General features: G+C 72.6%; 37 protein-coding genes and 3 pseudogenes (1 of these 40 only partly in view). 24 read left to right on the top strand and 16 right to left on the bottom strand.

The window, feature by feature from the left end:
* Positions 1 to 2,160, bottom strand: the 5' portion of a protein-coding gene (locus J2X68_RS29190; RefSeq protein ID WP_310435580.1) for a CARDB domain-containing protein. Its footprint begins 1,269 nt before the window's first position; 2,160 of the gene's 3,429 nt are visible here — the first part of the coding sequence; the start codon lies at positions 2,158 to 2,160; its stop codon lies off the left edge, out of view.
* A gap of 503 nt (positions 2,161 to 2,663) precedes the next feature.
* Between J2X68_RS29190 and J2X68_RS29185 the strand changes: the two genes are divergently transcribed.
* The 7 genes and pseudogenes from J2X68_RS29185 (at position 2,664) to J2X68_RS29155 (ending at position 14,279) form a co-directional block, all read left to right on the top strand.
* Positions 2,664 to 6,947: a discoidin domain-containing protein gene (locus tag J2X68_RS29185; RefSeq protein WP_310435579.1), complete on the top strand. Its 4,284-nt coding sequence runs from the start codon at positions 2,664 to 2,666 to the stop codon at positions 6,945 to 6,947.
* Positions 6,948 to 7,046: 99 nt separating this feature from the next.
* On the top strand, positions 7,047 to 8,057 hold the full coding sequence (locus J2X68_RS29180) for a LacI family DNA-binding transcriptional regulator (RefSeq protein WP_310435578.1): 1,011 nt from the start codon (positions 7,047 to 7,049) through the stop codon (positions 8,055 to 8,057).
* 357 nt (positions 8,058 to 8,414) lie between these two features.
* The gene (locus tag J2X68_RS29175; protein WP_310435577.1) at positions 8,415 to 9,830 is read left to right on the top strand and encodes an extracellular solute-binding protein; all 1,416 of its coding nucleotides are present in this window, start codon (positions 8,415 to 8,417) and stop codon (positions 9,828 to 9,830) included.
* Positions 9,831 to 10,023: 193 nt separating this feature from the next.
* Positions 10,024 to 10,995 carry a sugar ABC transporter permease gene (locus J2X68_RS29170; protein WP_310435576.1) on the top strand — a complete coding sequence of 324 codons (972 nt, stop codon included), beginning with the start codon at positions 10,024 to 10,026 and terminating at the stop codon, positions 10,993 to 10,995.
* A gap of 19 nt (positions 10,996 to 11,014) precedes the next feature.
* Positions 11,015 to 11,890: a carbohydrate ABC transporter permease gene (locus tag J2X68_RS29165; RefSeq protein WP_310435575.1), complete on the top strand. Its 876-nt coding sequence runs from the start codon at positions 11,015 to 11,017 to the stop codon at positions 11,888 to 11,890.
* Positions 11,891 to 12,062: 172 nt separating this feature from the next.
* Positions 12,063 to 13,679, top strand: coding sequence for a glycoside hydrolase family 13 protein (locus J2X68_RS29160; protein ID WP_310435574.1), 1,617 nt, complete (start codon positions 12,063 to 12,065; stop codon positions 13,677 to 13,679).
* Between the two features lie 101 nt (positions 13,680 to 13,780).
* Positions 13,781 to 14,279 (top strand): annotated as a pseudogene (locus tag J2X68_RS29155) (nucleotidyltransferase domain-containing protein).
* Between the two features lie 7 nt (positions 14,280 to 14,286).
* Here J2X68_RS29155 and J2X68_RS29150 read toward each other — a convergent pair.
* Both J2X68_RS29150 and J2X68_RS29145 read right to left on the bottom strand, forming a co-directional pair.
* Complete coding sequence (locus J2X68_RS29150) at positions 14,287 to 15,795, bottom strand: MFS transporter (RefSeq protein WP_310435573.1); 1,509 nt, start codon at positions 15,793 to 15,795, stop codon at positions 14,287 to 14,289.
* 239 nt (positions 15,796 to 16,034) lie between these two features.
* Positions 16,035 to 16,748 carry a helix-turn-helix domain-containing protein gene (locus J2X68_RS29145; protein ID WP_310435572.1) on the bottom strand — a complete coding sequence of 238 codons (714 nt, stop codon included), beginning with the start codon at positions 16,746 to 16,748 and terminating at the stop codon, positions 16,035 to 16,037.
* Between the two features lie 59 nt (positions 16,749 to 16,807).
* Here J2X68_RS29145 and J2X68_RS29140 point away from each other — a divergent pair, with 59 nt between their 5' ends.
* A complete protein-coding gene (locus J2X68_RS29140) occupies positions 16,808 to 18,409 on the top strand; it encodes an FAD-binding oxidoreductase (protein ID WP_310435571.1) in 1,602 nt (533 codons plus the stop codon).
* Positions 18,410 to 18,830: 421 nt separating this feature from the next.
* Here the strand turns inward: J2X68_RS29140 and J2X68_RS29135 are convergent, their stop codons facing one another.
* The 10 genes and pseudogenes from J2X68_RS29135 to J2X68_RS29090 form a co-directional block, all read right to left on the bottom strand.
* On the bottom strand, positions 18,831 to 20,465 hold the full coding sequence (locus tag J2X68_RS29135) for an alpha/beta hydrolase (protein WP_310435570.1): 1,635 nt from the start codon (positions 20,463 to 20,465) through the stop codon (positions 18,831 to 18,833).
* 210 nt (positions 20,466 to 20,675) lie between these two features.
* Positions 20,676 to 21,041, bottom strand: coding sequence for a VOC family protein (locus tag J2X68_RS29130; RefSeq protein WP_310435569.1), 366 nt, complete (start codon positions 21,039 to 21,041; stop codon positions 20,676 to 20,678).
* 208 nt (positions 21,042 to 21,249) lie between these two features.
* Positions 21,250 to 21,492: pseudogene (locus J2X68_RS29125) on the bottom strand (DNA alkylation repair protein); the annotation flags it as partial.
* Between the two features lie 219 nt (positions 21,493 to 21,711).
* Positions 21,712 to 22,992 (bottom strand): DUF3533 domain-containing protein, encoded by a 1,281-nt coding sequence (locus J2X68_RS29120; RefSeq protein WP_310435568.1) that lies wholly within the window; start codon positions 22,990 to 22,992, stop codon positions 21,712 to 21,714.
* 227 nt (positions 22,993 to 23,219) lie between these two features.
* On the bottom strand, positions 23,220 to 24,008 hold the full coding sequence (locus J2X68_RS29115) for an MBL fold metallo-hydrolase (protein ID WP_310435567.1): 789 nt from the start codon (positions 24,006 to 24,008) through the stop codon (positions 23,220 to 23,222).
* A gap of 211 nt (positions 24,009 to 24,219) precedes the next feature.
* Positions 24,220 to 24,687, bottom strand: a pseudogene (locus tag J2X68_RS29110) (RICIN domain-containing protein); the annotation flags it as partial.
* Between the two features lie 298 nt (positions 24,688 to 24,985).
* Positions 24,986 to 25,648 carry a tetratricopeptide repeat protein gene (locus J2X68_RS29105; RefSeq protein WP_310435566.1) on the bottom strand — a complete coding sequence of 221 codons (663 nt, stop codon included), beginning with the start codon at positions 25,646 to 25,648 and terminating at the stop codon, positions 24,986 to 24,988.
* Positions 25,649 to 25,830: 182 nt separating this feature from the next.
* Complete coding sequence (locus J2X68_RS29100; protein ID WP_310435565.1) at positions 25,831 to 26,682, bottom strand: AfsR/SARP family transcriptional regulator; 852 nt, start codon at positions 26,680 to 26,682, stop codon at positions 25,831 to 25,833.
* An 807-nt stretch (positions 26,683 to 27,489) separates the two neighbouring features.
* Positions 27,490 to 27,801, bottom strand: coding sequence for an STAS domain-containing protein (locus J2X68_RS29095; RefSeq protein ID WP_310435564.1), 312 nt, complete (start codon positions 27,799 to 27,801; stop codon positions 27,490 to 27,492).
* The gene (locus J2X68_RS29090; protein WP_310435632.1) at positions 27,801 to 31,772 is read right to left on the bottom strand and encodes a SpoIIE family protein phosphatase; all 3,972 of its coding nucleotides are present in this window, start codon (positions 31,770 to 31,772) and stop codon (positions 27,801 to 27,803) included. Before J2X68_RS29090 ends, J2X68_RS29095 begins: the two co-directional genes overlap by 1 nt.
* Positions 31,773 to 32,263: 491 nt before the next feature.
* Here J2X68_RS29090 and J2X68_RS29085 point away from each other — a divergent pair, with 491 nt between their 5' ends.
* On the top strand, positions 32,264 to 32,581 hold the full coding sequence (locus J2X68_RS29085; RefSeq protein WP_310435563.1) for a hypothetical protein: 318 nt from the start codon (positions 32,264 to 32,266) through the stop codon (positions 32,579 to 32,581).
* An 87-nt stretch (positions 32,582 to 32,668) separates the two neighbouring features.
* Here the strand turns inward: J2X68_RS29085 and J2X68_RS29080 are convergent, their stop codons facing one another.
* Positions 32,669 to 36,070 (bottom strand): BTAD domain-containing putative transcriptional regulator, encoded by a 3,402-nt coding sequence (locus tag J2X68_RS29080; RefSeq protein ID WP_310435562.1) that lies wholly within the window; start codon positions 36,068 to 36,070, stop codon positions 32,669 to 32,671.
* A 153-nt stretch (positions 36,071 to 36,223) separates the two neighbouring features.
* On the opposite strand from J2X68_RS29080, the gene J2X68_RS29075 reads away from it, so the two are divergent.
* From J2X68_RS29075 to J2X68_RS29060, 4 genes are all read left to right on the top strand, one after another.
* Positions 36,224 to 36,922, top strand: a complete 699-nt coding sequence (locus J2X68_RS29075; RefSeq protein ID WP_310435561.1) for a hemerythrin domain-containing protein — start codon at positions 36,224 to 36,226, stop codon at positions 36,920 to 36,922.
* On the top strand, positions 36,919 to 37,854 hold the full coding sequence (locus J2X68_RS29070) for a pyridoxamine 5'-phosphate oxidase family protein (RefSeq protein WP_310435560.1): 936 nt from the start codon (positions 36,919 to 36,921) through the stop codon (positions 37,852 to 37,854). The genes J2X68_RS29075 and J2X68_RS29070 overlap by 4 nt, the downstream gene beginning before the upstream one ends.
* 551 nt (positions 37,855 to 38,405) lie before the next feature.
* On the top strand, positions 38,406 to 39,416 hold the full coding sequence (locus J2X68_RS29065; protein ID WP_310435559.1) for an RICIN domain-containing protein: 1,011 nt from the start codon (positions 38,406 to 38,408) through the stop codon (positions 39,414 to 39,416).
* Positions 39,417 to 39,472: 56 nt separating this feature from the next.
* A complete protein-coding gene (locus tag J2X68_RS29060; RefSeq protein ID WP_310435558.1) occupies positions 39,473 to 39,688 on the top strand; it encodes a hypothetical protein in 216 nt (71 codons plus the stop codon).
* Positions 39,689 to 39,902: 214 nt separating this feature from the next.
* Here the strand turns inward: J2X68_RS29060 and glpK are convergent, their stop codons facing one another.
* Positions 39,903 to 41,420, bottom strand: coding sequence for a glycerol kinase GlpK (glpK, locus tag J2X68_RS29055; protein ID WP_310435557.1), 1,518 nt, complete (start codon positions 41,418 to 41,420; stop codon positions 39,903 to 39,905).
* Between the two features lie 24 nt (positions 41,421 to 41,444).
* Positions 41,445 to 42,290 (bottom strand): MIP/aquaporin family protein, encoded by an 846-nt coding sequence (locus J2X68_RS29050; protein ID WP_310435556.1) that lies wholly within the window; start codon positions 42,288 to 42,290, stop codon positions 41,445 to 41,447.
* Positions 42,291 to 42,767: 477 nt separating this feature from the next.
* Between J2X68_RS29050 and J2X68_RS29045 the strand changes: the two genes are divergently transcribed.
* From J2X68_RS29045 to J2X68_RS28995, 11 genes are all read left to right on the top strand, one after another.
* The gene (locus tag J2X68_RS29045) at positions 42,768 to 43,334 is read left to right on the top strand and encodes a hypothetical protein (RefSeq protein WP_310435555.1); all 567 of its coding nucleotides are present in this window, start codon (positions 42,768 to 42,770) and stop codon (positions 43,332 to 43,334) included.
* Between the two features lie 382 nt (positions 43,335 to 43,716).
* On the top strand, positions 43,717 to 44,118 hold the full coding sequence (locus J2X68_RS29040; protein ID WP_310435554.1) for a hypothetical protein: 402 nt from the start codon (positions 43,717 to 43,719) through the stop codon (positions 44,116 to 44,118).
* Between the two features lie 158 nt (positions 44,119 to 44,276).
* A complete protein-coding gene (locus J2X68_RS29035) occupies positions 44,277 to 45,167 on the top strand; it encodes a helix-turn-helix transcriptional regulator (protein WP_310435553.1) in 891 nt (296 codons plus the stop codon).
* Between the two features lie 650 nt (positions 45,168 to 45,817).
* Positions 45,818 to 47,110 (top strand): tryptophan 2,3-dioxygenase, encoded by a 1,293-nt coding sequence (locus tag J2X68_RS29030; RefSeq protein WP_310435552.1) that lies wholly within the window; start codon positions 45,818 to 45,820, stop codon positions 47,108 to 47,110.
* Positions 47,111 to 47,219: 109 nt separating this feature from the next.
* Entirely contained in the window at positions 47,220 to 48,068 is an 849-nt protein-coding gene (locus J2X68_RS29025; protein WP_310435551.1) for a hypothetical protein, read from the top strand.
* Between the two features lie 300 nt (positions 48,069 to 48,368).
* Positions 48,369 to 48,638 carry a phosphopantetheine-binding protein gene (locus tag J2X68_RS29020; RefSeq protein ID WP_310435550.1) on the top strand — a complete coding sequence of 90 codons (270 nt, stop codon included), beginning with the start codon at positions 48,369 to 48,371 and terminating at the stop codon, positions 48,636 to 48,638.
* Positions 48,635 to 53,218 carry a non-ribosomal peptide synthetase gene (locus J2X68_RS29015; protein WP_310435549.1) on the top strand — a complete coding sequence of 1,528 codons (4,584 nt, stop codon included), beginning with the start codon at positions 48,635 to 48,637 and terminating at the stop codon, positions 53,216 to 53,218. The genes J2X68_RS29020 and J2X68_RS29015 overlap by 4 nt, the downstream gene beginning before the upstream one ends.
* An 18-nt stretch (positions 53,219 to 53,236) precedes the next feature.
* Positions 53,237 to 54,526: a hypothetical protein gene (locus J2X68_RS29010; protein WP_310435548.1), complete on the top strand. Its 1,290-nt coding sequence runs from the start codon at positions 53,237 to 53,239 to the stop codon at positions 54,524 to 54,526.
* Between the two features lie 18 nt (positions 54,527 to 54,544).
* On the top strand, positions 54,545 to 55,609 hold the full coding sequence (locus J2X68_RS29005; RefSeq protein WP_310435547.1) for a methyltransferase: 1,065 nt from the start codon (positions 54,545 to 54,547) through the stop codon (positions 55,607 to 55,609).
* Entirely contained in the window at positions 55,606 to 56,931 is a 1,326-nt protein-coding gene (locus J2X68_RS29000) for an MFS transporter (protein ID WP_310435546.1), read from the top strand. Before J2X68_RS29005 ends, J2X68_RS29000 begins: the two co-directional genes overlap by 4 nt.
* A gap of 12 nt (positions 56,932 to 56,943) precedes the next feature.
* Entirely contained in the window at positions 56,944 to 57,669 is a 726-nt protein-coding gene (locus J2X68_RS28995; protein ID WP_310435545.1) for a GNAT family protein, read from the top strand.
* The last annotated feature ends 2 nt before the right edge of the window (positions 57,670 to 57,671 follow it).

Raw genomic sequence — 57,671 nt, 5'->3', positions numbered from 1 at the left:
GGCGGGAGCCACCTGCTCCAGATCGACCAGGTCGATCACCTGGAAGGCGGCCGAGTCGCCCGCGTCGCGCTGGAGGCGGAACACGGTGCCCGCCGGGTAGCTCTTCGACAGCAGCGCGTGCGATTCGTCGAACAGCCGCCGCGCGTCACCGCCCGGCCGGTTGGTCAGGCCCTCGGGGTCGTCCGTGGTGCCGTACAGCCAGCTGTGTTTGGACGACAGGGAGAGTTTCTGCACGAAGGCGCCGTCGGCGTACAGGCTGACGGTGGCGTCGGCGCCGCCCCCGGACGCGGAGTCCGGGACGGAGTTGCGCACCACCAGGGAGTTGGCCGCGTTGACGGAGGTGAACTCCACGTACTGGCCGGTCGAGGTGAGCCGGACCGACTTGCGGCCGGAGGACTCGGTGGCGAAGTTCGTGTGTCCGAAGGTCCGCTGGGCGTCGGCGGTGAGCAGGGTGCCGGTGTACCGCCCGTCCTCCGCCTCGTACTCGGTGTAGGGCACGGCGGCGCCGCGTCCGACCACCAGGGACTTGGTCAGGACGTTGTTGTCCTCGTTCGTCTCGGCGACGACCCCGGTGGCGTCCGCGGTCGCGGTGAGGGTCACCCCGCCCGCGGTCGCCGTCCAGGTGCCGGTGACCGCGACGCTCACGGTGGCGTCGGCGGCGATCTGCCCGGTGGTGCCGTTCAGGGTGGTCGAACCGGCCTGGAGCCGGGTCACCGAGCCGGCCGGGGCGGCGCTGATCCCGCGGTTGTGCACGGCGACGGTGAAGGAGACGGCCTGGCCGACGGCCGGGTCGGCCGGGCTGGTGGTGATCGAGCGCACCTCCAGGTCGGGGCCGGGCGCCTGGGTGACGACCAGTCTGTTCGCGGCCGTGCGGCTGTTGTTGCTGTCGTCCAGCTCCGGGACGGTGTTCCGGGGGTCGACGACGGCCGACACGCCGTAACTGCCCGCCGCTCGGGCGCCGGTGGCGACGTCCACGGTCGTCGAGGCGCCCGGGTCCAGTGCCGGGACGGCGGCGCTGCCCGCGACCGCGCCCTCCACACTGACGTCGACGGTGGTGGCCGCGGAGCGGGCGGTGCCCGCGTTGCGCACGGTGGCCTTGACGGTGACCGCGTCCCGCTCGCTGGGCGTGGCCGGCGTCCAGTCCAGCGTGGTGAGCGTCAGGTCGGGGGCGGGCGCGGCGGCGCCCACGACCTGGAACTCGGCGATCTGCCCGCCCGGCGCGCCGGAGTTGGCGGTGAAGTGCAGCCGTACGTCGGACCAGCGGCCGCTGACCGGGACGGTCACTGTGTTGCCGCTCGCCGGGCTGAAGGAGTACGACTTCGCGGCGGCCAGCGAGGTGAAGCCGCTCGCGGACTGCTGCCGGCCGAGGACCTGGACGGTCTGGGTGCGGGCGGCCCACACCGGGTCGGGGTTGAGCTTGAGCACCACGCCGGTGACGTCGGCGTCGGCGCCGAGCTTCACGGTGAGGTCCGAGGGATGGCCGGCCGCCTCCCAGTAGGTGGAGACCGAGTCGTCGGTGGCGTTGGCGGCCACATAGGCCTGTGTGGAGGAGGTGGCCTCGACCGGCTTGTTGCGGGCCAGGTTGGTGCCGGCCGGCGGCGGGTCGCCCGGATCCGTGCCGCCGTCCTCGCCGTACACCTCGAGTTCGGAGAGCTGCGCCGCGTTCCAGCCGGTGTTGCCGGAGACGTCGACGCGGACGTACCGCACGTCCGCGGGGGACGCGAGGGCGACGGACACGGTGTTGGCCTGGGCCGGGTCGAACACCCGGACCGCGGAGGCGGCGAGGGTGCTGAAGGCGGAACCGTCGCTGCTGCCCTGCAGTGACAGCGTCTCGTTGCGGCTGCCCCAGCCGGTCGGGAGCTTGAGCACCACCCGGTCCACCTCCCGGGCGGCTCCGAGGTCGACCTGCGCCCACTGCGGGAAGGAGCCCGCGGGGCCCTCCCAGTACGAGGCCTGCATCCCGTCGGTGAGGTTGCGGGCGGGGTATTCGGCGTGCGCGCCGCCCGCCGTGGCGGGGCGGCCGAGGGCGAGGTTGACGTCGGCCGCGGCGGGAGCCGCCTGGGCGGGGGAGGCGAAGGCCAGCGGCAGCAGGCCGGTCGACAGGAGCCCGGCGACGACCGCGCCGGTCACGGGCCGACGGCCCGGTGGTCTCCAACTCATGAGGTCCTCTGTCCCTTCGGTGAACACGGGGGAGGGCACGGTCGGCGGCCCTGGAGGTGCGGGGCGATGCGGGAGGCACAGGAAGTGCGGGACGAGGGGGGGCACCGGCCGTGCACGTAAATTGAGTCGAACAGTCGATTCTTTGCGGAAAGTACGCCCACAGGTTTCTAGCGTGTCTCCGCTTTGTCAACGGTCCCGGCAGGAGCGGGAGTTGGTTCGCAAGCGGCTTGCGCTGCTTGCGGATCCGGTTGCGTCATCGTGAAAGCCCGCACGAAAGTCGCTGATCCAGGCCCCTGTGCAGGTCGGCCGCGGGATGGGCGGGTCGGATCCGTCGCCGCTGGGACGGTGGACGAAGCCCTGTCGGTCTGCAACTCTCTGAGCGATTCACGCAAAAGTGGTGCCCTCTCCCGCACATAGAGGCGTGTCCGGCGCACCGTCGTGCCACCCATCCATCAACCGCGTCCCTCCGCGCCACGGCGGACGGGACGGGAGATCGGGGAGAGATGAGACCGAAGCGCAGGGGATGGCGGGCCATGGCCGCCCTCCTCACGACCAGCCTGCTGATGCTGGGCGCGTCGTCGCTGACCACCGCCTCGGCGGCCGACGGCCCCGACCTCGCCGCCGGGCGCCCCACCGCGGCCAGCAGCGCGCACGCCGAGTACGCCGCCCGCAACATCACCGACGGCGACCAGGGCTCCTACTGGCAGAGCGCGGGCGGCGACCTGCCGCAATGGGTGCAGGCCGACCTCGGCTCCACCGTCCGCGTCGACGAGGTCGTCCTGAGGCTGCCCGCGTCCTGGGAGAGCCGCAGCCAGACGCTGTCCGTGCAGGGCAGCGCCGACGGCACCGGCTTCAGTACGCTCAAGACGTCCGCCGCCTACACCTTCGGCCCCGGCTCGGCCAATACCGTCACGGTGGCCTTCCCGGCCGGTCAGGCCCGCTACGTACGCGTCGAGATCACCGCCAACACCGGATGGCAGGCCGCCCAGTTGTCGGAGCTGGAGGTCCACGCGGCAGGCGAGTCCTCCACGAACCTGGCGCGCGGACGCACCCTCACCGCGAGCAGCCACACCGAGACGTACGTGCCGTCCAACGCCGCGGACGGCAACAAGGCCAGCTACTGGGAGAGCCGCAACAACGAACTCCCGCAGTGGATCCGGGCCGACCTCGGATCCTCCGTCGGTGTCAACCGGGTCGTGCTCGAGCTGCCCGACGGCTGGGGCGCCCGCACCCAGACCCTGAAGATCCAGGGCAGCGCCGACGGGACCGACTTCACGGACCTGACGGCGTCGAGGGCGTATCAGTTCGCCCCGGCCGAGGGGAACACGGTGACGATCACCTTCGACACCGCCACCACCCGCTACGTCCGGGTCCTCGTCACCGCCAACACCGGCCAGCCCGCAGCCCAGTTGGCCGAGCTGGAGGTCTACGGCCCGGCGACCGGCGACACCCAGGCGCCCACCGCTCCCGCGAACCTGGCGTTCACCGAGCCCGCCGCCGGGCAGATCCGGCTGACCTGGAACGCCGCCACCGACGACACGGCCGTCACGGGCTACGACGTCTACGCCGACAACGAACTGCTCACCTCGCTCGCCGGCCAGGCGACCACGTACACCGACAACCGCCCCGCGAGCGCCACGGTGTCCTACTTCGTGCGGGCCAAGGACGCGGCCGGGAACGTCTCCGGCAACAGCAACACCGTCACCCGGCGCGGCGCGACCGGCGACACCCAGGCGCCCACGGCTCCCGCGAACCTGGCGTTCACCGAGCCCGCGGCCGGGCAGATCCGGCTGACCTGGAACGCGGCCACCGACGACACCGCCGTCACCGGCTACGAGGTGTACGCCAACAACTCCCTGCTCACCACGGTCGCGGGCAACGTGACCACGTACACCGACAACCGCCCCGCGAGCGCCACGGTGTCCTACGTCGTGCGGGCGAAGGACGCCGCCGGGAACGTCTCCGTCGACAGCAACACCGTCACGCGCACCGGCACCTCCGGCCCCGGCTACGACCTCGCGGTCGGCAAGCCCATCACCGCCTCCTCGACCGTGCACAGCTACGTGGCCGAGAACGCCAACGACAACTCCACCGGCACCTACTGGGAGGGCTCCGGACACCCCGCCACGCTGACCGTGAAGCTCGGCGCCAACGCCGACATCACCTCGCTCGTCCTGCGCCTCGACCCGGACAGCTCCTGGGGCCCGCGCACCCAGACCGTCCAGGTGCTCGGCCGTGAGCAGTCCGCGAGCGGCTACACCTCGCTCGTCGCCGCGAAGGAGTACGCCTTCAGCCCGGCGAGCGGCAACACGGTGACCATCCCGGTCACCGCGCGCGTCGCCGACGTCCAGTTGCGCTTCAGCGCCAACTCCGGCGCCCCGGCCGGCCAGGTCGCCGAGTTCCAGGTGATCGGCACCGCCGCGCCCAACCCCGATCTGGAGGTCACCTCGCTTGCGGCCTCTCCCGCCTCGCCCGTCGAGTCGGACACCGTCACCCTGTCCGCCACCGTCCGCAACCGCGGTGAGGCCGCCGCGCCCGCCAGCGGTCTCGCGCTGCGGTTGAACGGCACCGAGGTCGCCACCGCCGCGGTGGGCGCCCTGGCCCCCGGCGGGCAGACCACCGTCAGTGCCTCGATCGGCGCCCGCGAAGCGGGGACCTACCAGCTCAGCGCCGTCGCGGACGACGGCGGCACGGTGATCGAGCAGAACGAGACCAACAACACCTACACGGCGCCCACCGCGCTCACCGTGCGCCCGGTCAGCAGCTCCGACCTCGTCCCGGTGGTCGCCACGTCCCCGTCCGGCCCGGCCGCGGGGGACACGGTCACCTTCCGGGTCGCCGTGCGCAATCAGGGCACCGTCGCCTCGGCGGGCGGCGCGCACGCCCTCACCGTGACCCTGGTCGACTCCAAGGGGGCGACCGTCCGCACCCTGACCGGCTCCCACGACGGGGCGATCGCCGTCGGCGCCACCACCGCGCCGGTCACCCTCGGCACCTGGCCCGCCGCCGACGGCACCTACACCGTGCGCGCCGCGGTCGCTGCCGACGGCAACGAGCTCCCGGCGAAGCGGGCGAACAACACCGCCGAACAGTCCCTGTTCGTCGGACGCGGCGCCGACATGCCCTACGACATGTACGAGGCCGAGGACGCCGCCACGGGCGGCGGCGCCGCCATCGTCGGTCCCAACCGGACCGTCGGCGATCTCGCGGGCGAGGCGTCGGGCCGCAAGGCCGTCACCCTCGACAGCACCGGCGCGTACGTGGAGTTCACCACCCGGGCGGCCACCAACACCCTGGTGACCCGCTTCTCCGTCCCCGACGCCGCGGGCGGCGGCGGCATCGACGCCACCTTGGACGTCTACGTCGACGGCACCCTCCGCAAGGCACTGCCGCTCACCTCGCGGTACGCCTGGCTGTACGGCGCCGAGGCCTCGCCCGGCAACGCGCCGTCCGCGGGAGCCCCGCGCCACATCTACGACGAGGCGCACCTGATGCTGGGCGAGACCGTCCCGGCCGGTGCGAAGATCCGGCTCCAGAAGGACGCCGCCAACACCTCGCGCTACGCGATCGACTTCGTCAGCCTGGAGCAGGTCGCACCCGTCGCCAACCCCGACCCGGCGGCGTACGCCGTGCCGGCCGGTTTCACCCACCAGGACGTGCAGAACGCTCTCGACCGGGTCCGTATGGACACCACCGGCGCACTCACCGGCGTCTACCTGCCGCCGGGCGACTACCGGACCTCGTCCAAGTTCCAGGTGTACGGCAAGGCCGTGCGGGTGGTCGGCGCCGGGCCCTGGTACACCCGCTTCCAGGCCCCGGCAGGCCAGGAGAACACCGACGTCGGCTTCCGTGCCGAGGCGAGCGCCAAGGGCTCCGTGTTCCGCGGCTTCGCCTACTTCGGCAACTACACGTCGCGCATCGACGGGCCGGGCAAGGTGTTCGACTTCGCCAACGTGTCGGACATCGTCATCGACGACACCTGGACCGAGCACATGGTCTGCCTGTACTGGGGCGCCAACACCGACCGGATGACGATCAGCGACGCGCGCATCCGCGACACGTTCGCCGACGGGATCAACATGACCAACGGGTCGACGGACAACCGCGTCGTCAACAACGAGTCGCGCTCGTCGGGCGACGACAGCTTCGCGCTGTTCTCGGCGATCGACGCGGGCGGCGCCGACATGAAGGACAACCTCTACGAGAACCTGACCTCGCTGCTGACCTGGCGGGCCGCGGGCATCGCCGTGTACGGCGGCTACAGCAACACCTTCCGCAACATCCACATCGCCGACACCCTGGTCTACTCCGGCATCACCATCAGCTCGCTGGACTTCGGCTATCCGATGAACGGCTTCGGCACCGACCCGACGACGGTGGAGAACGTCTCCGTGGTCCGCTCCGGCGGCCACTTCTGGGGCGCGCAGACCTTCCCCGGCATCTGGCTCTTCTCCGCGTCCAAGGTGTTCCAGGGGATCCGCGTCAACGACGTCGACATCGTCGACCCGACCTACTCCGGAATCATGTTCCAGACGCAGTACGTCGGCGGGCAGCCGGTGAACCCGATCAAGGACACCGTCCTCACCGACATCTCGATCACCGGAGCCCGCAAGAGCGGTGACGCCTACGACGCCAAGTCCGGCTTCGGCCTGTGGGCGAACGAACTGCCCGAGGCGGGCCAGGGACCGGCGGTCGGCGAGGTCACGTTCAACGGGCTGCGGCTGAACGGCAACGCGGTGGACATCCGGAACACCACCTCCACCTTCAAGATCAACATCAATCCCTGATCGCCGGTCCGCAAGAGGTCCACCGATCCTGACGGAAAATGAACATGATGGCCTTGGTTGGCGCAAGCCGCTTGCGCGGCTTGCGCTAGCCTTGCGCCCATGACGCGACGACTTGCTCAGGTTGCCAAGAAAGTAGGGGTCAGCGAAGCCACGGTCAGCCGGGTGCTCAACGGCAAGCCGGGGGTCTCCGAGACCACCCGCCAGTCGGTGCTGACCGCGCTGGACGTGCTCGGGTACGAGCGCCCCACCCAGCTGCGCGGCGAACGCGCCCGCCTGGTCGGGCTCGTCCTGCCGGAGCTGCAGAACCCGATTTTCCCGCTGTTCGCCGAGGTCATCGGCGGCGCGCTGGCCCAGCAGGGGCTGACCCCCGTGCTGTGCACCCAGACCAAGGGCGGCGTCTCCGAGGCGGACTACGTCGATCTCCTCCTCCAGCAGCACGTCTCCGGCGTGGTCTTCGCCGGAGGGCTGTTCGCGCAGGCCGACGCCCCGCACGACCACTACCGGCAGCTCGCCGAACGGCGCATCCCGGTGGTCCTGATCAACGCGCCCATAGAGGAGCTGGACTTCCCCTGCGTCTCCTGCGACGACGCCGTCGCGGTGGAGCAGGCCTGGCGCCACCTCTCCCTGCTGGGCCACGAGCGCATCGGCGTCGTCCTCGGGCCCCGCGACCACATCCCCTCCCGGCGCAAGCTCGCCGCCGCCCGGGCGGCGGCCGAGGCGACGGGCCCGGCGCTCGCCGAGGACCGGGTGGAGCGCTCGATGTTCTCCCTGGAGGGCGGTCAGGCGGCCGCCTCGCGCCTGCTGGACCGCGGGGTCACCGGCATCATCTGCGCGAGCGACCCCCTGGCCCTCGGGGCCATCAGGGCCGCCCGGCGCCGCGGCCTCGCCGTCCCCGAGCAGGTGTCCGTCGTCGGCTTCGACGACTCCGCCTTCATGAACTGCACCGAGCCCCCGCTGTCCACCGTGCGCCAGCCCATCGAGGCCATGGGGCGCGCCGCCGTGGAACTGCTGTGCACCCAGATCCAGGGCGGCGAAGTGCCGCCCGGTGAGCTGCTGTTCGAGCCCGAGCTGGTCGTGCGCGGCTCCACGGCCCAGGCGCCGCGCGGCTGACGGAGTCCGTCCCGTTCGGAGCGTTCCTCGCGCCCACCGTCCCCGACGCCCAGCGTCCCGCGCGCACCCTGTCCGTCGCGTCATCGGCCGGCCCACGCAAGCCTCGTGGGCCGGCCGCGTCATGTCATGGCCGGTCCGGGGCGTCGGTCCAGGAAGCGGTACAGGATGTTCCGTAGTCGACACTCACTTGCAGGGAATCACCGAGCGTCGACCGACCCATCTGCGTTGCTCTGTCAAGCAATTACGAAATCAGCGCGAGATATTGCGCAGTCTTGGCGGCGGTGATTGAGTGTGCGGCGCCCCACCTCGTACGGCTGAGGGGGCGCCTTCCACGTTCATGCCCGAAGGGGACCACCCATGAGAAGAGCTCGGTTCCGCCGCACCCGCCGCGCCGGCGCGGTCACCCTCGTCTCCGCTCTCACACTGACGGCGCTCGCCGCCTGCGGCACGAGCAGCAGCGACGACGGCGACAGCGGCGACGGGAACAGTGCGAACGCCAACCCCGCCGCGCCGCTGGACCCCAGGACCAAGGTGACCATCACCATCGACTGCATGCCGCCGGCGGCCAAGAAGGCCGAGCTCAAGGAGTGGAACGAGGACGTCAGGGAGTTCAACAAGACGTACCCCAACGTCACCGTGCAGGGCCGCTCCACCCCGGGCCAGTGCCTGGAGCCGCCGCGCTTCACCGCGATGCTCAAGGCGAAGTCCCAACCCGACGTGTTCTACACCTACTTCACCGACCTCGACCAGGTCCTCGACAACGACGGCGCCCAGGACATCAGCGCCTACGTCAACGAGCGGACCGTGCCGCTGCTGAAGGACATCGACCCGGACGTCCTCGGCTCGCTCAAGAAGGACGGCAAGCTCTACGGCCTGCCCACCAGCAACTACCGGATGGGCCTGCTCATCAACCGCTCGCTCTTCGAGCAGGCCGGCCTCGACCCCGACACCCCACCCGCCACCTGGGAGGACGTCCGGACGGCGGCCAAGAAGATCGCCGGACTGGGCGGCGGCGTGGCGGGCTTCGGCGAGTACAGCGCCGGCAACACCGGGGGCTGGCACTTCACCGCGCAGATGTACAGCCTCGGCGGTGACGTCGTCGACGCCTCCGGCACGAAGGCCGCGTTCAACGACGCGATCGGCAAGCAGGTCGCCCGGAACCTCCACGCGATGCGCTGGGAGGACGACGCCATGGGCAAGACCCAGCTGCTGAAGTGGGGCGACCTGCAGAAGCAGATCGCCACCGACAAGCTCGGCATGTTCCTCGCCGCGCCCGACGACGTGACCTACATGGTCCAGCAACTCGGCGCCCAGTACGAGAACTTCGGCATGGGCCCGATCCCCGGCGGCAAGAACACCCTCGCGGGCGGCAACAACTACATGATCAAGAAGGGCATCTCGTCCGACAAGGTCAAGGCCGCCATCGCCTGGCTCAACTTCAAGTTCACGACCGTCGGCAAGGGCCAGTACGACTGGGAGCGCACCAAGGCCGACAGCCTCCCCGTCGGACTCCCGCAGCCCAACCTGTGGCTGAACGACAGCAAGGCCAAGGACGACGCCGCCCGTCAGCAGTTCGCCACCATGCCGGTGCAGAACTTCAAGGCCTTCATGGACCACCCGGTCCCGGGCAAGGCCGAGCCGCCGAAGGCGCAGGAGATCTACAAGGTCCTCGACAACGTGATGTCCGGCATCCTCACCAACAAGGACGCCGACCTCGACAAGCTCCTGTCGACGGCGGAGACCCAGGTGAACCAGGTCCTCGCCCACCAGTGACCCCCGCGGCGCCGGGCGGTCTCCCACCGCCCGGCTCGCGAGCGCGCCCCACGGGCCCCCTTCCGGATCCTGCGGATCCCGCCGGAGGAGGGTCCCCGCCCGCCTCCTCCCGGCGGGCCCGGCGCCTGTCCGCCCCCGTCACGCATCCGGACCGTCGCGTCCGGCGACACCGCAGTCCGACCGAGGAGCACCCATGTCGGCCCCCACCCTCACCCAGGACCCGGCGGCCAAGGAACGCCGTCCCCGCCGTCCCCGCCGCCCGCGCGCCGGCGCCGTCCGGCCCCCGGCCGGAGGCCTCGGCAAGGCCCTGCGCCGCAACGCCACCGCCCACGGATTCCTCATCGGGGCCGTGCTCTGCTTCGCCTTCTTCTCCTGGTACCCGATCGTCCGCGAGTTCCTGCTGGCCTTCCAGAAGACCGAGGACGGCGAGGTCAGCTGGACCGGCTGGGACAACTTCGTCACCATCTGGAACGACCCCGCCTTCGGCCAGGCCTGGCGCAACACCGTCTGGTTCACGGCCCTGGCCCTCGTCCTGGGCTTCGCCGTCCCCTTCGTCACGGCCCTCGTCATCAACGAGTTCCGGCACGGTCAGGGCTATCTGCGGCTCCTGGTCTACCTGCCCGTCATGCTGCCGCCCACCGCTTCGGTCCTGCTCTTCAAGTACCTGTACGACCCCGGGTACGGCATGTTCAACGAGGTGCTGGACGTCTTCGGCGTGCCCGCCCAGCAGTGGCTCCAGGACCCCGACACGGCGATGCTCTCCGTCGTCGTCGCCTCCACCTGGATGAACATGGGCGGCGCGACCCTTATCTACCTGGCCGCGCTCCAGAGCGTCCCCGGCGAACTGTACGAGGCCGCCGAACTCGACGGGGCCGGCATGCTGCGCAAGGTGTGGCACGTGACGATCCCGCAGACCCGGCTGATCCTGGCGCTGATGCTGCTCATGCAGATCATCGCCACGATGCAGGTCTTCATCGAGCCCTTCCTGCTGACCGGCGGCGCCGGACCCGAGGGGTCCACCACGACCGTCGTCTACCTGATCTACCAGTACGCCTTCAACTTCAACAACTACGGCGCCGCGGCGGCGCTCGGTCTGATCCTGCTGGTCACGCTGGCCGTCTTCTCGGCCGTGTACATCAGGCTCAACCGCGCCACGGAAGAGTAGGACCGGGGGAGACACGGACATGTCCACACGCACGCTCATCTCGCCCGCCGCGCTCGCCCGCCCGCGCGGCAGGCTGCTCTACTGGCTGTGCTTCGCGCTCGTCGTCGTCCTGTTCACGCTGGCCTTCCTCGGCCCGCTCTACTGGATGGTGTCCGGCGGGCTCAAGACCACCCAGGAAGCCGTCCAGACACCCCCGACCTGGGTGCCCGGCTCCGTCCACCCGGAGAACTACCAGCGGGCCTGGGAGGTCATGGACCTCGCCCGCCTGCTCCTGAACACCCTGTACTACGCGTTCGGCGCGCTCGCCTTCCAGCTGGTGCTGGACGTCGCCGCCGCCTACTCCCTGTCCAAACTGCGGCCCGTGCTCGGCAGGGCGATCCTCGGGATGATGCTCGTCACCCTGATGATCCCGGCGACCGTCCTCGTCGTACCGCAGTACCTCACCGTGCTGGACATGCCGATCGTCGAGCGCAACCTGCTCAACTCGCCCTGGGCGATCTGGCTGCCCTCGGTGACCAACGCCTTCAACATCTTCCTGCTGAAGCGGTTCTTCGACTCCATTCCCAAGGAGCTCCTGGACGCGGCCTCCATGGACGGCGCGGGTCCGCTGCGCGTCCTGTGGTCGGTCGTCCTGCCGATCTCCCGGCCCATCCTCGGCGTGGTGTCGATCTTCGCGGTCGTCGGTGTCTGGAAGGACTTCCTCTGGCCGATGCTGGTGCTGCCCGACCCCACCGGCCAGACCCTCGCCGTCGGCATCTACTCGCTCGCCACCAGCGTGCCCGAGAACGTGCTGATCGCCGCCCTCACCATCGCGTCCCTGCCGACCTTGCTGCTGTTCCTGGTCTTCCAGCGCAACATCATGAGCGGACTGACCGCGGGCGGCCTCAAGGGCTGAACCCGACCGCTTTGCCGGCACCGGCGTTCCCCGACCCCGACCGCCGGCCGAGGGTGCCGCGCCCGCCCGGCCCGTCGGCGCCCCTTCCGATCCTCCGCCGCCGCCCCGTGTCCGACGCCCCGCCGTGCGGGGCGGCGGCGGAGAACCACCCCTGCCCCGAAAGGACCGTCACGTGGCAGCCCCGCACCCCGACAGGACCCCCGCCCCCTCGGACGACTGGTGGCGTGGCGCTGCCATCTACCAGGTGTATCCCCGCAGTTTCGCCGACGGCGACGGCGACGGCACCGGGGACCTGGCGGGCGTACGGGCGAGACTGCCCTACCTCGCCGAACTCGGCGTCGACGCCATCTGGTTCACCCCCTGGTACCTCTCCCCGCTCGCCGACGGCGGCTACGACGTCGCCGACTACCGCACCATCGACCCCGCCTTCGGCACCCTGGACGAGGCCGAGAAGCTGATCCGGGAGGCCCGCGCGCTCGGCATCCGCACCATCGTCGACATCGTCCCCAACCACGTGTCGGACCAGCACCCGTGGTTCCGGGCCGCGCTCGCCGCCGGACCCGGCAGCCCCGAGCGCAAGCTGTTCCACTTCCGTCCCGGACGCGGCGAACACGGTGAACTGCCGCCCAACGACTGGCCGTCGCAGTTCGCCGGCCGGACCTGGACCCGGGTCGAGGACGGCGAGTGGTACCTGCACCTGTTCACCCCCCAGCAGCCCGACCTCAACTGGGCCCACCCGGCGGTCCGCGAGGAGCACGAGGACGTCCTGCGCTTCTGGTTCGAACGGGGCGTGGCCGGCGTCCGCATCGACTCGGCCGCCCTGCCCGCCAAGGACCCCGACCTGCCGGACTTCGTCGAGGGCCGCGACCCCCACCCCTACATCGACCGCGACGAACTGCACGAGGTCTACCGCTCCTGGCGGCGTGTCGCCGACGCCTACGACGGCGTCTTCGTCGGAGAGGTCTGGCTGCCGGACGCCGAACGCTTCGCCCGCTATCTGCGCCCCGACGAACTGCACACCGCCTTCAACTTCAACTTCCTGGCCTGCCCCTGGGACGCGGACCGGCTGCGTGCGGCCATCGACGACACCCTGGCCGAGCACGCCCCGGTCGGCGCGCCCGCCACCTGGGTGCTGTGCAACCACGACGTGACGCGCACGGTCACCCGCTACGGCCGCGCGGACACCGGATTCGACTTCGCGACCAAGGCGTACGACACCCCGACCGACCTGACGCTCGGCACCCGCCGGGCGCGCGCCGCCGCCCTCCTCACCCTCGCGCTGCCCGGCTCCGTCTACCTCTACCAGGGCGAGGAACTCGGCCTGCCCGAGGCGGACATCCCACGGGAACGCATCCAGGACCCGATGCACTTCCGCTCCGGCGGCGCCGACCCCGGCCGTGACGGCTGCCGGGTGCCGCTGCCGTGGACCGCCGACGCCCCCTACGCGGGCTTCGGCTCGCGCACCGAGCCCTGGCTGCCCCAGCCCGCGGGCTGGTCCGCGTACGCGGCCGACCTCCAGGCCGCCGACCCCGGCTCGATGCTGGTCCTCTACCGCACCGCGCTGCGGCTGCGCCGCGCCGAGGCGGGCTTCGGCGACGGCCCGCTGGAGTGGCTCCCCGCCCCCGCCGGGGTGCTCGCCTTCCGTCGGGCGCCGGGTCTGGTCTGCGTGGTGAACCTGGCCGCCGCCCCGGCCGCCCTCCCCGAGCATGAGCACGTCCTGCTCGCCAGCGGCCCGCTGGACGACGCGGGCCGGCTGCCGGGCGACACCGCGGTCTGGCTGCGCGCGTGAGCGACCCGGGCACCGTCGCCGGACCGGGGCCCTCCCGCCCCGGTCCGGCGACGCGGGGGAGCGGCCCGCCGTCGCGCCCGGCCGGCGGCGAGGCCGCCGCGATGATGACGGCCGCGGACGTGCTGTCCGTGCCGACGTCGCTGCGGCGCGCGGGCGCCGAGGTCCGGGCCGGGGGCGGCCGGGGCATCGACGCCCTGGCCGGGGTGCAGACCCGCGACCACCGGGACCTGGACCTGATGCACCGCCTGGACCAGGAGCCCGGCGTGGTGGCCGCCCCGGCCGCTGCGGGATTCACCGAGACCCTGGACCAGCGGCCCGTGCGGTTCGTCGTCACGGACGCCACCGGACGGGAGATCGACCTCCACCCGCTGGTGTTCGCCGCCGACGGCTCCGCCGCCCAGGCCTCGTTCGACCCCGGGCGCCGCTCCCTGCCCGGCCGCCTGCTTGGTGACCGGCGTCATCGGCGCGAGCGCGGTCCCGTGCCCCTCCGCCGCCCAGCGGGTCTCCCTTCCACCCGGGCTACGAGCCGACCGGCCGCGACCTGCACGACATGGGCTCCCGCGCGAGCCGTTCGGCATCGCCACCCCCTTCGGCCCGTGAGGCGGGATCAGGAGTGGCGGGAGTGCAGGGGATCATGGGCGACCTCGTCGGGACACCGCTCCCCGGGCCGCCGTGTCCGCCGGTCGCGCCGCCAGTCCACGGTCGCGAGGGCCAGCGCGGCCCCCATCCCCGCCAGGGCCGCGATCAGGGCGACGCCGAGGGCGCCGCGGTAGTCGTCGCCGCCGCCCAGCGCCAGGTAGTACAGGCCGGGCAGGGCCGCGGTGCCGACCGCGGCGCCGAGGCGTTGCCCGGTCTGGAGCGCGCCGCCCGCCGCGCCCGCCATCCGCACCGGCACGTCCCGCAGGGTCATGGTGATGTTCGGCGAGACCACGAAACCGCCGCCGATGCCGCCGAGGAAGAGCAGCGGGGCCGCTGCCCAGGGGGCGATGCCGAGGGGGGCGAAGCGGAGCAGCAGCGCGGCGCCGCCCAGGCCGGTGATCACGCCCGTGAGGCCGCACACGGTGAGCAGCCGGCCGAACCGGTCCACCAGTCGGCCGGCGACGACGGCCGCGCTCGCCGATCCGATCGCGAAGGGGGTCACGGCGAGGCCGGACCGCAGCGGCGAGAAGCCGAGCCCGCCCTGGTAGAAGAGGGCGAAGACCAGCCAGACCCCGCTGAAGCCGATGAAGTACAGGGTGCCGACCCCGGCGCCGACGGCGTAGCCGCGCACCGTGCTGAACAGGCGGGGGTCGAGCAGCGGCTGGGCGTCCCGGGCGACCAGGCGGCGCTGCCACCAGACGAAGACGCCGAGCAGCGCGGCGCCGAGGAGGAACAGCCGCCACAGGCGGCTCAGCCCGCCGGAGTCCGCCTGGACCAGCGGATACATGAGCGCGAGGACGCCTGAGCCGAGGAGCAGGACGCCGGGCACGTCCACGTGCCCCCGGCCGGACGAGCGGGTGCGGGGCAGCAGCCGCCGGCCGAGCAGGACGGCCAGGATGCCGATGGGCACGTTGACGTAGAAGATCCAGCGCCAGCCCTCGGAGCCGGAGGCGAGCGCGAGGATGGCGCCGCCGGTGAGCGGGCCGACGGCGGAGGAGATGCCGACGGTGGCGCCGAAGATTCCGAAGGCCCGTCCACGTTCGGCGCCGCGGAACATCTGCTGGATGAGCGCGGAGTTCTGCGGAGCCATGAACCCCGCCGCCAGCCCCTGGGCGAGGCGGGCGACCACCAGCCAGGTGATGTCGGGGGCGGCGCCGCAGGCCGCGCTGAAGAGGACGAATCCGCTGAGGGCCAGCAGGAAGATGCGGCGTCGGTCGAGGGCGTCACCGAGACGGCCCGCCGTGACCAGGGCGAGGGCGAAGGTGAGGGCGTACCCGGAGACCACCCACTGCACCTGGGCGGCGGAGGCGTGCAGCTCGCGTTGCACGGTGGGCAGGGCGACCGCCACGATCGTCACGTCCAGCAGGCTCATGAATCCGGCCACCAGGGTGACCCAGAGGGCCCGCCACCGGTTCGGGTCCTGCTCGGTACCGCTCTCCCGAGCGGACGCGCTGCCGTTCTTCGCCGACGCCGTCACAGAGCCTCCTCTTGCGGGGCCGCGTCCGGAACCACCTGGTCACGCGGTGGAGGCCGGCCCGTCGTGCCCCCGGTACCCCTGCGCCGTCGTCCGGCACCCTGTTCGTCCCGCGGTGTCCTCAGTGCATTCTGGGCCGCGTCGATCCTCCGGCGCATACCGGACCTACTGCCCCGGATCGCCCAGGGTGCACCGGCGCGGCGTGCCGCCGTCGCCGCGGTCCTGCCCCGCGGCGTCCGCGGTTACGGGCCGAGCACGCCGCGGGCGGCGGTGAACAGGCGGGCGCAGCGCTCGGTCATGGCGTCCGCCGACTCGTCGGGATGGTGGATCCACCAGCGGATCAGGGCGGTGGCCAGACCTCGCCAGGCATGGCTGAGCGCGTCGGCGTCCAGGGCGTCGAAGGACTCGGCTGCCAGGAGCACGTCGGCGGTGCCCGCGGCCGCGCACTCGTCGATGGCGCCACGGTAGGCCCGTGCGCGGCGGGCCGCCTCGCTGTCCGCCGGGACCGAGGTGTCATAGAGGACGAACCACGCCTCCCGCCGTCCTTCGAGAGCGGTGAAGACGCCGTGCATGACCCGGAGCGGGGTGGACCGCGCGACGGCGGTCGCGGGGGCCGGGGCCGCCCCGGCGCGTTTGCCGGCGGAGCTCTTCCCGGCCGTGCCCTCTGCCGTGTCCTCCGTCGTGCCGTGCCGCGGGGTGTCGTCCATGGCGGTCCGGATGGCCGACAGGATCCGGTCGGCCGCCGGGACGAGGCAGGCGAGGTACAGGTCGTGCTTGGCGCCGAAGTACTGGTGCAGCAGCGTCTTGGTGACACCGACGCGAGCCGCGACGGCGGCGAGCGAGGTGCCCTCGTAGCCGTTGCGGCCGAACTCCTGGGTCGCGGCGGCGAGGATCTGCTGCTCGCGTCGGGCCCGCGGGACGCCTTTGGTGCCTGCTCGTGCAGCGGGGGTTGTCACGGACCGAATTTACCATAGGGTAATTTACCGCACGGTAAGTTCGATGAGGGAGCCTGCCCATGCCCGGCACCACCGCACCGCGCCCCGTCCGCGACCGATCCTGGTGGGGATGGGGGTGGGCCGACGCCCACCCGGACGACGCCGCATGCCGCGCGCTGGGAGCTCTGGTCCCCGGCACCCTGGCGCGGCCGCTGCCCCTGCCCCGGGTGGCCGATCTGCCCATCGGCGCACCCGCCGTCGAGCCGCCGCGCAGCCTCGCGCCGCTCGTGACGCACGATCCCCCGGCCCGTGCCGCCCACGCCATGGGCAAGGCCTACCGCGACGTCGCGCGCGCCCTGCGCGGCCGGCCGGGCCGGATCCCCGACCTGGTCGCCCACCCGGCCTGCGACCGGGACGTGGCCGAACTGCTGGAGTGGGCCGCCGAGCGCGAGGTCGCCGTCATCCCCTACGGCGGCGGCTCGTCGGTCGTCGGCGGGGTCGAATACCGGGGCAGGGCCCACCGTGCCGTGCTGTCCCTGGATCTGACGGCCATGGACCGCGTCCTGGAGGTCGACACCGTCAGCCGCGCCGCTCGCATCCAGGCCGGGATCCTCGGCCCCGCGCTCGAAGCCCGGCTCCGCCCGCAGGGGCTGACAATGCGTCACTTCCCGCAGAGCTTCGAGTTCTCCACCCTGGGCGGGTGGCTGGCCACCCGCGCGGGCGGCCACTACGCCACCGGGCGCACCCACATCGACGACTTCGCCCAGTCCCTGAGCGTGGTCACCCCCGCCGGCACCAGTGCCTCCTGGCGACTGCCCGCCTCCGGAGCCGGCCCCTCGCCCGACCGCCTCTTCCTCGGCTCCGAAGGCTCCCTCGGCGTCATCACCGAGGCGTGGATGCGCTTGCAGGAACGCCCCCGGCACAAGGCCTCGGCCTCCGTCTCCTTCACCGATCTGCACGCCGCGCTGCCCGCGGTGCGCGCACTCGCCCGGTCCGACCTCGCGCCCGCCAACTGCCGTCTGCTCGACTCCGGCGAGGCCGCGCTGTCCGGTGCGGCGCGGGACGGCCGCGCCGTGCTCGTCATCGGGTTCGAATCCGCGACGGCGCCCGTGGCGGACCGTCTCGGCCAGGCACTGGACCTGGCCCGCTCCCACGGCGGACACGCCGTCGGCCCCGCGTCCTCGGGCGCCCCCGGGGACACGGCCGTCGGCGCGTGGCGCTCGGCCTTCCTGCGGATGCCCTACCTGCGGGACGGCCTCGCCCGGATGGGAGCCGTCACCGAGACCTTCGAGACAGCCACCACCTGGGACCGCCTGCCCGCGCTGATCGACGCGGTCCGGCAGGAGGTCGGCGCGGCCGCGCTCGAGGCCACCGGACACCCCGCGATGGTCAACTGCCGTCTCACGCACGTCTATCCCGACGGCGCCGCGCCCTACTTCACCGTGATCGCCGGTGGACGCCCCGGCGACGAGGTGGCGGTCTGGGACGACCTCAAGGCCGTCGCGAGCGACGTCCTGCATCGCCACCGCGCCACCATCACCCACCACCACGCGGTCGGCCGCGACCACCGCGCCCACTACGACCTCCAGCGTCCGGAGCCCTTCGGTCTGGCCCTGCGCGCGGTGAAGCAGGCACTCGACCCGCGGGGCGTCCTCAACCCCGGTGTGCTCGTGGGCGATTGACCGCGTCTGGCGAACGGCGGACCGATGCGCCGCCGTTCCTCTCGCCTCCCGGGCCGCCACCTCGTGCCGGCGGACGGTGGCCGTCGTCCGGGGGCGCTGTACGGAGAGGGACCGAAAACCCCGATGCCCCGGCCGCGGCGGGTCGGTAAGGTCGGGTCCGTGCAGGTGCGCAGGCACCGGATACTTCGCCTGTCAAGCGGGAGACGCGGGTTCGAATCCCGTCACCGGTTCCGATCCGACCGGTGTCGTCCAGTGGCCCAGGACGCCTCTGTTCCGTTGCCGACTCAGACCTCTGCACACCTCTGCGACCCGGGCGGAGCACGGTACACCGCCCAGCGGCGCACGGCGCTCCGCCCGGGCTCGTGCGGTGCCGTGGCGCCGGCCGTGAAGGGCCGACGCCACGGTCTCGGTCACCGGACCGTCAGCGCACGGCGCCGATGCGTTCGACGCGCTCGTCCACGCCGTTGCGGAGTTCGCTGAGCGTGGTGCCGGGCGGGGCCACCTTCGGTGCCGAGGACGGCGGCTGGATCTCGTCCGCACAGGTCTTGCCCTTGGCCGGGACCTTCAGGTCGACCAGGTAGCCGACCACCGCGTCCGTCGCGCAGGCGCTCCGCCCGAACGCGGTGTGCCCCTCCGCCTCGAACGTCAGCAGCGCTGCGTTGTCGAGCTGTCGCGACAGCGCCACCGCGTCCTGGTACGGGGTGTCCGGGTCACCGGTGGTGCCGAGGACCAGGATCGGCGCCGAGCCCTTGGCCCGGTAGGAGCCGTCGTAGCGGCTGACCCGCTCGCCGGGCCACTGGACGCAGGCGGTGGCGTGCTGGTGGTCGTAGGTCGGCGGACCGTAGGCCATCGCGGGGCCGAGCAGCGGCGCGTCCTTCGCGTTCGCCGTCACGTTGCGCTTCAGCCGCCGCAGATCGCGCGGGTAGTCCCGGTCGACGCACTCCACGGCCACGTTCGGGCCGAGGAAGTCGAAGCTCGCCGGGGAGGGCGGCCGCAGCAGGAAGGAGGTGTTGTCCCGCAGTTGGGCCTTGCGCAGCGCCGCGCCGAACGAGGGCCAGATGACCTTGCCCTCGTTGATGTTGAACATCAGCCGGTAGACCAGCGTGTAGCCGTTGGCCTGGCCGCCGTTCGCGGTCGGCACCGGAGCGGCGTCCAGATCAGCCTTCAGCTTCTCGAACGCCCCGCGCGGGTCGCCGTCGCCGAACCCGCAGGTCGCCTGATCGGCGGCGCACCAGTCGAGGAATCGGCCCATCGCGCCGTCCAGCGCCAGATACTGCGGCCGGTCGTAGGCGTACGGGCGGTTCGCGTAATGGTCCGGGTCGTAGGCGCCGTCCAGCGTGAGCGCCCGCACCCGCTTGGGGAACATGGCCGCGTACACGGTCCCGATGTACGAGCCGAACGACCGGCCGTAGTAGGTGAGTTGCTGCTCGCCGAGCGCCTGACGCAGCAGGTCGATGTCTCGCGCGACGTACTCGGTGCCGATGTACGGAAGCAGTTCGCCCGCGTTGTCCTGACACGCCTGGTCGAACTCGGCGGCCTGCTGCAGCGCCGGCTCGTAGGCGTCCGGGCCGGGCACCCCCTTGGCCTCGGTGACCGCCCGGGTGTACCGGGCGTCGTCGAAGCACGTCAGCGCCGAACTGCGCCCGACACCCCGCACGTCGTAGCCGAAGACGTCGAACGAGTCGCGGAGCGCGGCCGGCAGGTCCGCGTAGTTGTTGCGCACGAAGTCCACGCCGGAGTTGCCGGGCCCGCCCGGCTGCATGAAGAGCGTGCCCTTGCGCTTCGTGTCGTCCGCGGCCTTCTTGCGGATCACCGCGAGGGTGATGGTCCTGCCCTGCGGCTCGCGGTAGTCGAGCGGCACGTCGGCGTTCGCGCATTCGAAGCCGCCCTGGCAGTCGGTCCAGGCGAGTGACGGCACGGGCGGCTTCCCCGGTGTCTTCGGTTCGGCCGTCGCCCGGGTCGCCGTCCCCGTCCCGGCGACCACGAGCGCCGCCAACGCGGCTCCGAGGACGGTGAATCGCCCGAAGCGTCTCGGTATGCGATGTGGAGTTGTCATGGTGTCCTTCCCCCTGGGCTGCTGAGTGGCCGAGTGCTCACGGGTCGGGGTGAGTCCGGCTAGCTGAACAGAGGGGGAAACGGCGCCAGAGGTGCCACCGCGTCCGAAATTCCGTGGAAATTGTCCACCGCAGGGGCGGAGTTTCTCCTTCCGGCGGGTGACGACCGGCCCCGGGGCGAGCGCTCCGGACGGGGTTCTCCGACGGGCCGGTCAGTCAGGCTCTCCGCCTCGGCGGTGGGACAGCACGTTGACCACGCGGCCGTTGGGGTCGCGCACGAAGAACCGCCGTACTCCCCACTCCTCGTCCCGCAGAGGGTGGACGATCTCCGCGCCGCTGTCCCGCATGAGTGCGTGGACCGCGTCGACGTCGTCCACCTCGACGCTCATGTCGGGGGTGACCGGGGCGGTCCTGTCGCTGCTCATGATGCTGACCTGCGCCGTCGGGTGAGACGGTGAGGCGAGCGTCATGATCCAGCCCAGATTCATGACTTCCTCGAAGCCCAGGAGGCCGTAGAACTCCCGGTTCTCCTGCTCGGCCTCCGACCGGATGACGGGCATGACACGGCGAACAACCATCGACGACTCCACTCGAACGGACACGGACGGACACGGACACGGATCATGGACTGTTCAGGGGTACTACGGCCACCCTGACATCGCACGCGCTCCTGGCGACCGAGGGATGGCGGCCGGGCTCCCTCCGGACGCGCCCCGGCCGAGGTGCCTCCCCCTCCCGGCGACCCTGCCGCACGCCACTGACCATCGAGGCTCCCTGTTCCGGCTGCCGTCGGCGCACCGTCTCGTCGATCCAGACGGGTGCGAACGGAGAGGTGCAGCCCGGGGGAGTCGGGTAGTCCTTGAGCACCTCCAGGCGCTCACCGATGCCCATGGCGCGGTCGCGGAGTCCGGCGTGTTCGATCCCGATCTGGGCCAGGCAGTGGTTCATCGCCCACTGGAGGCGGTCCGGGGCGTCCTTCATCTCCGCCTCCCCGACGTCGAGCAGTGCCGCGAGGTCGAGGCCGAAGGGATGGGCGATGGCGCAGAGGATGACCCGCCGCGGGCCGCTCACCAGGGAGGAGATCGTCCGTCAGGCTCTGGTGCCGGCCGAGGCGGAGGGTCTGGACACGCTGTCGCTTCGACTCGGTCCGCCGCCGCGCCGCTGCACGTCGGTAGTCCGTGGCCGACGCTCGGCGTGCAGCGGCGGCCGCGCGCGGTGAGTCCCGGCCCGGCCCCCTGGGCTCCTCGCTCAAGCGGGTTGCGGGGTGAGGCGTTTGTGGCCCTTGCGGTCGTAGTACGTGGTCATGCCGAAGCCGAAGAGGAGACCGAGGGCCGCGCCGATCGCGATCATGGTCCAGGCGCGGGTGAGTCCGGCGTCGCCGCGCGCGTCGAAGTAGAGGATGGCGCGGACGCCGTCGCTGAGCTGGCGCATGGGCTCGAAGTGGGACAGGAAGCGGTAGAACTCGGGGACGGCCTGGAGCGGCACGGTGGCGCCGGACGAGGGCAGACCGAGCACGATGAACACGAACATGGACACCAGCTGGCCGATCCCGCCGAAGGCCGCGTTGATGGCCTGGACGCCGAGGCCGACCGCCAGGGCCGCGCAGTACGAGTAGATCCACAGCAGGGGGATGTGGGTGGCGTCCATGCCGAGGACGCTGACGCAGGCGAGCAGCACCAGGGAGACACTGAGGACCGTGATGCCGGCCGTCATGAGCATTTTCAGCAGCAGCGTCTGCGTGCGGCTGATCGGCACCGTGGGCAGCCGGGTGTGCCAGGGGCCGATCTCGTTGTCCGCGTAGCCGAGCGCGGTGTCCACACCGTTGCTGATGACGTTGCCGCCCATGAATCCGGCCAGTACGAGCAGCAGGGTGTAGTAGAAGGCGCTCAGGCCGAGGCCGCTGTTGTCGCCCAGGGGGTGGCCGACCTGGGTCACGACCTTCACCGGGTCTGCGAGCAGCAGCCCGGTCGTGGGGTTCGCTCCCGGGGCGGCGGCCGTCAGCTGTTCGCCGATGGTCCGGGAGGCCTGCTGGGCCGCCGTGGTGGTGATCTTGCTGGCCAGGGAGGAACCGAGGCTGCCCTTGGCCGGGTTGGTCAGCACGGTCATCGTGGGGCGCGCGGTCGCCTCGGCGCCGGTGAGTGCGGTGACGGAGTCGGTGAAGTCCGCGGGGATGACCAGAGCGCCGTAGACCTTGCCCGCGTTCAGCTCGTCCTGGGCCTGGGCCCGGGTGAGCTGCCGCCAGTCGGCCGAGTCGCTCGACGTGTCCGAGGTGATGGCCGCGGCCACCTGGGTGCCCAGGTTCTGCTTCTGTCCGCTCGGCGGCTTGCCGGTGTCGCTGTTGACGAGGGCGATCGGCAGGTCGTGCAGGTCGCGTTGGGGGTTGACGATGCCGCCCATGTACAGCAGCGACAGCAACAGGGCGAGCAGGCCGGTGAGGACCGTGGGCACCAGCCACAGCTTGGGGCGGCGCAGGAGCGTGGTGGCGTGGGCGAGCGGGACGGTGTCGGGGGGCGTGCCGTCGGCGGTCATGGTTCTCCGTCGTGTCGGGGACCTGGCGGGCGGGCGTCCGCTCGGGGCCGGCCGCCGCGGGCTGCCGGCCGGGGTCGGGGAGATGCGGCGAGTCGTCCCAAGTCTCGCCGTCCGGTGGCCCGGGGGAGTGCAGACAGTCTGTCCGGGCGCGGGGCACCAGCCGGATGGGGTCACCACGCACGCCTCCCCGGCCGTCCGGCGGCGTCGGCCGCTCGGCGGACGCCCCGCTACGCGCTCGCCCGTGCCTTCTCGTACAGGTCGGGGTCGTGGGAGTTGACGATGATGAGGCCGGGGTCGGCGCGCCGGTACAGCTCGGCCAGCCGGGCGTGGTTGTCGCGCACCTGCTTGCCGTCGTGGGCGACGACGGCCTCCGCCCGGCGCAGGGACGCCGGTATCGCGGAACGGCCGTCCAGGGTGCCGCGGTGGTAGAAGGCGTCACCGGCGTGCAGGAGCCGGCGCGGGCCGGTGTCGACCGCGACGGCGGCGTGGCCGCGGGTGTGGCCCGGAAGGGCGATCAGGACGATGCCGGGAGCGATCATGTCGAGTTCCCGGGCCGCGGCGAACCCGCGCCACCGGTCGCCGTCGGGACGGTGTTCGACGAGTTTCGGGCCGTGTGCCCACTGCGACCGCCGGAAGCGGATCCGCTCGCGCCGGGACGGGGCGTGCACCGCTCCGCGCGCCTCGTCCGCCGTCAGGTGGACGTCGGCGCCGGGGAAGTCGGAGAGGCCGCCGACGTGGTCGACGTCGAAGTGGGTGAGCACGACATGGCGGACGTCGTCCCGGCGGAACCCGAGCCCTTCGACCTGCCGGACGGCCGTCTCGCCGGGTGCGAACAGCGGCCGCACGACGTGCCGCGTCGGTCCGACACGCCGTCCGGGGTCGGCGATGTCGTCGAGACCGAAGCCGGAGTCCACGAGCACCAGGCCGTTCGCGGTCTCGATCAGCAGGACGTGGCAGACGAGCCGGGGGCTGCCGGGGGGTCGCATGGTGCCGCAGTTGAGGTGGTGGACCTTCATGCAGGGCGTCCTCGGAGGGCGGAGAAGGGGAGTCGTCGCGCTTGCGGCGTATGGTAACCCCGGCTCCGGGCGAACTTACGACATCAGTATCGATCCGCCCATCCGCCGATCCGCCGGTGACGACCCGTCATGAAATGGCGTGGCCCCGGGGCGGACACCGGCCGTGGCTGTCCGGGCCGACGCCGCCGGACAGCCGGACCGGTGGCCCCTGTCAGGCGCTCACGATGCGCCACCGGTTGTCGGCGGTGCCGTCGTCGGGGGCCTGGACGGCGAAGGCTCCGACGGCGGTGGAGTCGCCCGCGACACCGAGCAGCTTGCCGCTGTGCGCATTGCGGATCTTGTAGGTGCCGTCGCCCTGGTCGAGCAGCGTCCACCGGTGGTCCGCGGTGCCGTTGTCCGACCACTGGAGCACGCTCGCGTCGTCCGCGGTGGACATGTTGAGCACGCCCAGGACCTTGCCGCTGTGGACGTTCCGGAAGCGGACCGCCGTGCCGTCCTCGACCATCTCCCAGTCGTGGTCGGCGGTCCCGCTGTCGGTCCACTGCAGGGCGAGACCGCCGTCGGCGGTGGACATGTCCTGGATGCCCAGCACCAGGTTGCCGGCCGCGTTGGCGAGGTGTACCCGGGCGACGCCGCCGGTGTTCCAGTAGACCGTGTAGGTGAAGCCGTGCGCGTCGTGGTTGGCGCGGAAGGTGTACAGCAGCCGGTCCACGTCCACGAACCGCAGGTAGGCGGCCGTACGGTTCTGGTTGTCCAGCCACCGGCTCGCGGTCAGCCGCACCTGGCCGAAGTCGAAGGAGTACGCGGAGACCCCGGTGTCGGCCCGGGCGGGCGGGACGGCCGCCTGTCGAACGTTGGTCGAGTCTTCGGCAAGCAGGGATGATAGACGCCCGGAGGAGTCGGTCAACACCCCGTGCCGCGATGTGACCGGATCACCGTCGCCACGGCTCAGGTCCGGCCGCTTCGGGAACGGGCCGTCAGGCTGCGCGCCCCGGCAGGCCGAGTTCCTCACGGGCTCCCGCCACCCAGCGCAGCACGCCGTGGGATCGGGTGCTCCCGGCCAGGTCCGTCGCTTCGTCGAGCAGGGCCGCCGCGTCGTCGCGACGCTCCTGCTGGGCGGCCAGATAGGCGAGCCCGACGAGGTTCGCCGCCACCCCCGGCAGGAACCCCAGCTCCCGGCGCAGCCGGGTGGACTCCTCCAGGTGCGCACGAGCCTCGTCCAGGCGCCCGGCCATGTGCTCGGTGAAGCCGAGGTGCCGCAGCGCGTAGGACATGGTCAGCCGGTCGCCGGCCCGGGTGGCGAGGTCCAGGGCGCGTGCGAAGGCGGGCACGGCGGTGTCGATGTCGTCGCGGACCACCTGGTGGAAGGCGCCGACCCAGAAGACCGCCTCGCCCTCGCCCCGTACGTCACCGAGCCGCCCGTACAGCTCCGCCGCACGCTCGAAGAGCTCCAGCTCCCGCGCGTCCTCGGCCCGCTCCTCCAGGAAGCGGGCGTGGATCACCCGGCCGCGGGCCAGCGCGAGGTGCGCCTCGACCTCGTCGAGGCTCCGGTCCGCCGACGCCGGCGCACTGCTGTCGCCGCCGAACACGGCACGCTCGTAGAGGAGTTCGGCTTGCTCGAGTCGCTCGTCGGCTGTCATCTTGTGATCCTAGCGACCGCGCGGGAGATCTCGACGCTCTGCGTGTCGCCGGGCGATCCCGGCCCCGGACCCCCTTCGGCCGCCCGGCTCCCAGAGATGACGGTCCGGCACCCGCAACCGCGGTCCGTGCTCTGACCGGGGCGCGGACGCGTGGGCCCCGGTGGGGCCCCGCAGGCCTGGTGTCAGGTGGTGTAGAGGTCGTAGGTGGGGGTGTGGTGGGGATCGGCGATGATGTCGAGGCGGGGGTCGACGGTGAGGATGGCCTGGTGCATGCGCTGGAGCTGGGGTGAGGGCTCGACGCCGAGTTCCTCGATGAGGCGCTGGCGCAGGCGGCGGTAGATGTCCAGGGCTGCCGCCTGTCTGCCGCAGCGGTAGAGGGCGAGCATGGCCTGGGAGTGGAGACCTTCGTGCTGGGGGTGGCGGGCGGTGAGGTGGGTGAGCTCGGCGGTGAGTTCGCTGTGGCGGCCGAGCCGGAGTTCGGCGTCGATACGGCGTTCCTGGGTGACGAGGCGGCTCTGGTGCAGCCGCATGGTCTCGATGCGCAGGACGGGCCCGTGGGGGACGTCGACGAGTGCCTGTTCCTGCCAGAGACCGAGGGCCTGGTCGAGGATGCGGGCGGCGTCGGCGTCCCGGCCGTTGTCGAAGGCTTGGTGGCCCTGGGCGCTGAGCTGTTCGAAGCGGTGGGCGTCGACGGCGTCGGCAGGGATCTGGAGGAGGTAGCCGCCGTAGCGGGTGGCGAGGACGTCCTTGGCGGTGGGGGCGGAGTTGCCCGCCCCGGCGGTCGCCGGGCCGTCGGCGCCGGGCAGGGCGTGGGCGAGCATGCGGCGCAGTTGGAGGATGTAGGTCTGGAGGGTGGTGAGGGAGCTGTCGGGGAGGTCGGTGTCCCAGATCTCCTCCATGAGGGTGGGGACGGGGACGACCTTGCCGGGCCTGAGGGCGAGGAGGGCGAGGATCTGGCGGGGCTTGCCCGCGGTGGGGACGACGCTTTTCCCGTCGATTTCGGCTTCGAGTGCACCCAGAACTTTTATGTCCATTGTTCCTCCGTACCGTTTGCGCGGTGCGTGACGGTCGGTTCGCAGCGATGATGTGGCATCGGACAGTCTCTTCGGTGGGGAGTTGTCGTGGAGCCTCCGCGGGGCGGCCGCGAGGAGGTCTGCAGGTTTTGTGGAGAGGGGTGCGAGGCGGCGCCGAGCGGTTCTCCAGCGGTATTCCAGAGCGGGCCGCGCAGTGGATCCGCCCGAGGCCGGACGCGGCACGTCCGAGCTGGTGGTCTGTGCGGGCGGGGGCCGGACGGCGGGCCGGTGCTGTCGCCGTTTTCGGCCAGGGATGCGGAAGGGCGGAGTCGGGCCGTCCGGCGCGCCGCGGATCCTCCTCGTCACAGCGCTGCCGGGGCCCGGCCGCGAGCGGGCCGGCTTGCCGCCCGCCTTCCTCCGAGGCGCAAAACTGCCCGCCCTTGGGGGGCGGCTGCCGCCGTGTCCGGTCGCCGCGGGTCCGGGCGACGCCCGCCCGTCCGCCGACCCGCGGGCAGGCTCGAACTCTCCTGGGGAAAGGGTCGACGCAGCCCTGGGTGAGCGGGCGGAACCCTGGCCTCCGTACGGGGCGTGCATCGGCACGCCGGGAAATCGCCGCGTATTTCCGGCGCGGAAGGCCCCATGAGTCCGCCGGCCCGGTCGTTCTCCGCCGGAAATGATTCCGTTTCCGATTTTCGCGCGGTTCGCGGGGATCCACCGCAAGCGCGGAAGTATCCCGCTACGCGTTGTTCATGGATTTCCCGGATCCCTGCGCGACGGCCGAGGCGGCGGCCCGGCGCCGCTCGCGACGGCCGTCCCGTGTCGTCATCCTCACGAGGTGACGGGGCCGTCGGGGCGCGCGGGCCGGACCGTGACGAGTCGGGTGAGGCCCGACACCGTCAGGACCCGTTCGAGCAGTGGACCGGCGATGAGTTCGATGCGGTCCGCGTGGGCGAACAGGACGTTGAGCCCCGCGCTGTCGAGGTACTCCACCTCCGTCAGATCGACGACGACCGGCCCCGGTACGCCGTCGATCGCGGCGGCGAGGGTGCCGCTGTTGCTCATGTCGATCTCGCCCGCGGCGGTCAGCAGGACACCGCCGTCGGAGTCCGTGCCGTGCGTGACAGTCAGCTGGGTGGGCATCACAGGATCCTCGTGTGCATCTCGACGGTGGTGCCCGACGGGCCGGGGCTGATGGTCACATGGCTCGACAGAGCCTTCATGATGCCGATCCCCCGGCCGCGGTGGGGCGTGGCGGCCGGATCGCCGGGCTTCCAAGTTCCGCTGTCCGCCACGATCACCCGGACGGTGTCGGCGGAGGCGTCGGCGTGCAGCCGGATGGTTCCGTCCGGGGAGGCGCGGTGGCCGTGCTCCACGGCGTTGGCGCAGGCCTCACCGGCGGCGATCAGCACGTCCTGCGCGGTGCGCGGCGGCAGGTCGCACCGGCTGAGCCACTCGCGCAGGGTGTGACGCGCGACGGCGAGCCGGCCGGACTCCGCCGGGAACGAGAACCGCAGCGGGCCCGGATGCCGGTAGAGCAGGAGGGCGACATCGTCGTCGTAGCCCCCGGTGGGGGCCAGTTCGGACATGACCAGGTCGGCCAGCTCACGGGCGGCCAGGTCGCGGCCGGCCCGCAGCACCTCGCCGGCCCGGCCGATCCCCGCGTCCAGTGACTGCCGTCGACGCTCGACCAGGCCGTCGGTGTAGACCAGGAGCGAAGAGCGGGCCGGGATCCGGCAGACGTGCTCGGGGCGCTCGTGGGAGGGGCGGATGCCCAGGGGGAGCGCGTTGGCGCTCTCGAGCAGGCGGGTGCCGCCGTCGGGCAGCGCGAGGACGCTCGGCGGGTGACCGGCGCTGGAGTAGGTCAGGCTTCCCGTCCGCGGGTCGAGCACGCCGCAGAAGACGGTCGTGCACATGGCCCCGGGGATGCCCTTGGCGAAGTGGTCGAGGGCCATGAGCGTGCCGGCGGGGCCGAGATCCTGGAGGAACAGAGCCCGGCAGGCACTGCGCAGCTGGCCCATCACGGTCGCCGCCTGCAGACCGCGTCCTACGCAGTCCCCGACCACGATGCCGATCCGGTCGCCCGGCAGGGCGATGACGTCGTACCAGTCGCCGCCGATCTCCAGCGGCGGGGTGGCGGGCTCGTAGCGCGCGGCGAAGCCCTCGGGCAGGAGGGAGGGACCGAGGATGGCGCGTTGGAGGGCGAGAGCGGTCTCGCGCTGCTGGTCGATCTGGTGGGCACGGGTGAGTGCCTGGGCCAGATGGCCGCCGAGCAGCGCCAGCAGCAGTTCGTCCTCGCGGCTGAAGCGGCGCGCCGGCTCCAGCTCGATCCACAGCGCCATGGGCCCCTCGGGGTGTTCGAGGAGGATCCCGGCCCCGCCCTCGCCGACCGTGGGCGTGAGGAGGGGGTGGTTCCGGAGGTCGACGAGGGCCCGCTGCCGCTCCGCCGGGAGGTCCTGCCAGGCCAGCGCGCGGGTGGCGGTGAGCTGCGGGTCGCCGTCCGCGGTGAACACCGCCGACAGGACGTGTTCGGCGTCCCACAGCTCCCGGAGCCGGTCCAGCGCCGCGGTGAGCGCCTGGTGCATGCCGACGGTCTCGGCGAGCCGGGTGCTGAGAGAGGCGAGTGCGCTCTCGCGCTGGATGGCATGCCGTTCGGCCGTGATGTCGCGGAACGTTCCCACGATCATCCGGCGGCCGCTGTCGGGATCGCGGGCGTCGTTGAAGGCGGCCCTGACGTACAGCCGGTGTCCGTCCCGGTGAGTGAGGGGGAGGGTGTGGTTGCCGCGTCCATGGGTGAGCAGATGGGCGAAGGTGTCCGCCACCGTGCGGTGGGCCGCGGGGTCGGCCGTGGCGTCCGGCCACCAGGGGTGGTCCGGCGGGTAGGGCAACCCCTCGGGGCCGTGGCCCAGCATGGTGGCGAACGCCGCGTTCACCTCCAGGACGGTGCCGGTGTCGTCCATGACGAGCAGGGCTTCCTGGAGCGAGTCCACCAGGGCGGCGCGCCACCGCACATGGTGGGTGCGCAGGCGTGCCAGTTCCACGTTGGCCCGCACCCGGGCCAGCAGCTCGGCCGCGGCGAAGGGCTTGACGAGGTAGTCGTCCGCGCCCGCCGACAGCCCCTCGATGGACGCCTCCTGGCCCGCCCGCGCGGAGAGCAGCAGCACGGGGACCGAGACCGTCCGGGTGTCCGATCGCAGGGCGCCGACCAGGGTGAGGCCGTCCATCAGCGGCATCATCACATCGCTGACTATCAGGTCCGGAGCCTCGGCGCGGGCGGCGGCCAGGGCCGCCAGACCGTCGTTCACCGCGTGGGTCCGGTAACCGGCGCCCGTGAGGATGCGGACCAGGTACTCGCGCATGTCGGCGTTGTCGTCGGCGACCAGGACGCGCGCGCTCACGGCCGGTCCGGCGGAAGGGGCGGAAGGGGACGAGGCGTCGGTCGCGGCCTTGTCCCGCACGGCCGTGCCGCCGGCGGCGGGGAGCCAGCGCAGGGCTTCCTGCACGTAGGGGACGGCGGCGGCCGAAGCGGACCGGCTCCCGGACGCCTCGTGGACGGCGTCCTCGGGCAGATGCGCGGACCCGAACGGCAGCCGGACGGTGAAACGCGTGCCCCGGTCCGGGGCACTGTCCGCCGTGATGGTGCCGCCGTGCAGCAGGACCAGCTCCCGCACGAGGGCCAGGCCGATGCCGCTGCCCTCGTGGGAACGGGCACGGACGCCGCTGATGCGGTGGAAGCGCTCGAACAGGTGCGGCATCTCGTCCGCGGCGATGCCGACGCCGGTGTCGGAGACCGTCACCACCGCCCGGTCGCCTTCCGCGCGGACCGTGACGCCGAGGGAACCCTCGAAGGTGAACTTGAGCGCGTTGCTCAGCAGGTTCAGCATCACCTTCTCCCACATGTCCCGGTCGACGTGGACCGGCCGGTCCAGCGGGGGGCAGTCGACGACGAGCTCGAGACCGGCCCGGTCGACGGCGGACCGGAAGACGCTGGCGAGTTCGGCGGTCAGCGCGGCCAGGTCCACCGGTTCGTAGCACGCCTGGACACGGCCCGCCTCGATGCGCGAGAAGTCGAGGAGGGTGTTGACCAGCTTCCCCAGGCGCAGCGCGTTGCGGTGGATCACCTCCAGTTCCTCCCGGACCTCGGCGTCGGCGTCCGCGAGGTGCCCGCGCAACTCCTCGACCGGTCCGGAGATCAGCGCGAGCGGGGTGCGGAACTCATGGCTGATGTTGGAGAAGAACGTGGTCTTGGCCCGGTCGAGTTCGGCCAGCTCCTCCGCTCGCTGCTGCTGCGCCCGGTAACTGCGGGCGGACGCGATCCCCGCGGCGAGATAGCCGGCGACGAGTTCGACGAATCCCCGGTGCTCCTCGTCGAGCGCGCGGTATCTGTTCAGCGCGGCGACGAGGAAGCCGTAGGGCGCGCCGCCCGGTTGCACCAGGGGCACGACCAGCGCCTGCTCGGGCGGCTGGGCCCAGGCACCGGTAGGCAGTTCCCCGATGACGTCGGCGTCCAGCGGCACGCACACGGACTCGCCGTCCGCGAGGGCCGCCACGGGCCACGGACCGGAGTCCTTCGGCGACAGCAGCTCCGCGGCGGCCGGCCGGCCCGCCGGCCATCCCGTCGCGCCGGCCAGCCGGGCGCCGTCCTCGTGCAGGAGATAGGTGAGCGTGAACGGCAGGTCCGCGAGGTTGCGTTCCAGCTGACGGCCGAGGAAGGCGAGCGTCTCCGCCTCCGTACGCAGGACGCTGGGGTCGGAGCCCAGGTCGCGCAGGGTCGCCATCCGGCGCGCGCCCACGACGCGCTGGGTCTCCTCGCTGACGACGCACAGCATGCCCACCACGGCGCCCGCGTCGTCCCGCAGCGGACTGTAGGAGAACGTGTGGTAGGTCTCCTCACGGTATCCGGAGCGTTCCAGGAACAGCAGCAGCGCCTCGTCCCAGGTCGACTCGCCCGAGGCGAGGACGTGGTCGATACGCGGGCTGACGTCGGACCAGATCTCCGACCAGACCTCGCGGGCCGGGCGCCCCAGTGCCCATGGGTATTTGCGCCCCAGCGTGTTGCGGCGATAGGCGGCGTTGCAGAAGAACGTGAGATCCGGGCCCCAGGCCATCCACATCGAGAACCGCGACGACAGCAGGATGCGCACCGCCGTCAGCAGGCTCTGCGACCAGTCGGCCGGCGGCCCGAGCGGGGTGGAGGCCCAGTCGACGCCCGCGAGATCGCCGCCGATGTCGGGATCGGCGGCGAAGGCCTCGGCCCAGTGGGCTCTGCTCGGATCGTTCACACCACTGTCCGCGTATGCCACCGGATACCCGCTTCCGCTTCTCGTCTGGGATCGACCCGCAAGCCCGCACGTCACCGCACCGAAGCCGTGCCGACTTCCCCGCCGGTCCTTTTCGCCACTACCGCACGCTTGTCCGCCAGGGACGCCGACAAATCTATTCCGCCGACTCCGCTCATCCGGATGCATCGCCGTTTCCGGTCGGGGTCCGTTCGCTCAACGCCCCGCGGGGCACGCTCCGCAGTGATCCGGTCACGGTCCGGCGCATCGCGGGCGCAGCCGGAGCGGCCCACCTGGACCAGGCTGCCGCGGCCTTCGAGCGCTCCTTGCTCCTGGACCCCGCCAACTGGTCCCTCCATCTGGACCTGGCGGACGTGCGGGCCGAGCAGGGCGACTTCGCCGCGGCCGCGAGCCTCGCCGAACAGGGCCTTGAGCACGGACCTCACGAGGTCTCCCTGCGCGCGGCCGGCGCCGCCTACCGCACACGCGCTTCCGGATGCCCCGACGACCTGAGAGCCCTGATCGCCCTGGCGCCGGAGGTCGCGAACACCACCTACCGGAACCTGCTGATCGACTACGCGTGCGCACGGCCCGAGCTGCCCCAAAGACTCGTCGCCCAGGCCCGCCGCATCCGAACGGACTGAAGGGGCGGTCGTGCCGACCGGTGGCGGTTGTGCCGACCGGTGGCGAGGGACGCCCGGTTCCACGTCACATGCGTCGCCCGACACCGCCTAGGTCGCGAGGGTCCGCCGCCGTGCGTGCGCCGCGGACAGCTCCGCCGCCGCTCGGCGGGCACGTTCGGCGAGATGGGGCGAGCCCCACGCGAGGGCGGTGCGTTCGGCCAGCGCGTAGTTCTCGGCCGCGGCCTGTTCCTCGCCGAGCAGCCGGTACAGGTCGGCGAGGGCGTGGCCGAGGGGCCGGGTCGCGTAGACCGCGCCGGCCGCCCCGGCCAGCTGGAGCCGCAGCGGCAGCAGATGCCCGACCAGCGCCGAGGCGGTGTCCCGGTCCCGGTGGAGGACCGCGAGCCGGGCGCGGAAATCGAGCTCCATGCCGTAGAGATGGTCGGTGACGGGCTCCGCGGGGAAGTCGACGGCGCGCGCCTCGTCGAACCTGCCGAGGCCGGCCAGGACGAGAGCGAGCGCCACCCCGACCGGGGCCCCGACGGCGTCGTACACACCGCGCATCACCGGCTCGATCTCGGCGGTACGGCCCTGGGCGAGCCGGATGGTGGTCAGTCCCAGCGTCCGCAGGCCCTGGGCATGGTGGGCCCCGACACGCTGCAACAGGTCGTCGGCCTCGGCGTACCAGGACTCCGCCTCCTCGAAGCGGCCCGCGACACTCGCCAGCATGGCCGAGGTCGCGGCGTTGATGCCCTGCGCCCACACCATCCGGTAGCGGTGCGCGAGCACCAGGCCCTGCGCGTTGTGGCGGCGTACCGCGGCCGGGTCGTTGAGCGTCGCGGCGGTCATGGCGTCGAGGTGCTGGCACACCCAGCGGTAGGCCGGGAGGTCGTGCGCACGGGCGAGTTCACGCAGTTCGGCGACCAGCGGAGGCCGTGCGTCACCCGGCGCCTCGTGCGGGAGCAGCTTGGCCGACGTCATCAACGCGGCGGCCAGCAGCCGCGGTTCGCCGTTCGCGCGGGCGAGCCGCAGCTGCGTGCGCGCCGCCTCCAGGGCCCGCGGCGGATCCTCCGCGGCCACCGCGTCCACGAGCGCCTGGAGCACACCCGCGCGGGCGGCGTCGTCCAGGGCCGGATCCGACGCCAGCTCCTCCAGACGGGCCAGCAGCGCGGGATCGTAGGAGCCGCCCAGCCTGCTGTGCCACGGCGAGGGTTCGATCCAGGCCCCGAAGGCCGCCGCGACCAGGTCGCCCCGGTCGGCCTGCTCGGCCAGTTCGACGGCCCGCCGCCGGGTGCGCCGGGCCGCGTCCGTCGACCCTCCCCGCACCTGCGCGCCGAGCAGCCGCACCAACAGGCCGACCGAGCGGTCGGGTTGCGCGTCGAGACCACCCGAGGCGGCGGCGTGCACCTCGATCGCCTGCTGGATCAGCCCTACGGCGATGTCATGGGCGTAGCGCCGCTCGGCGACCTCGGCCGCTCGCAGCGCGTAGCCGACGGCCAGAGGCGCGTCCGCGGGGTTGCCCGCGTGCGTGAAGTGGTGCGCCAGGGCGGCGAAGTCGTCGGGGCGATGGCGGCGCAGGACCCGGGCGATGCGCGCGTGCAGGCGCGCACGCCGCACGCCGGACAGGTCGGTGTACACGGTGTCACGGACCAGCGCGTGCACGAACCGGACGCGACCGGGTCCGGGCGCGGTCAGCAGATCCGCGGCCAGGGCGGCGTCCAGTCCCTCCAGCATCTCGTCCTCGGCCGTGCCGGCCGCGTCGACCAGCACGGACACATCGGCCTCCAGCCCCACGGCGGCGGCCAGGCGCACAGCGGACCGGGCGGCGGCGGGCAGCAGAGCCAGCCGTCTGCGCAGGACATCGCGGACGCCCTGGGGAACCTCCGAGATCGCCACCAGCGCGCCCTCGCTCGCCAGCAGGCGCGCGCTCTCCAGGACGTAGAACGGATTGCCGCCGGTCCGTTCGGCGAGCGCCGTCACCGTCGCCGCGTCCACGGACTCGCCGCAGACGGTGTCGACCATCGTGGCGACGTCCCGCGGCGACAGGCCGCGCAGCGCGATGCGGTGCGGCGCGCCCGGGGCGAGCTGGGCGAGCGTCTTGACCAGGTGCTCACCCACCTCGGCCGGACGGTAGCTGGCGACGGTGAGCAGAGGCACGTCCGTGACCGCGGCCGCCGCTTCGAGCAGGGCGAGCGTCTCACTGTCGGCGCGGTGCAGATCCTCCAGGACGACGGCCAGCGGCGACTCGGCGGCCGCGGCCCGCAGCCAGGCGGCCAGCGCGCGGTGCATCCGGAACCGCCCCGCGGTCGCCTCGTCCGGGCTCGTCGCGGGCACGCTCTCCGGCTTGCGCAGCAGCGCCGCCAGTTCCTCGGGCCGCGCCGGCGGCACATCGCGGGCCAGCGTGCCGAGCGCCTCCACCCACGCCCAGGCGGGCGGCGCGCCCTCGTACTCCGGACAGTGCCCGACCACCACCCGCCAGCCACCGGAGCGCAGCCGGTCCTCGACCCGGCCGAGCAGAGCGGACTTGCCCGCACCCGCCTCGCCGGTGACCAGCAGCACGCCGCCGCTCCGCCGTGCGTCCCGTGCGGCGGCGTCCACGGTGAGCAGCTCGCTGTCTCTGCCGACGAACAGGTTCTGCCCGGCCCGTGGCGGCTCCGCGACGTCGGAGTCCGGCCCGGTCACCGACTGCCCGGTCACCGACTGCCCGGACGCGGGCACGGTCACGGGCGGCGCGACATCCGGACCGGAGACGGACGCGCGCAGCACGTCGAGCCGCTGCGCGAGCACGGCCTGCTCCAGCTCCGCCAGCATCGGACCGGGATCGCAGCCGAGTTCCTCACGCAGCGCCCCCGCGGCGCGGCGCAGCGAGGAGAGCGCGTCGGTCTGCCGACCGCAGGCCCAGTGAGCGAGGACCAGCAGCCGCCACCCCTCCTCCCGCAACGGCTGCTCCCCGACGAGGAGTTCGGCCGCCAGCGCCGCCTCCGCAGCCCGCCCCGTCCGCAGATCGGCCGCCACGGCGAGTTCGCGGGCCTCGGTACGCAGCTCCGTCAGGAAGGCCACCTCCGACGCCGCCCACTCCTCGTCCGCGTGCTCCGCGAAGGCCGGCCCCCGCCACCACCCGAGCGCCTCGGCCAGCAGCCCCCGGGCCTCCTCGGCCGAGGCGCGACGCGCGCGGTTCACCCGCTCCTCGAAACACCAGGCGTCCACGGCGTGCCGGGGCAGCCGCAGCGCGTAGCCCGGGGGAGCGGTGACCAGCACGGTCGCCGGGGCGCGCGCGGGGCGCCCCGGCTCGAGCGAACGGCGCAGGTTCGACACATAGGCCTGCAGGGACACGGTGGCCTTGGCCGGCGGCGCTCCCCGCCACAGCTCCTCCGCCATCCGCTCGACCGGCACGACACTGCCACGAGCGGCTGTCAGCAGCGCCAGGACAGCCCGCTGCCGCGGAGTACCCAGTTCGACCGGCCTACCCCCGACATCGGCGCCCAGCGGACCCAGGACTCGAATGTGCAGCACGGCGCGGGAATCTACCCGAGTGGCCGCTCCGGTCCGTCAACAGACGATAAACACGATGCTCAGCCGCCCCAAGTGACGCTCCAAGCAGACGCCAAGAAGGCGGCGGACCCTGGGAGGCTGTTGCCGAAAATCCGATCGCTGGAGCCAGCAAGCGTGTCCCCCGACAGCACCATCGACGAACTTCCCACCGCATACCGTCCGTACACCCACGAGATGGTCGTGGTCCACCGGGTCTTCCGCCGCGAGTCGGCGCTTCTCCCTCGGCTGGTGCGCGCCGTGCCCGACGGCGGCACGACGCGCGCGACAAGGGTCGCGGAACACCTGCGTGAATACCTCGAAGGCCTGCACAGCCACCACTCCCTGGAGGACGAGCTGATCTGGCCGCTCCTGCGCGAGCGCGCCCAGGACGCCGCTCTCGTCGTCCGCATGGAGGAGCAGCACGAGCGCATCGACCGGAGCCTCGAAGCCGTCACCCAGTGGATACCCGCCTGGGAACCGGCGGCCGACCCCATCGCCGGCGAGGAACTGGCGCTGGCCCTCGACGAGCACCGCACCGCGCTGCTCGAACACCTCGACGACGAGGAGCGACTGGTCCTTCCGCTGATCGCCGAGCACCTGACGGTCGCCGAATGGGACCTGGTCGGCCGGCGCGGACTGGAGCGGGTCCCCAAGGACAAGCTGCTGTTCGCCCTCGGCGCGCTGCTCGAGGACGCCACCCCACCGGAGCGCGCCTCCTTCCTCGGCAGGGCCCCGCTGATCGGTCGTCTGCTGTGGAAGGCCGTCGGCCGGCGCCAGTACGCCACACCCTGCCGCGCCCTGCGCGCCCCCCTGGACGGGGGAGCAGCTCGGTGACCGTCCTCGACTCCGCTCCGCACGCGGTCCTCGACGCCTACCGCACCTGCGAGTTCGTCACGCTCGGCCGGGACGGCACGCCGGCGGCCTGGCCCACGGCCGTGCGACGCCGCGAGGACGGCACGCTCCTGCTGACCACGTCCCTGGCCTTCGCGCGAAAGGCCCTCAACGTACGCCGGGACGGACGCGTCGCCCTGCTCTTCTCCGATCCCACCGGCAGCGGCCTCGACCACGCCCCGCAGATCTTCGTCGCCGGACGGGCCGAGTGCCCCGACCAGATCATGACGGGGCCGCAGGGCGCCGAGGACTACTGGCGCATGCTCTTCGAGCGGCAGCCGCACAGCCGCTCGTACACAACCGCTCCGATGCGGCGGCTGATGGACTGGTACTACCTGCGCCTGCTGATCACCGTGACTCCCGACCAGGTGATCGTACGGCCGCCGCTCGCACCTCCACCGCTGCCCGAGCTCCCCGGCCCGCGCGGAGGGAACCCGTTGCCCGGAGCCGACCGGCTCGCCGGCTTTCCGAGCGCGGTCCTGTCCGCCCGCGACTCGTCCGGTGCGCCTGTTCTCGCGCGGACCCGGCCGGTACCCACGGACGACGGCTTCGCCGTGGAGATCCCGTCCGACTGCGCCGCCACGCCGGGTCCCGCGTCCCTGCTGGTGCACCGGCACGACGACCGGCTCAACCACATGGACAACGCGCTCGTCCGCGGTGAACTGCGGGCGAGCGGCGACGGCTGGCTGCTGACGCCCGCCAAGGTGGTGGAGCCGATGGGTTCGGGACGTCCGACCGACGCGGTGCGGGTCCTGCGCCGGACGAAACGCAGCACCAGCCGCTACCTGGAACAGCGCGGTCTGCAACGGCCACGGGTGCAGTGGGACGCGTTCCGGGCGCTCGCGGCGTCGGCACGGCAGCGTGACGATGCCTGACCGGCCCTACCCGACAAGCTGACCGGCGGACGGTGCTGTGCGGTCGACCGGGTGAGGGGGAGAGAGCTGGTTCCGGCGCCGAGGAGCGCCCGACCCCCACCCGGTCGAACACCGCCGGCACACCGACGGCACCTGTGCCCGGGCCGGCCGCCTCGGGCCGACGGGCTGTCGGTCCGTCGGCCCGCCGACCGGTCCGCCCGTCTCCGAGCGCGGCCGAACCGACTGACCGGTGCGGCCCGGCCGATCGCCGACTGCCCGACCGCACACGAACCCCTCGACTCCATCATCGGAAGGACGCCATGACGGCAGACCCCGGCGAGCGCACGGCCGACGCCGCCGACGCCGCCCGGCACGAGCACGCCTCGGCAGACCTCGGGACCGCCTCATCAGACCTCGGTACCGACACAGGGCCCGGGGCGCCCGGAGCTTCCGCCGGGGCAGGCGAAGCCGATCCGACGCAAGCCGCCGGGCCGCGCCCGTCCCTGCCCGGGCGGAGCATGTTCGCCGGACACGCCGGGGTGCCCCGGCGCAGTGCGATGACACAGGCGCGGATGGCCGCCGTGCGGGTCGTGGAGCCCGACCGTGCGGAGCGGCCCGATCCGGACGCGGGGCCGACGGCCCACGGTCCCGGGATCGATCTCGGCGTCCGCCCCCGTCGAGAGCGAGAGCACGAGTTCGAGTTCGAGTTCGCGTCCGCCCACGTGTCCACGAACGGCGATCTCCTCGTCACGCAGACCGAGGCCCCCGCGTCCGGGACCGGCACCCGGAGCGGGTGGCGCCGCCATCGCAGAGGCGTACTGGCCGGTGCGGCCGTCGGGGGCGCGATCCTGATCGCCGTGCCCTTCCTGGTCAGTGCCGCCGGCGACGAGGCCGGCGAACGAGGCTCGGCGTCCGGAGTCACCGCGGACGGCGGTCCCGGCGACGAGGGAACCGGTGGCGCCCACGGCGTGGTCGGCCCGGCGTCCCCCGCGGCGGACGCCACGTCGCATCTGACGGGCGTCGGCGCCGCTGGGAAGACGGGCGGCAAGGGCGTCGACGGGGCGGGCGAGGGCGTCGGCCAGAAGGACGGCGACGGGGACCCGTCCTCGTCGAAGTCGACGGACACGACCGGGTCGTCGACCTCCGGCACGTCCTCGTCCGGCCAGGCATCGACCGGAACCGGCGCGTCCACGACGGTGTCCGGAGTGTCGATCCGGAGCTACGCCTCGGGCAAGTGCATCGACGTGAGCGGCGGCGCGTCCAAGGACGGCGTGCCCCTGGACATCCGCGACTGCGCGTCGTCCGCCCGGATGAGCTGGACCTTCGAGGCGGACGGCACCGTACGGGCGCTGGGCCGGTGCATGGACGTCGCCTGGGGGTCGACGGCCGACGGCGCCAGGGTCCAGCTCGCGGACTGCACCGGTGATCCCGCCCAGCAGTTCCGGCTCAACGACGCCCACGACCTCGTCAACCGGCAGGCCGACAAGTGCGTGGACGTGACGGACGCCGGCACCGCCGACGGCACGGGGCTCCAGATCTGGGACTGCACGGGGGGCGACAACCAGAAGTGGAGCAGGAATTGATGTGATGCAGGAGTCGGGAAGGACCGCCGGGCAGGTATTTCGAGGATGAACTCCCTTTGCCCTCAGGTAGGTTCGGGCGCGACCAGTCGTTCGAGGAGAGGAACCTGCCGTGCGCACGCCCTACCGTCGTCCACGGTGGCGGCTACGCCGTGGCGAAGGACTGGAACCTGTCCATCGCGGAGGGCACCACCCTGCAGATCCGCGCCTGCCTGCAGGACACCTCCAGCGGAACCCCGTACAGCTGTGGCGGCTGGGAGTACGCCCGGGCCTGACCCCGGGTAGGCGGCGAGGGGGCGGGCCCGGAGGCTCGCCCCCTCGCCGTCGCAGGGTGCTCGGCCTGCCGCCGTCGAGCACACCGGTTCGTCAGGCGCACCGGTGCGTCGGCCACACTGGTGCGTCGCCTTCGCACGCGTCAGAGAGGACGCGCGCGGACGCCGCCCGTGAACTCACGGGCGGCGTCACGGATGGCGCCTCGGTGTCGTCGGGCTACTCGACCTTGGCCCAGTCGAGCGTGCGCTCCACCGCCTTCTTCCAGCCCGCGTAGCCTTCCGCGCGCTGGTCCTCGGACCACTGGGGCTCCCAGCGCTTCGACTCCTGCCAGTGGGTGCGCAGTTCGTCGGTGTCGCGCCAGAATCCGGTGGCCAGACCCGCCGCGTACGCGGCGCCGAGCGCGGTGGTCTCGGCCACCACCGGACGGCTGACCGGTACGCCGAGGACGTCGGCCTGGATCTGCATGCACAGGTCGTTGGCCGTGACACCGCCGTCGACCTTGAGCACGTCGAGGTGGACTCCGGAGTCCTGCTCCATGGCCTCGACCACGTCGCGGCTCTGGTAGCAGATGGACTCCAGGGTCGCCCGGGCCAGGTGACCGTTGTCGTTGTAGCGGGCCAGACCGACGATCGCGCCGCGGGCGTCGGAGCGCCAGTACGGAGCGAACAGGCCCGAGAAGGCGGGAACGAAGTACATCCCGCCGTTGTCCTCGACGCTGCGCGCCAGTGTCTCGCTCTCCGCCGCCTCCTTGATGATCTTCATCTGGTCGCGCAGCCACTGCACCGCCGAACCGGTGACGGCGATGGAGCCCTCCAGGGCGTAGATCGCCGGACTGTCGCCGAACTGGTAGGCCACGGTCGTGAGCAGACCGTGCTGCGAACGGACCAGTTCCGTACCGGTGTTGAGGACCAGGAAGTTGCCCGTGCCGTAGGTGTTCTTGGCCTCGCCCGGCGCGTAGCACACCTGACCCACCGTGGCCGCCTGCTGGTCGCCGAGCACCCCGGTGATGGGGATGGCGGCACGCAGCGGCCGGGAGGAGCGGGTCACGCCGAACGCCTCGCGGTGGGAGGACGGGCTGATGGTGGGCAGCATCTGCCGGGGGATGTCGAAGAAGCCCAGCAGTTCGTCGTCCCAGTCGAGGGTCTCCAGGTTCATCAGCATGGTGCGGCTGGCGTTGGTCACGTCGGTGGCGTGGACACCGCCGTCCGGCCCGCCGGTCAGGTTCCACAGGACCCAGGCGTCCGTGTTGCCGAACAGGGCGTGGCCCTGCTCCGCCGCCTGGCGGACGCCGTCGACGTTCTCCAGGATCCACTGGATCTTGCCGCCGGAGAAGTAGGTCGCCGGCGGCAGTCCCGCCTTGCGGCGGATGACGTCGCCCTGGCCCGAGCGTTCCAGGGCCGCCGCGATCGAGTCGGTACGGGTGTCCTGCCAGACGATGGCGTTGTAGTACGGACGTCCGTTGCGCGGGTCCCACACGACGGTGGTCTCCCGCTGGTTGGTGATGCCGATCGCGGCCAGATCCTCGGGGGAGAGGTTGCCGTGGCGCAGCGCGTTCTGCATCACCGAGTTGGTGCGCTCCCAGATCTCCACTGGGTCGTGCTCGACCCACCCGGAGCGCGGAAGGATCTGGGCGTGCTCCAGCTGGTGCTTCGCCACCTCGTTGCCGGAGTGGTCGAAGATCATGAATCGGGTGCTGGTGGTGCCTTGGTCCACCGCGCCCACGAAATCAGCCATGGGTTGCCGCCTCTGCTGTGGGGGTCATTCCTCGGGGGCCGGAACTCGGCCGGGAGGCTCCGGCTCCGCCGTCGGCAGGAACCGTCCGATGAAGGCCTTGTAGAGGCCCGCACCGAGCAGGCCGCCGACCAGGGGACCGATGATCGGCACCCAGAAGTAGAGATTCCCGTACTGATCTCGCCATGCTGTGCCGTAGCCCGTGAAGAAGCTGGCCAATCGGGGTCCGAAGTCACGTGCCGGGTTGATCGCGTACCCCGCGTTGGTGCCCCAGGCCATGCCGATGGCCACGACGATCAGGCCGACGATGAACGGTGCCAGATTGGCGCCCGGCGGTGTGTTCAGCAGGTCCGTGACGGCCAGGATCAGCAGCAGCAGGATGGCCGTGCCGATGACCTGGTCACGGAAGGCGCCCCACTCGTGGACCGGCAGGTTCGGATTGCCGTTGGCGGGGAGGGTGGAGAACACGCCTTGTGTCTTGATGGTGTGTCCGGGGTCGGCCTTCGCCAGCGCTTCGGTGTAGTTCCACCGCACGATGAGGGCCGCCACGAAGGCTCCGGCGGTCTGGGCCAGCGCGTAGGGCGCGACCTTGCTCCACGGGAAGCCCTTGAACGTGGCCAGGGCGACCGTGACCGCCGGATTGAGATGGGCGCCGCTCAGTCGCGCCGCGACGTAGACACCCAGGGTGACGCCGAGGCCCCAGGCCCAGGCGATGCTGTCGTGGTTTCCCAGTCCTCCCGGGGGCGTCGTGAGTGCTCCACCGGCGACCACCTGGGCCACCACGCCACAGCCGAAGAGGATGAGAATCATGGTGCCGGCGAACTCGGCCGACAGTTCGCCGACCAACCCCGACCTTTTCAATCGCTCAGCCATGGAAGCCCGCTTCCCGCCGGCGTCGAGCCGGCCCGTCGAGTGCTCGAGCTCTCCCGGACAACAGCATAGAGCGATCATGTACTAAGCGCACAAATAGGGCATTTTCTTACCTTTCCTCTTGTGGGGGTGTCGCGGATGGCGGCTCCTTCGGTTGCGCACCGTCCGTCGCCGGTAGGCGCTGCGTAATCGAGCCGTGTCGGCTGTTCCCTCCTGGGTCGAGTCGCCGACTCACCGAACGGCGACTTGGCGACTCAGCGACTTACCGACACTCGGACGGCCGACCCGCCTCCTCGTCGAGGTCGCCGAAGTCTGCGACGGCGGTGGTTCACGGCTCCGAAAGCGACAGCGACCGCGCCCTGCGATCACGTTCGGACTCCAGATGGCTTTTTGACGGCGAACTTTGACAAGTCGCGACGAAAAATCTCCGAACGTGCCCATCCGGCCTGCCGACGGCCGCCGCTGCCTAGCGTTGGCCCGATGCTGAAGGTCTTTCTCGTCAACGTCCTTCCGGTGGTCATCGCGGTGATCGCCATCGCCGTGCCCACCTGGCTCGGTATACGGCAGACCCGCCTCAGCCGGCATGCGAACAACATCCAGGCCATGATCAATCTTCTCGCCGAGTTCCGGTCGGCGTCGTTCCACGACCAGCACGACTACGTCTGCGCCCGACTCGGGCAGGAGCATGCCCCGAGCGGTGGGGTGAGCGGGCTTCCGCACGACGCCAAGGAGGCCTTCTGCAATGTCGTGTACTACTACCAGTCCCTCGCCAACCTGACCGTCTTCGGGATCGTCGACCAGGAACTGTTCCTGCCCCTCCTGCGGTACCGCATCGTCACCGTCTGGCAGGCGGCCCGTCCCTACGTGGAACGCGAACGCGAACTGCGGGGAAGCGACGGCTCCTATCTGTCGGCGTTCGAGGAACTCGCCCACCGGACCGCCGAGCTGCCGCACACGTATCTCCACGACCGCATCGCCGACAGCAGGCCCAGCCGACGGCGCTGGACACGGCGTCGCCGCTGGGGTCGCTCACGCCGGACGGCCTGAGCGGCAGGACCGGCGAGGGGCGAAACGGCGGCGCCGTCCAGCGGAGCCGTCGCCGTGCCTGCGGCGTGGAGTCCGGCCCGGATCGATGGGCCGGCGGTCGATGGGCCGGCGGTCGATGGGCTGGTCGGAGCCCCGTCGGGGCTCCGAGATCCGGCTGCGGCGCGCGCCGGCCGTCCGCCGTGATCCGCGAGTGGGAGCGGTTGTCACAGCGGCCTTGTACGCTGCGAGCCCTCCACGACCAGCTCACCCGGAAGGCGTGATGTGGCCCGCAGACGTCGACCTCTTGCAGATCCTCTGGTGTCCCAACGAACACTGGGATCCTCCGGCGGGGCAAGCCGACGTCAGCCCCGTTCTCGCCGTGCGATGGCGTCGGGCCGCCGACGTGACCAGCCGTCAGACGACCGCGCCGGCGCCCTCGCGGTACGACGAGGACGGCTATCTGCCCCAGACATGCGCCGTCACCGTCGAGCACGTCACCGACTTCCCCTTCCGTGAGGAACTGCCTGCGGAACTGCGTCCGAGGCTTGAGGAACTGGTCCGCGAGACCGGTGACGGCGGTGACGTCATCACCCGCCTCGCCGGCTGGAAACTCGGCGGCTGGCCGACATGGCACCTGACCCACCCCGCGGCCTTCACCTGCGGCGACTGCGGCACACCCATGTCCCTCCTGTTCACGGTGGCAGGCGACGACACGACGGGGGTCGTCGTCGGCCGCTGGGGAGACCTGCGCATCTTCACCTGCCCGGCCGACCACCGCCACGCCTTCCAGGTGGACCTGCACTGACCTCGGGCTCAGCCCGCCTACCGGCCCCTGCCTGCGAGTGTGACACCGAACCGGGTCTGCCCAGGCGGCTTCACGCTGTGTGACGAACAGTCAGACATTGCCCGATAAAGTTCAGTTACCTTTGGAAAAAAGGGAGATGTGATGACTACGGTGACGGGATGACTACGGTAACGGCGGGAAGTGCAGCGGTTCAGCGTCTTCGGCTGCGGACGGAGCTGCGGGAGGCGCGGCTGTCGGCTGGGCTGACGCAACGTCAAGTGGCCGATGAGATGGAGTGGTCGCCCAGCAAGCTCATCCGCATCGAAGCCGGAGAAGTCGGCATCACCGCCAACGACCTGCGCCTGCTGCTGGTCTTCTATCGGGTTGACGACCCCGCGTACGTGGAGCGCTTGCTCGAGTTCGCCCGCGGCAGTCGGAAGATGCCCTTCACGGAGTACCGGGACATCTACCACAAGGACTTCCTGGACTTCCTTGCCATGGAAGCCTCCGCCTGGATCAACCGCACCTTCCAGTCCGTGGTGCTGCCCGGCCTGCTCCAGACGGAGGAGTACGCGGCCGCCGTCATCCGGGCCTTCTCGCCGGACGAATCGACGGCCCAGGTCTCCCGCATGGTCGAGGCCCGGATGTTGCGCCAGGACGTGCTCGACATCGCAGGGGAAGCCCAGTTCTTCTTCATCCTGGACGAATCAGTGATCCGCCGTCAGGTCGGGGGCGCCACAACGATGCGCGCCCAGCTACGCCAGCTCGCCGCCCTGGCCACGCGTCCGAACGTCCATCTGATGGTGCTGCCTTTCAGCCTCGGCGCACACGCGGCCTCCGCCGGTCCTTTCACCCTCTTCGAGTTCAAGGAGGACGTACCGGCCTGCCTCTACCTGGAAAATCCGCGCGGCAACGCCACCGTCAGTACCGGCCCAGACGACATAGCCAACTCCATCGATCTCTTCCAGGACCTGGAAACGAAGGTCATCAGGGACGATGTGTCGAAGATCCTCCTGCGCATCGCCGACGGCCTGGGAACCACTCCGGCCGACCTGACCCCTTCGTCCTAGAACAGGACCGCCGTCCTGGCGTCGTTCCGAAAAGTGAGAGACGGATATCGCAGACGGATCGCCTTTGCGGCCGGCGCGTGACTGCACCGCGGCACGAGGGTGGATCCGTCCCGCAGGGGCCGTCCATGGAGTTCTCGGCTGCAGGACAGGGCTCTGCAGCTCGCGGCCCACTGGCGAGCGAACGCGGCAACGCGGTAGCTCGCCTCGCTTCACGGCGCGTTCAAAGCCCGGAGACAGGGCAGTCCAAGACGGCTCCGACGCCCTGAGCACACCTGCGCGCCGCCGTCGCCCTGGTCGAAGGTGCCGTCCCGGGTGGCCGCCTCGCGTCCGTGAGGAGCTTCTCCTGGGCGAGACCTCGGCTGGGGGTGCGCGGCCGGTCGGGGGTGTTCGGGTCGCCGCGGGGGGCCACGGGACCCCGGGACCGCTCGTGCGTGACCGGGTATTGGTGACTTGGGAGTTCGGATCGGGAAGCGCAGGATCTTGTCCTGAAAGTGATCGCGTCCGGCGCTGAATTCGATGGTTGAGCGCCTCGGGTCGCGGTTGCCACTCGTCCCGAGTAAAGGACACGATTCCATGGACGCTCGAAATCCCCGGCCCCCTATGTGCTTCATGAACGGTGGCCACGACTCGTCGACGGTCCGGGACACCGCATGACCTCCGCGGAATTCGGCGGGATGACCGTCCATGCGGCCGCGACTCCTGGTGCCGAGGTCATCGAGGGATTGCGGGCCTGGGCGATTCCCGGCAGGCCCGCGGAGTTTCCGTACTCCCTCGTTCTCGGGCATCTGCGGTCGGTCGGCAAGCACTTCCTGGAGGCCGAACTGCTCGTTCTGTTGGACGAGATACGCCGATCGGTGGCCGAGTCCGAGGGCCGCGACCGGCCGTCCTTCCTGCACAGGTTCCTCGACGTGGTGCTCGACAAGCACGACGACCGCTACGACTACCCCAGTTACACCGCCCTGTCCCTGCTGACGCGGCCCGCGCCGGCCGACCGGCACGAGGCGCTCCGTGCCCGCGACGACCTGGTGTTGCTTCTGCTCGCCGATCTCGTACGGTTCGAGGGGCGGGCGTCGACGGGCACCCCGGACGTGCCGCACGACATGCCGCCGACGCCCGAACTGGTCGCCAAGCGCGCCAGGTTGGCCGTGCGGGTCATGGAGCCCGCGGCCCTGCGCGCGCTGCCGTCGGGCGTCGTGGACGCCGCCGCAGTCGCCGCGGTCCCCGGACGCACCCCCAGCGGTCCGCTGGCCGCGGAGATCCTGCGAGCCGCCGCACCGGAGCAGGCCCTGGCGCTGTCGGCCAGTGTGCAGCCGGTGTACGTCCTCCACGACGAGTACCTTTTCCTGCGCACCCTCCAGTCGTTCGAGACCACGTTCACCTTCATGTCGTCCGCCCTCGGCCTGGCGGTGCGTCGGCTCGACGACGACCGGCCGCGGGAGTCCGCGGACCTCGTCGGCGCGGTGGCCGACGTCCTCAAGGAATCGCTGCCCCTGTTCTCCCTGCTGGCGACCATGCGGCCCGAGGCCTTCCAGACCTTCCGGACCTTCACCGAAGGCGCCAGTGCCATCCAGTCCGCAGGCTACAAGACCTTCGAGTCGCTGTGCTCCACGCCGGGCCTCGCCCGGCTCGCCTCGTCCGCCTACACCTCCGTGCCCCCGGTACGCGAGCGGGTGCTGAACGGACAGCCCACCGTCCAGGGCACCTGGCACGCGCTGATCACCGCGCACCGGCTGGACCCGGCGGACGACGCCGCGCTCAGGGCGGCGGCGGACCGGCTGGAATCGGTGCACCAGCGCTGGAAGCAGACCCACTACCGCCTGGCCGTACGCATGATCGGCGAACGCTCCGGCACCGGCTACACCCAGGGCGTGCCCTACCTCGCGGCGGTCCTCGACAACCGGCTGTTCCCGGCCCCGGACCGGCACGGCGCCCTCGTCGGCTGAGCCGGCTCCCCGCGCCGCGCTCGCCCAGACCCCCGCGCCCCACCACCCCCTCACCGCGCGCCCCACGACCCCCTCGCCGCACGATCCCCCGCCGGAGGCGTCCACCACGATGAGCAAGCAAGCACAGCCCGGCAGGCCGGGAACCGCCCGCCGGACGATGAACCCCGAAGAGCAGAACCGCCTGTTCGTGTACGAGTACGACCGGGGCAGCAACTACGAAGAGGACACCCGGCTCACCGCCGCCCTGTCGGCCCTGCTGCCGGAGGACGGACTCGTCCACCCGGACCAGAGGCTGTTCCAGACAGTGCACCTGATCACCGAGTACGCGTGGTGCGAGATGCACTACGAGATGCGCCGTGCCGCCGGGAGACTGCGTGTGCGCGACTACCTGCTCGCCGCCCAACTCCTGGAACGGGCCGCCGCGATGGGCGACGTGGCGGTCCGGGCGCTCCAGGTGCTGCTGGACTTCCTGCCGCAGGAGAGCCTGCTGCTGATGCGCGAGACCTTTCCGGAGAACACCACCGGTCTCGACTCGCCGGGCGCCCGCAACCTGCGCAGGGCGGCCACCGCGCTGTGGCAGGAGACGGAAGCCGCCCTCGACCGTGAGGGGATCGGCGGGCGGGAGCTCATCACGGCGCAGGGCCGCGCCGAGACGCCGGCCCGCGAGGACCGGGCACCCGACCTCGCCCTCGTACGGCAGGCGCTGCTGCGTCTGGACGGGGCGGTCGCCGCCTGGAAGCACCATCACCTGCGGCTGGTGTGGTCCCAGCTCGGCGGTCACCCCGAGACCGCCCCGGCGGCCGGTCCCGACACCCGCGAGGACCTGCCCAGGAGTCTGCGCGGCCAGTCCACGGCGGGTGTCCGCGCCATGGCCGAGCGAAGCCTCTTCCCACGGCTGTGGGACTCGGTGGACGACACCTACCGGGCGCTCGTGCCCGACGGACAGACCCCTGCCTGAACAGACCCCGTCCTGGACAGACCCCGCCCTGAGCGGACCGCCGTCTGGACCGGCCCCGCCTGAGCGGACCTCGGCCCGAGCGGACACCGCCCGTGAGGAGATCTGCCCGGGCAGGCACCCACCCCAGCACACACCCACCCCAGCACACACCCACCCCAGCACACACCCACCCGAGCAGACACCCCCGGACAGCGAGTGCGCGCCGGAGCGGATGCGCGCCGGTCCATCGTGCGATGCGGCCGGGACGAGGAACGGCCGGGACGACGAACCGCCCGGACGATACGGAAGGACACGACAGCCGTGACGGCGACCGAATCCGACACACGCGGCACCGGTGAGCTCACCGAACGGGTGCGCACGGCCTGGGCCGACGCGCTCGGACACGACGAATTCACCGACCAGGACCACTTCTTCCAGGTCGGCGGCCACTCCCTGGGCGCCCTCCAGGTGGTCAGGGACCTGGGCGCGGACCTGGGCCGGAAGATCCCGGTGCGGGTCCTCTTCCGCAACCCCACGGTGGGCGGGCTGGCGCAGGCGCTCGCGGCCGAATCGCCGGAGGCGCTCGCGTGAGCGGCCACGCGGCGGGGCTGCCGGTCTCGGCCGCCCAGACGGAGATCTGGCTCGCGGACCGCTGCGAGCCGGAGTCGGGGCGCTACAACGTGCCGGTGGCCCTGGAGTTCCTCGGTGAACTCGACGAACGGGCCCTGCGACGGGCCCTGTCCGACCTGCCGGCTCGCCGCCCCGAGCTGGCCGGCCGTTTCGACGCCGAGGACGGAGACCTCCGCTTCCGGCCGGAGCCGACGGCGCCGCTTCCCCTGAGCGTCGTACGGCACTCCGGTTCCTGCCGCTCCGCCACCGCGCGGGGGGAGGCGGTTCGGGCGGCCCAGCGCCCCCTGGACCCGAGCGCCGCGCCGCTGCTGCGTGCGGAGGTGCTGCTCCACGACGACGGCGCCCTGGTCGTGCTGACGGTGCATCACATCGTCGCTGACGGCCGCACCTTGGACGTCATCGCGGGTGACGTACTCGCCGCATACCGCGTCCACGCCGACTCCAACGCCGATTCCACAACCGGTGTCACGGCCGTTTCGGCACCCCGTTCCACGGCTGAGTCCGCCGCCGGTTCTCCCGCCGCCCCCGCCTCCACCGCCGCTCCCGTCCGACCGTCGCGCCCCGCCGCGGCAGCTGTCGCCGTGGAGGCCGCACGGGGCACGGAAGCCGCGGACGCCGAGCGCGCGGCGGCCCCCTACTGGCGGGACCTGCTCGCCGACGACCCCGTCACCCTCGGCCCGCTGCCCGATCTGGTCCGCGGCGAGCAGCAGCTGCGGGGCGGCGCCGGCTGGACCGAGCGCACCCTGTCCGCGGAACGCCTCACCGCCGTGCGGGACATGGCCGTCGGGCATGCCGTGTCGCCCGCCGTCGCGCTGCTGGCCGCGTGGAGCCTGCTGCTGCACGCCTGGTCCGGTGAGCGGGACGGCGTCCTGGGCATGCCGTTCGCCGGCCGCGACGCACCCGGCGCCGAGGACGCGGTGGGTCTGTTCACCCGGGTGCTGCCGGTCCGCAGCCGTATGGCCGCCGACGAGGAGTTCGGCGCGTACGCCCGGCGGCTGGGCGAGCAGGTGCTCGACTCCATGGAGGCGCTCGCCGACGACGGACCGCCGACCCCGGCGGCCACGCCCGCGTACCGGGCGGTGTTCCTGCACCAGCCCCGGACCGGCGGCGCCCACGAGGTGCCCGGAGCCGTCGTGCGCGTGGTGCACCTGGACACCGCCTCGGCGAAGTACGACCTCGCCCTGGCCGCGCTCGAGTACACCGACCGGCTGGTGCTGCGAGTCGACTACGACACCGGCCTGTACACCGAGGACTCCGCCGCCTTGATGGCCCGGCAGCTCGACGCACTGCTGTCCGCCGCCGGCCGCCCCGGCGTCCGTTGCGGTGCGCTGCTCGCCGCACTGGCCGACACGCCCCCGGCCGACGGCCCGGCGGCGCCCGCCGAGCATCCCGAAGGGCACTCCGCCGCGCGACCGAGCGTGCCCGGCCTGGTCCTGCGCGAGGCCCGCCGCGCCCCGGACGCCGTCGCCGTCGTGCACGGCGAACACACCCTCACCTACCGCTCGCTGACCGAAGAGGCCGCGCGCGCCGCGCACTGGCTCCGGTCCGAAGCGGGGGTGCGCGACGGTGACCTGGTGGCTCTGGCGCTGCGGCCCGGCACGCACACGATCACCGCGATGCTGGCCGTCGCCCTGGCCGGGGCCGCCTGTCTGCCGCTCGACCCCGACCACCCCGACGCCCGGCTGCGACTGGTCCTGGACGACGCCCGGCCCCGGCTGCTCATCGCCGAGTCGGCCGACGCCGGCGGGGCCCCGGACGGCCTGCCCGTCCACACCCCGTGGGACATCGCCCGCGCGGCCGCGGCCCTGCCCGCCACACCGCCCGACGTCGACATCCGCCCGGAGAGCGTGTTCAACGTCCTCTACACCTCCGGCTCCACCGGTCGCCCCAAGGGCGTCCTGCTGCACCACGGCGGTGTGGTGCGCCTGATGCACCGCCCGGACTTCCTCCCCCTCGGCCCCGACGACACCGTCTCGCACCTGTCCCCGCTCAACTTCGACGGCGCGACCTACGAGATCTGGGGCGCCCTCACGCACGGCGCCCGGCTGGCCGTCCTCGACAAGGAACTCGTCCTCGACCCGCCGGCCCTGCGCACGGCCGTCCGCGACCTGGGGGTGACCACCCTGCTGGTCACCACTCCGCTGCTCAACCGCATCATCGAGGACGCGCCCGACCTGCTCCAGACGCTGCGACGGGTGTACTTCGGCGGCGAGCTGGTCTCCGTGCCGCACCTGCGCAAGGCGCTGCGCTGGGCCCGCCCGGGGACGCTGCTGCACAGCTACGGCCCCACGGAGAACTCCTTCACCGCCACCTGGTGCCCCGTCGAGGAGGTGGCCGAGAGGGCCCGCACCCTGTCCATCGGCGCACCGGTGCCCGGCACCCGCGCCCACGTCGTCTTCGAGGACTCGCTCGTCCCCGCGCCGCCGTACATGCCCGGCGAACTCGTCCTCGGCGGCGACGGCGTGGCCCTCGGCTACCTCGGCGACCCCGCCCGCACCGCCGAGCGGTTCTGGGCCGACCCGTTCGGCACCGAGCCAGGCGGTCGCCTCTACCGCACCGGCGACCGGGTGCGGTGGACCGCGGACGGGCGTCTGGAGTTCATCGGCCGGGCCGACAACCAGATCAAGATCAGGAGTCAGCGGGTCGAGCTCGGCGAGGTCGAGTCCGTCCTGCGCGCGCACCCCGACGTCACCGCGGCCTTCGTCACCAGCCGCCGCAACGACCGGGACGAGAAGGAGATCGTCGGCTACGCGGTACTCGCCCGGCCCGGTGCCCGGCCGGAGGTCGTGCGGCACCTGCGGGCGAGCCTGCCGGCCTTCGCCGTCCCCTCCCACCTGCTCGCCCTCGACCGGCTGCCGCTCACCCCGAACGGCAAGATCGACCGCCGGCGTCTGCCCCGCCCCGAGGACACCGACGCGTCGGCGATGCCGTCACCGGCGGCGGCGGACGCCCGAGACGTCGCCGCGCCCGCGTCCGGTCTCGCCGAAGCGGTCCACGGCGCGTGGCGGGAGGTGCTGGGCGAGCGGGCCTTCGGCGTCGACGACAACTTCTTCGACGTGGGCGGGCACTCGCTCCTCCTGGTCCGGCTCCAGGGGGCGCTGCGCCGTGCCACCGGCACCGGGCCGTCCATCGGCGACCTGCTGCGGCACACCACCGTCCGGTCGCAGACCCGGCTGGTCGGCGGCGACCCGGCCGACGGCTCCCGCCCGGCCGGTACCCTCCGCCCGGCCGCCGCGCGCCGCACGGCGCGACCCGTGTCCGGGCCCGACGACGCCGTCGCCGTCGTCGGCATGGGGGCGCGGTTCGCGGGCTCCGCCGACCTGGCCGCCTTCTGGGACAACCTGCGCGCCGGGCGGGACTGCTTCTCCGAGGGGCCCGGCCCGCTCGTCACCGAACTGCCCGGCGGGCAGCGGCGGGTGGCGCGCTGGGGCATGGCCGCCGACGGGGCACGTTACGACGCCGCCCTCCTCGGCTTCAGCGAGGACGACCTGCGGCACGGCGACCCCCAGCAGGGAGTCCTGCACGAGGTGCTCTGGTCGGCCGTGGAGGACGCCTCCCTGCGGCTGTCCGACATCGCCTCGCGCACCAGTCTCTACGCGGGCTGCGCCAAGGTCCTCGACACCGACCCCGAGGCCCGGGTGGACGACGTCGTCAACGCCGACCCCACCTTCGTCGCCTCCCGCTTCGCCTACCTGCACGACCTGTGGGGCGAGGCCCTGATGCTGGACACCGCCTGCTCGACGGGCCTGTACGCGGTCCACCTCGCCTGCCGCAGCCTGCTGACCGGCAGCAGCGACTACGCCCTGGCCGGAGCGGTCTCCCTCGACCCGGCCTCCGACGGCAGCTACCGCTACCGCCCGGGCTTCCTCTACGCCGAGGACGGCATGTGCCGGCCCTTCGACCGGCGCGCCTCCGGAACCGTCGGCGGCTTCGGCGCCGGAGCGGTCCTGCTGCGGCGGCTCGCCGACGCCGAACGCGACGGGGACCCGGTGTACGCGGTGATCCGGGGGAGCGCGGTCAACAACGACGGCAAGGCGCGCATCGGCTACTCCGCACCGGGAGTCGAGGGGCAGTCCCGGGTCATCCGCGACGCCCTGGCCACCGCCGGTGTCGACGGCGCCGACATCGGCTTCGTCGAGGCCCACGGCACCGGGACCCGGCTCGGCGACGCCATCGAGATGACAGCCCTGGCCGACGCCCTCGGGCGGACGGGCCCGCCGGTCGCCGTCGGCTCCGTCAAGGCGTCGATCGGGCACTGCAACACCGCCGCCGGCATCGCCGGACTCATCAAGGCCGTGCTCGCCGTCCACCACGGCCACCTGCCGGCCACGCCGAACGTCGCCGAGCCCATCGACGAACTCGGCGCGGACAGCCGTCTGACCCTCCTGAGCGAGGGCCGCCCCTGGGCAGAGCGGACGGACCGGCCGCGCACGGCCGGCGTCAGCTCCTTCGGCGTGGGCGGCACCAACGCCCACGTGGTGGTGCAGCAGCACCGGGCCGCGTCGGCGGCGCCTTCCCTCCCGCAGCCGGAAAGGGTGTGACCCCGGATGAACCGACCCATGACCCCGACGGACCTGCCGCGGGTGCTGGCCGTGTCGGCCCGGGACCCCGAGTCCCTGGCCGAGACGCGCGGCCGGCTGGCCGCGTGGCTGGAGAACACGCCGGACGCCGACCTCGACGACGTGGCCCTGACGCTCGACACCGGTCGTGAACGCTTCCCGTGCCGGTACGCCGTCACCGGTGGTTCGGTCGCGGAGGCCGCCGCCCTGCTGGCGGAGGGCGGAGCCCCCGTGGCGCCCGCGCCCGGGCGCGCACCGGGCGCCGGACCCGTGCTGCTGCTCGACGGCACGGCGCCCGTTGCGGCAGCCGTGGACCTCCCCGAGGTGACCGGCGCCCTGCGGGTCGCCCGGCAGCACACGGACGCCGAGGCGGCCCGCACCGTCGCCGTCCTCTACGGCCTCACGGTCTGGCTGCGGGCTCGCCGGGTGACCCCGTGCGCCGTACGCGGAAGGGGAGTCGGCGCGCTGGCCGCCGCGGCGGCACGCGGCGACCTCACCCTGCCGGACGCGCTGCTGGCCGCCGCAGCGGGCGCCTCCGGACCCGACGAACCCCTGCCCGACGAGCACGCCGGGACGCCGGTCGTCGTGATCGGCGCGGCCGGACCGGACACGGGCGACGCGCTCGCCCTCGACCCGGCCGAAGGCGCCTCCGTCGCGCGGCTGCTCGCCGGACTGTGGCGGCGCGGCTACGACGTCGACACCACGCTGGGACGCCCCGGCCGCCGGGTCCGGCTGCCCGGACACCCGCTGCGCCGCCGCGGACCGGGCGGCCCGGCGCCCGCCGACGCGGCCCCCACCCGGCCGCTCACGCCGTACGAACAGCGCTGGCTCTTCTACGACCTGGTCCGGCACGGCTCCTCCGGCGACCACAACGCGACCGTCGCGACCGTCGTACCGGGACCGCCCCCCGCGGCCGGCGCCCTGGGCGCCGCCTTCGCCGAACTCCAGCGCAGGCACCCGGCGCTGCGGACCGTCTTCAGCGAACCGGGCGGTCGCTGGCAGGCCCGCACCCTGCCCACCGCCGACGCCCGGCCGGTCCACCTGGCCCCCGACCCCGACGGCGGGCCGCAGCCCCTGCAGGAGGCGGTGCTGACCGCGGCCCGGCAGCCGTTCCCCCTGCGCGACGCGCCGCTGGCGCGCTGCTGCTTCCGCGCCGGGCCCGCCCACTGGGCACTGGCCCTGGCCGTCTACGAACCGCTCACCGCCACTGTCGAACCCGGACGCCTGCTCGACGAACTCGTCGGCCTCGTGGGCGCCGGCGTCCCGTCGGCGCACCCCCTGCCCGCCTGACCCGGAACGGACATCACCATGACACTCCTGCACACCCCGCCGCACGCGCTGCCCGCCGACTGGCACGGCGCCGCACCCGCTCCGATCGGCGTCGACCAGGCCTTCAACGGCTATGTCGCCGCCACCGTCGTGCACACCCTCGACCGGCTCGGCGTCTGGGACCGGCTGGCGGCCGAACCCCGCCTGGACATCCACGACTTCGTGCGCTCCGCCGGTCCCGCGGTCCGTGAGCGGGTCGTCCGGGAGGTGCTGCGCGCCGCGGCCGTGTGCGGCTGGCTGCGCCTGGAGGACGGCGGCGACACCGCGGTCCTCACCGACGCGGGACGCGAGACCGTCCGCATGCGCGGCTACTTCACCTGGGCGGTCGGCGGCTACAGCGACGTCTTCTCCGGCGCCGCCCGACTGGCCTCCGGCGAAGCCACCTTCGGCGACACCCTGCTGCGCGACGAGGCCATGGTCGCCCTCGGCTCGGGCCAGAACGACCGCTCCTTCATGTCCACCACCCTCGACGACGTCCTCGACGGCGTCGACTTCCACACCCTCGCCGATCTCGGCAGCGGCATCTCCGCCCGGGTCAGCCGGGTCGTCGGCGCCCGGCCCGGCACCCGCGGCCTCGGCCTGGACATCAGCGGCCCCGCCACCGAGCTCGGCCACCGCACCATCGCCGAGGCGGGCCTGGCGGACCGCGTCAAGGCCGTCCGCGCCGACGTGCTCGACGTCTGCCACCGCGAGGCCCACCGCGACGCCATCGCCGAGGTGGACACCGTGATGAGCTTCTTCCTGCTGCACGACCTGCTCGCCGACCCCGGCACCCGCCCCCACCTGTTCACCCGGCTGCGCGAGGCGTTCCCCGCCGCCCGCACCTTCGTCCTCGCCGACACCATGCTGCGCCCCGACGCCGAGGGCTCCGCCTCCCTGCCGGTGTTCTCCCTCGGCTACGAACTCGCCCACGCGCTGATGGGCGTACCGCTGCACACCAAGGAGACGTACGAGGAGCTGTTCGCGGCCGCCGGTCTCCACGCGGTCCGCACGGTCCCCTTCGGCACCCCGCACTCGTGGCTGTACGTCCTGGAAGCGCGGTGAGCGCCCGCCCCCTCGCGGTCCTGCGCGCGTTCTCCCCGCGCACCCGGGCCGTGCTGGCGGTCAACGCGGTCAACTCCTTCGGCGGCGGCCTGGTCCTGCCGTTCCTGTGGATCTACCTGGACCAGGTCCGCGGCCTGGCGTCCTGGATCCCCGCCGCCACCCTCGCGGTCCAGGCCGCCACCGCGGTCGTCGGCGGCCTCGCCTGGGGCGCCGTCCTGGACCGCCTCGCGCCGCGCGCCGTCGTCACGCTGGTGATGTGCGTCGCCGGCCTGGGCACCGGCCTGTACGCCTTCGTCACCTCGGCACCGGCCGCTCTCACCGCCGCGGTCGTGTACGGGCTGGGCATCAGCGGCGTGGGCACGGTCCTGCGCTATCTGTACGCCGGCGCCGCAACGGCCCGCGAGCGTGGGCTCGCCTTCTCGGCCGACTACGCCGTGTTCAACGCGATGACCGGGCTCGGCGTCCTCGTCGGCGGGCTGGTCGCCGCCTCGGGCCCGGGTTCCCGCGCGGCCCGGTTCACGGCGCTCTACCTCGCCGACGGCGCCACCTTCCTCGCCGCCGGAGCCGCCTTCCTCCTGCTGCTGCCGCACATCGAGCGCGCAAGCGGCGGGAAGAGCGCGCCGGCGGGACCGTCCGGCTACCGCGAGGTGCTGGGACAGCGGACGCTCGCGGTCCTGCTGGCCACGGTGACGCTGTGCTCGCTCGTGTCGTACGGGCAGCTCAGGTCCGGGCTGCCCGGATACCTCACGGCCGGCGGTGCGGTGGGCCCGGAGGGGCTGTCCGGCACCTTCGCCGTGAACGTGGTCGTCGCCGTGCTCACCCAGGTCGTCCTCGGCGAGCGCGTCCAGCGGGTACGGCGCAGCACCGTGCTGTCCCTCACCGGCCTGCTGTGGGCGGCGGCCTGGGCCCTCGTGCTCGTCGCGGGCCGCCAGCACGGCACCGCCGCCACCGTCACCGCCATGGCCGGGGTGCTGCTGCTGTCCGTGGGGGAGGCCCTGGTCTTCCCCGTCGTCACCGGACTGCTCAACGACCTCGCCGGGGAACGCGCCCGGGGCCGCGCCAACGCCATGCTGTCGGTGGCCGTCTCCACCGGCTCCGTGGCCGGTCCCCTCCTCGCCGGGGCCACCCTCCCGCTCGCCGACGGCCTGCCGCTCGTCGGCGCCCTGATCGCCGCGTGCGCCGCCGTCGCCCTGGTGGGACCGGCTCTGCGCCGCACCCTGCCGGCCGGCGCCGACCTGCCCGACCCGGCACCGGAAGCGGTGGGCGACGAGCCCGCCGCCGCCACCGGATCCGCCCCCGTCACCGCCGCCAGCGGCTCCTAGGAGGTACCCGTCATGCAGCACTGGCCGCTGAGCGGCATCACCGTGCGCACCCCGCTCGTCGAGCTGCGCTGGCCGACCCCGCAGGACCTCGACGCGCTCGCCGCGCTGGGCGCCGAGGGCGTGCACGCACCCGGCTTCATGCCCTTCTTCTCCCAGTGGACGGACGGCGACCCGGCCGCCGTGGCCCGCCGGGTCCTCCAGCGGCACTGGAACGCCATGGCCCACTGGAGCCCCGACGACTGGACGCTGTACCTGGTGGTGGTGCACGACGGCGAGGTGGTGGGCTCCCAGTCGCTGGGCGCACGCGACTTCGCGGTGACCCGCGAGGTGCTGCTGACCTCCTGGCTGGGCCTGCGCCACCAGGGCCTGGGCCTGGGCGGCCACGCCCGTGCCGCCGCCCTCGAACTGGCCTTCGCCGGCCTCGGCGCACAGGACGCGTTCTCCGTCGTCCGGCGGGGGAACACCGCCTCGCAGGCCGTGTGCCGCAAGTTCGGCTTCGTCCACGACGGCACGCAGATCAACGCCGTGCGCGGACAGCGCGCCGTGAGCGACCGCTACCGGCTGCGGCGCGCGGACTGGGAGGCGTCCCGTGCCGTCCCCGCGGAGATCGGCGGTCTGGAGCCGGCGCTCGGCATGTTCGCGGTCGAGGACCCGACGGCCGCACCCGCGGCCACCGCGCTGTCCGCCACCCTCTCCGGCGTGCGCCACGCACCCGACCCCGACCACGTCGAAGCCTGAGG

This window comes from Streptomyces sp. 3330, from assembly GCF_031456635.1.
Taxonomy (GTDB): domain Bacteria; phylum Actinomycetota; class Actinomycetes; order Streptomycetales; family Streptomycetaceae; genus Streptomyces.
This window is presented reverse-complemented; position numbering and strand designations above follow the sequence as displayed.

Excerpts from the sequence above, each read along its gene's own strand:
- J2X68_RS29035 (WP_310435553.1), top strand. The coding sequence starts at position 44,277 with ATGACTACGGTAACGGCGGGAAGTGCAGCGGTTCAGCGTCTTCGGCTG.
- J2X68_RS29120 (WP_310435568.1), bottom strand. The coding sequence starts at position 22,992 with ATGACCGCCGACGGCACGCCCCCCGACACCGTCCCGCTCGCCCACGCC.
- J2X68_RS29130 (WP_310435569.1), bottom strand. The coding sequence starts at position 21,041 with ATGGTTGTTCGCCGTGTCATGCCCGTCATCCGGTCGGAGGCCGAGCAG.
- J2X68_RS29005 (WP_310435547.1), top strand. The coding sequence starts at position 54,545 with ATGACACTCCTGCACACCCCGCCGCACGCGCTGCCCGCCGACTGGCAC.
- J2X68_RS29135 (WP_310435570.1), bottom strand. The coding sequence starts at position 20,465 with ATGACAACTCCACATCGCATACCGAGACGCTTCGGGCGATTCACCGTC.
- J2X68_RS29095 (WP_310435564.1), bottom strand. The coding sequence starts at position 27,801 with ATGCCCACCCAGCTGACTGTCACGCACGGCACGGACTCCGACGGCGGT.
- J2X68_RS29165 (WP_310435575.1), top strand. The coding sequence starts at position 11,015 with ATGTCCACACGCACGCTCATCTCGCCCGCCGCGCTCGCCCGCCCGCGC.
- J2X68_RS28995 (WP_310435545.1), top strand. The coding sequence starts at position 56,944 with ATGCAGCACTGGCCGCTGAGCGGCATCACCGTGCGCACCCCGCTCGTC.
- J2X68_RS29175 (WP_310435577.1), top strand. The coding sequence starts at position 8,415 with ATGAGAAGAGCTCGGTTCCGCCGCACCCGCCGCGCCGGCGCGGTCACC.
- J2X68_RS29045 (WP_310435555.1), top strand. The coding sequence starts at position 42,768 with ATGCTGAAGGTCTTTCTCGTCAACGTCCTTCCGGTGGTCATCGCGGTG.
- J2X68_RS29010 (WP_310435548.1), top strand. The coding sequence starts at position 53,237 with ATGACCCCGACGGACCTGCCGCGGGTGCTGGCCGTGTCGGCCCGGGAC.
- J2X68_RS29185 (WP_310435579.1), top strand. The coding sequence starts at position 2,664 with ATGAGACCGAAGCGCAGGGGATGGCGGGCCATGGCCGCCCTCCTCACG.
- J2X68_RS29065 (WP_310435559.1), top strand. The coding sequence starts at position 38,406 with ATGGCCGCCGTGCGGGTCGTGGAGCCCGACCGTGCGGAGCGGCCCGAT.
- J2X68_RS29140 (WP_310435571.1), top strand. The coding sequence starts at position 16,808 with ATGCCCGGCACCACCGCACCGCGCCCCGTCCGCGACCGATCCTGGTGG.
- J2X68_RS29105 (WP_310435566.1), bottom strand. The coding sequence starts at position 25,648 with ATGACAGCCGACGAGCGACTCGAGCAAGCCGAACTCCTCTACGAGCGT.
- J2X68_RS29180 (WP_310435578.1), top strand. The coding sequence starts at position 7,047 with ATGACGCGACGACTTGCTCAGGTTGCCAAGAAAGTAGGGGTCAGCGAA.
- J2X68_RS29030 (WP_310435552.1), top strand. The coding sequence starts at position 45,818 with ATGACCTCCGCGGAATTCGGCGGGATGACCGTCCATGCGGCCGCGACT.
- J2X68_RS29050 (WP_310435556.1), bottom strand. The coding sequence starts at position 42,290 with ATGGCTGAGCGATTGAAAAGGTCGGGGTTGGTCGGCGAACTGTCGGCC.
- J2X68_RS29025 (WP_310435551.1), top strand. The coding sequence starts at position 47,220 with ATGAGCAAGCAAGCACAGCCCGGCAGGCCGGGAACCGCCCGCCGGACG.
- J2X68_RS29170 (WP_310435576.1), top strand. The coding sequence starts at position 10,024 with ATGTCGGCCCCCACCCTCACCCAGGACCCGGCGGCCAAGGAACGCCGT.
- glpK (WP_310435557.1), bottom strand. The coding sequence starts at position 41,420 with ATGGCTGATTTCGTGGGCGCGGTGGACCAAGGCACCACCAGCACCCGA.
- J2X68_RS29115 (WP_310435567.1), bottom strand. The coding sequence starts at position 24,008 with ATGAAGGTCCACCACCTCAACTGCGGCACCATGCGACCCCCCGGCAGC.
- J2X68_RS29090 (WP_310435632.1), bottom strand. The coding sequence starts at position 31,772 with ATGTGGATGGCCTGGGGCCCGGATCTCACGTTCTTCTGCAACGCCGCC.
- J2X68_RS29100 (WP_310435565.1), bottom strand. The coding sequence starts at position 26,682 with ATGGACATAAAAGTTCTGGGTGCACTCGAAGCCGAAATCGACGGGAAA.